Raw genomic sequence first — 54,060 nt, forward strand, 5'->3', positions numbered from 1 at the left:
TTCAGATGACATTGAAGTATTCATCCAGTGACATCTCTAATGAGCGCAAGAAGAGACTTGTCTATCGGGTTCTGACAATAGATACACATCCCGATGGCGCTTCATGGCAGATTTGATGAAGGGCGAGAACCGGGACATGACGCACGCCACATAACAAGTGATAAAGGAGGTTATCACATGCGCTATCGCCGCGTGAAGCGCGACAGCGGAACCCCGGCGGATGTTCTCCGACGATCGCGCTTAAACGAGAAATGGCAGCGGGATCGCTTACTGTCGGTCGGCTGGCGAGCCATTTAGCCCAAAGCTTGGTTGTACCGCGCACGACTACGCTATGGGCTAAAAACTCAGGGCTACGACTTTCCTTTGGGCTAAATCAGACGCAGCTATGGGCGACAACTCGTCTATAGAAGCACATGAATTCGACGTAATAAGTCTCCATCTTTGGGCGACACAACACAGATCGTCGAGCCCTGCCCGTCGGTGGCTCAGACGATCTCTCCGGTCTCGGATCGCTCTCCAGCGCCTATCCGCCGATAGGCGAAGTATCGCCCTTCAGGAACATCGTGCGGCAGCGGCTCCGGCCTTAGTGCCGGATGATCGAGTGCCCAGCCGCTGACGACCAGAGCGGCGGGCGCCGCCAGTGCGGCGACCTCCGCCGGCAGCCAGCTCAAGGCAACCGCATCGCGCTCGGGCACCCCGGTCGTGACATCGACATGGATCAGGACGGCGCTCGCTCCATGTTGGGCGGCGAAAGCCGGCAAGGTCTCGGCCATGTCGCCGATGACGAGCAGCCGCGCCGGAGGCATCGATTGCGGATGGGCCTTGGGGTCGCGCTCGAAGACATGAATCGCACGGCCCGGCAGGCGTTCGCGCAGATGGTCATAGGTTCGCCCGTTGCCGAGCCCCAGTTCGAGCACGAGCCCGTCCCGGCCAACGGTCTGCGTCGCGGCCCAGTCGAGCACGCTCCGCTGGGCCTCGAGACGGCGGATGAAGCTGTCGAGCCGGCTCATGCGGAGGCTCCTCCGCCCAATCGGGATACGGAACACCGCATCGATCCGTGCGCCGTCATGGCCGATCCCTCCATCCTATTGAGCATTGCCAAGGGCCGACGACGCGGCCCTATAGTCGCGCAGGCGGCACGCACAAGACGAGCCTCGCTTCAACGGCCGAGAAGAGCCGCCTTTCCGGGAGAGAAACAGAGATGATGACAAAACGATACCTGCTGATGGCTGCCGCTGCGGTTTCGCTGACGGCCCTGTCCATGCCTGCCCATGCCCAAAGCTGGCCGACGAGGCCGATCACCTTCATCGTACCCTTCCCGGCCGGCGGCGGCACCGACGCGTTCGCCCGGCCCCTGGGCGCGCAACTCGACCAGCAGCTCGGCCAGCGCATCGTCATCGAGAACCGCGGCGGAGCCGGCGGCACGGTCGGTGCTTCCGCCGCGTCGAAGGCGGCGCCGGACGGCTACACCTTCTTCGTCGGCGCGGCCCATCACGCCATCGCGCCGGCGCTCTACCCCAAGCTCGACTACGACATCCAGCGAGATTTCATCCCGATCGCGGTCATTGCCCAGCCGCCGCAGGTCATCGTCGTGAATCCGGGCAAGGTCGAGGCGAAGACGGTGGCCGAGCTAGTGGACTACGCCCGCAAGAACCCGGAAAAGCTCAACTATGCCTCCGCCGGCAACGGCACGACGCACCATCTCGCCGGTGAGCTCTTCCAGATCTCGACCAAGACGAAGCTGACCCATGTGCCCTATCGCGGCGCCGGACCGGCGCTGCAGGATACGGTCGCCGGACAGGTCGACTTGCTGTTCGACGGCCTGGGCTCCTCGGCGGCGCAGATCCAGAGCGGCGCGCTGCGTGCGCTCGCGGTCGCGGCGCCGACGCGCTCGGAGACCGTCCCCGACGTCCCGACCGCGAAGGAAGCTGGCCTCGAGGGTTTCGAGGTCTCGACCTGGTATGCGCTCTGGGCGCCGAAGAATACGCCGCCGGAGATCGTGACCCGGATGCGGACGGAGGTCGAGAAGGCCCTTCAGTCGCCGATGATCACGGCCGCCTGGAAGAAGAACGGCTCGCCGATCCCCTCGCTCAGCGGCGAGGCTTTCGGCAGGTTCGTGACGGCGGAGGTCGAGCGCTGGGGCGGGGTCGTGAAGGAGGCGCAGGTCAAGCTGGAGTGAGGGAGCCCTCACCCGGCCTCCGCGCCCTCCTCCTCATCGAGCACGGCCCTCGCCACGGCAAAGCCGAAGCCGAGCCGGGCGAGCACGGCCAGATCCTTGCGGCGCAGGGTGGCGGCATCCGCCGTACCATCTGCTGAGCGGCGCCAGCTTCCCAGGCGCTTGCGCCGCGCCGCGATACGCGCGGCTGCAAGTTCGCTCTCCGCATCGGTTGTCGCGACAGCCTCGACGAGTTCGCGATCGACACCCTTCGCCGCGAGCCGGCCGGCCACCGCTCGACCGGAAAGGCCCTTGCGCCGCAGGCTCGCCGTTCGCGCCTCGGCGAAACGGCGGTCGTCGACGAGCTGCAGCGAAACGCATTGCGCCACGACCTCGTCGAGCAAAGCCGCGTGCAGGGCCGGATCTTCGCCGTGATGGCGGCAGCTCATCGCGATCTTGCGGGCCAGAACCCTGCGCAACTGCGCGGCAGGCGCCGCATAGCGCTCGAGATAATGCAGTGCCGCCCGACGCAGATAGGTCACCGTGATCCGGCGTGGCACGCGGGTTTTGCGGGCCCCCTGCCCGCCCGAATCCTGCTGACCGGCCATGCTAGTCCGAAACCGGCTTGGAACGGCCGGCCTTGACGCCGGAGCGGCGCTCCTTCGAAGCGAGCCGGCGCTCCTTCGAGGCTTTCGTCGGCTTGGTCGCGCGGCGGACCTGCGGGCGCACGGCCGCCGCCCGGATCAGCTCAGCGAGCCGTTCCACGGCCTCCTCGCGATTGCGCTTCTGGCTGCGATGCGCCTGCGCGACAATGACGATGACGCCATCCTGCGTCAGCCTGCTGCCGGCGAGCTTCATCAATCGGATCGCGACGTCGTTCGGCAGCGACGGGGAGCTGCGCGCATCGAAGCGGATCTGCACCGCGCTCGACACCTTGTTGACGTGCTGGCCACCGGGACCCGAGGCGCGCACGAAGCTTTCCTCGATCTCGCTCTCGTCGATGGCGATGGACGGGGTGACTTGAATCATGGGAGTGAGCTTACCTCAATCCACGGAGCCTGGCAGCGTGCAGCCTTCCCGAGATATCGCCCGCCTAATCGAAATCATGGCCGCCCTGCGTACGCCCGGCACCGGCTGCCCCTGGGATCTGGAACAGGACTTCGCCTCGATCGCGCCCTACACGATCGAGGAAGCCTATGAGGTCGCTGACGCCATCGCGCGCGGCGACAAGCTGGATCTCAAGGACGAGCTCGGCGATCTCCTGCTGCAGGTCGTCTTCCATGCCTGCATGGCCGAGGAGGAAGGCTCCTTCGCCTTCCCCGATGTCGTCGAGGCGATCACCTCGAAGCTGATCCGCCGCCATCCGCATGTCTTCGGCGATGCGCGCGACCTGTCGCCGGCCGAAGTCAAGGCGCTCTGGCATCGGATCAAGGCTGAGGAGAAGGCCGACAAGGCTGCCGCGCACGCAGCCGCCGGCCTGCCTCCGAAGGAGGAGAACAGGAGCGTCCTCGCCGGCGTGGCGCATGGCCTGCCCGCCCTCTCCCGCGCCTGGAAGCTGCAGGCCCGCGCCTCGACCGTCGGCTTCGACTGGAACGACGCACGCCTCGTGCTCGACAAGATCCGCGAGGAAACGCAGGAGATCGAGGAGGCGCTCGCTGGCGGCGACAAGGCCGCCATCCATGAGGAAATCGGCGATCTGCTTTTCGTGATCGCCAACCTCGCCCGCCATGTCGACGCCGAACCGGAGGGCTGCCTCGCCGCCGCCAACGCCAAGTTCGAGCGCCGCTTCAAGGGCATCGAGGCGGCTCTCGAGGCCGAGGGCCGAACCGCCAAGGAGGCGAGCCTCGAGGAGATGGAAGCGCTCTGGCAAGCAGTGAAGAGGGCCGAGAAGGCAAGCGGCTGAAACACGCTCTCTATCGGGCAAGCAGAACCGTCGCTGCCCTCGCAATGACCGCGCGGTCTATCTTTGCCGCTCAGCCTGCGGGAAACGTGCCGTGAACGCCCCTTCCCGCTCCCGCGGCAGGCGCACGGTGAGCGTGAGTCCGCCTTCGGCACCATCTTCGCGCGCCAGGATCTCGCCATTGGCATGGAGCCAGGCCAGCGACTTGCCATCGCCGGCCTCCAGCACGAGGGCGTAGACCGGCCGGCTCCGCGCGATGCGCGTTTCGATGGCGGCGGTCAGGCGGTCCATGCCCTCCCCGGTCAGGGCCGAGACCAGCACGGGGCGGCTTTCTTCCGGGCGATGCGCCGCGACCTCGAGCTGGCGGGCGCGCTCCGTTTCGCCGAGCAGATCGGCCTTGTTCCAGACCTCGATCACGCGCTGGCCGTCATCCGGGTTGATACCGAGATCGCGCAGGATCGCCTGGACGTCGGCAGCTTGTGCCTGCGTGTCCTCATGCGAGACGTCCCGGACATGCAGCAGCACATCGGCCTCGATCGCATCCTCCAGCGTGGCGCGGAAGGCGGCGACGAGCTGGGTCGGCAGATCGGAAATGAAGCCGACCGTGTCGGAGAGCATGATCCGCGCGCCATGCGGCAGCTTGATCGCGCGCGCCGTCGGGTCGAGCGTGGCGAAGAGCATGTCCTGCGCCAGCACCTCGGCCGAGGTCAGCCGGTTGAACAGGGTCGACTTTCCGGCATTGGTGTAACCGACCAGCGCAACGATCGGATAAGGCACGCGTTTCCGACTGGCGCGATGCAGCGAGCGGGTGCGCTTCACGCTCTCCAAATCGCGCTCGATCTTGCTCATCCGCTCCTGGATGATGCGCCGATCCGCCTCGATCTGGGTCTCGCCAGGGCCGCCGAGGAAGCCGAAGCCGCCGCGCTGGCGCTCAAGATGGGTCCAGGACCGGACGAGCCGGCTCTTCTGATAGTTCAAATGGGCGAGCTCGACCTGCAGCGTACCTTCCTTGGTGCGGGCGCGCCGGCCGAAGATTTCGAGGATGAGCCCGGTGCGGTCGATGACCTTGCAGCCGAAGGCCTTTTCGAGATTGCGCTGCTGGACCGGCGACAGCGCGCAATCCATCACCACAAGGCCGATTTCCTCGATCTTGATGCGCTCGGCCAGCTCCTCGACCTTGCCCTTGCCGAGATAGGTCGCCGGCCTCAGGGCCGTGAGCAGCACCTGCACGGCCTCGACCACCGTGAGGTCGATGGCGGCCGCCAGGCCGACGGCCTCATCGAGGCGGGCGACGAAGGAGCGCTGATTGCTGTCGACCGCGAGGCCACGCTTCTGCTGATACGGGCCGACCACATAGGCGCGCGTATTCGCCGCGATCTCGCGTTCGATCTCGTCGAGCGGCTTGGGGCCTGAAACCTTCACCGCCGCCCGTTGCTTGTCGTCTTCGCGGCTGGCCGCCAAATCAGTTCTTGTCCGTTTCCTCAGGCTCGAACAATTGCACGGGGTGCCCCGGCATGATGGTCGAGATCGCGTGCTTGTAGACGAGCTGCGAGTGACCGTCACGCCGCAGCAGCACGCAGAAATTGTCGAACCAGGTCACGACGCCCTGCAGCTTCACGCCGTTGACGAGGAAGATCGTCAGCGGAATCTTCTGCTTGCGCACGTGATTGAGGAACGTGTCCTGGAGGTTTTGAGCCCGCTCTGCGGCCATGGGTAGTCCCTATTGTTGGGATCGCCGATCGGATTGTATCCGCGATCCAGTTCGTCCCGTTCTGGCCGGAAAGCCACCTTACCGACCCGAGACACCGACATCACATTAGATCGTTGACTTCGCATGCAACGCAAGTGCAGCAAAGCCGTGTTTTTAGGCATCCTACCTGCGTGACGCGCAGATGGGCATGCGCAAGGCGCCTGACGCTCACCCCACTCCCAGCGATTTGAGCTTCCGGTGCAAGGCGGAGCGCTCCATGCCGATGAACTCGGCCGTCCGCGAGATATTGCCCGAGAAACGCGCGATCTGGGCGATCAGATATTCGCGCTCGAAGATCTCGCGCGCATCGCGCAGCGGCAGGCTCATCAGGCGTTCCCCGCCCGAGCCCGACGGCGTCGTCGGGACCATCGCGCCAACCTCCGCCGGCAGCATCTCGACGGTGATCTCCGAGGTCGGGTCGCCCTTGGTCAGGATCATCAGCCGCTCGACATTGTTGCGCAGCTCCCGGACGTTGCCGGGCCATTCATGCGATTGCAGCACGGCCATCGCATCCGCGCCGATCTGCCGCTTGGGCAGGCCCGAGGCGACCGAGATCTGATCCATGAAGAACTCGATCAGCTCCGGCACGTCCTCCCGTCGCTCCGACAGCGGCGGCACCTTGATCGGGACGACGCCGAGGCGGTGGTAGAGGTCTTCGCGGAAGCGCCCATCAGTGATGAGCTGGGCCAGGTCGCGGCTCGACGAAGAGATGATGCGGACATCGACATGGACGCGTGTCGCCCCGCCGACGCGCTGGAAGTTCTGATCCACCAGCACCCGCAGGATGCGGTTCTGCGTCTCCCGCGGCATGTCGCCGATCTCGTCGATATAGAGCGAGCCGCCATGCGCCTCCTCGAGCGCGCCGACGCGCCGCGAGCGCCCGTCCCCGCCTTCGACGCCGAAGAGCTCCTCTTCCATCGTGTCGGGCGTGATCGTCGCCGCGTTGATCACGACGAACGGGCCGGAGGACCGGTTCGATGCCTCGTGCAGGGTGCGGGCCGTGAGCTCCTTGCCGCAGCCGGGCTCGCCGGTGATGAGGACTCGCGCATTGGTCGGCGCGACGCGTTCGATCGTCTGGCGGAGCTGGTTGACCACGGTGGAGTGGCCGACGATGCGGTTCGCCTGGACCGAGCGTGTCTTGAGCTCCCGCACCTCCCGGCGCAGCCGCGATGCTTCCAGCGCTCGCTCGGCCACGAGGACCAGCCGGTCCGCCTTGAACGGCTTCTCGATGAAGTCGTAGGCGCCGCTCTTGATGGCCGAGACGGCCGTCTCGATGTTGCCGTGGCCGGAGATCATCACCACGGCGAGGTCGGGGTGGCTCTCCTTGATGAGGGCGAGCACCTGCAAGCCGTCGAGGCGGCTGCCCTGCAACCAGATGTCGAGAAAGACCAGGTTCGGCCGCCGGGCCGCGATCGCCGCCAGCGCCTCGTCGGCGGAACCCGCCTTGCGGGTCCGATAGCCCTCGTCTTCGAGAAGGCCGGCGACCAGATCGCGGATATCGACTTCGTCGTCCACTACCAGGATGTCAGCACTCATAGGCGTGTCCCATTCTGCATGTCATGCTCTGGCGCGGCGCTGCCTCGCTCGGCAGCCTCCTCGCCATTGTCGGCCTCCTGAACCGGGCCTGTTTCGGGGAACCAGAGACGGATGCGCGCGCCGCGCGCGCCGTCGGGTCGGTCGAGCAGCTCGATGCCGCCGCCATGGTCTTCGAGAATCTTGCCGACGATGGCGAGGCCGAGCCCGGTCCCCCCCTCGCGGGTGGTCATATAGGGCTCCAGCAGCTTCTGGCGCTGGTCTGCGGGCAGGCCCTTGCCGTTATCCGTGACGTCGATGACGATCCGGCCATCGGCCCAGCGCTCGAACTGGACCTGGATCAGCCCCTGCCCTCGCTCCTCGGGCGGAACCGCCTCGATGGCTTCCGTCGCGTTCTTGATGACGTTGGTCAGGGCCTGCGAGATCAGCCGGCGGTCGAACCGGGCCTGCATGGCTTCCGCCGGCAGGCTTTCCTCGATCGTCGTCTCGGGATTGCCGACCCGCCAGAGGAAGACGATCTGCCGGACGGTCTCGACGATGTCCTCGCGCAGCAGCGCGGGCTTCGGCATGCGGGCGAAGGAGGAGAATTCGTCGACCATGCGCCGGATGTCCTCGACCTGCCGCACGATCGTATCCGTGCACTGGTCGAAGACCTCCTTGCCCTCGATGATGACCTTGCCGAACCGGCGCTTGATGCGCTCGGCCGAAAGCTGGATCGGCGTCAGCGGGTTCTTGATCTCATGCGCGATGCGCCGGGCGACATCGGCCCAGGCCGCCGTGCGCTGCGCCGAAACGAGGTCGGTGATGTCGTCGAGGGTCACCACGAGCCCGGCATTGATCCCCTCGCCCTCATGCACGGCGCGGATGTTGACGACACGGTCGCGCCCTGCCCGCGAGATCGTCACCTGGCCGGAACTCTGCCGCTGGCGGCCCTGAAGCGCGTCGGCGACGAAACTCGCAACCTCCGGCGCGATCTCCGCGATCGGCTTGCCGAGCAGCCGTCCGCCGGTGCCGATCAGGCTCTCGGCCGAACGGTTGATGATGGTGATGTGGCCTTCATTGTCGAGGCTGAGCACGCCGGACGACACGCCCGACAGCACGGTCTCGGTGAAGCGCCGGCGCCGGTCGATCACCTCGCTCGCCGTGACCAGCCCGTCGCGCTGCCGGCGCAGCTCCGCCGTCATCTTGTTGAAGGTTTCCCCGAGATGGGCGAGGTCCCCCTCCGAGCGCTTGATCGGCACCTGCACATAGAAATTGCCGCTCGAGACCTGGTCGGCCGCATGGATCATCCGCCGGATGGGCGCGACCAGGCGATTGGCGAAGCTCAGGCCGAGCCAGATCGCCGAGAGCAGCAGGATCAGCGCGATCAGCCCATACATCGAGGCGAAGGCGATCTGGACGCCCTTCCGGCGCGCATCGATCGAGAGATACTCAACCGCCGCGCCACGCGCGACCGCCGGGAACTCGACCGCCAGCGGGTCCACCTCGCGGGCGATGTAGAGGAAATTGCCGTCATAGATCGGCAGCTTCACCAGCGCGCCGAAGATCCTGCCGGTGCGCGGAATCACGCAGATCGGATCCGGCGAGGCCGAGGCGTCGTCGAAGGCCGCCTGGTCGGGCTTCGGCGGATCCTTCAGCACGTCGATATTGGCGCGCACGACCGTCTTGTCCGGCGGTTGCATGATCGCCGCCACAGGCAGGCCGAGCGCGGTCGCCCGGGCGGTCATGAAGCTGTCGAACCATTTGCGGTCGACATCGAAGGCAGGCTTCGCCCGCGTCAGATCGTCCGCCAGCACGCGGATCTCGCGGCCGAGCGACTTGCACTGGCTGGCGGCATAGGCATCCGCCACCTCGACCGATTTGAAGATGGCGTCGCGCATCCGGTCGGAGAACCACGGTTCGAGCCCGCGCTCGATCGTCACCGTCGCGATGACCGCGACGAGAATCGCCGGCAGCGCCGCGATGAAGCTGAACAGGCCGACGATGCGGACATGCAGGCCCGCCGCCGCCGCGCCCGCCTTGCGGGCCCGGATCAGCACGGCGGCCTCGAAGACCACGACGACCAGCAGGGCCAGGATCAGCAGCGCGTTCAGCACGAAGACGCCGATGACCACCTCGTGCACCGGCGCGATCGGCGTCGCGCCCGACAGGACGAGGAAGGTCAGCAGCGCCGAAACCAGCGCGAGAACGACGATGATCCCGCCGATCCACCCGGAGACGTGGCGCTGCTTTTCCTCGGCGCGCGGCACGATCCTGGTGTCACTCACGGAAAACGACACGATATTCGACAACTCCAGGGTGCGCGGCCGGCAGCCGGTCGCGCTCGCATGCGTCACTGATGCGCCGACGCAACGGTGTTGTCAAAATATGACATAGGCAAGGCAAGCCGGCCGGTCGGTGCCGGCGGCCGCACTATCGGCCGATGGCCTCTGAAAGCCGCCCGGAAGCGCCGCGAGGCTTCAGCGTGGCGTCCGCACCACCTGCATGTCGAGCTCGCGGATCTTCTTGCGCAGCGTGTTGCGGTTGAGTCCGAGCAGCTCCGCTGCGCGGATCTGGTTGCCGCGGGTCGCGGCGAGTGCGGCCGCGATCAGCGGCGGCTCGATCTCGCGCAGGATGCGGTGATAGAGCCCGGGCGGCGGGATATTGTCGCCAAATCCGCCGAAATACTGGTTGAGATGGCGCTCGACCGAGCCCGACAACGTTTCCGCCCGTTCCGGCGCCGTGCTGGCGCCGCTGTAGCCCGGCGTCGCGCTTGCCGGCTGCAGCTCCGCCTCGACGATCGGGGCGGTGATGGTTTCCTGTGGATAGAGCGCCGCCAGCCGCCGGACCAGATTCTCCAGCTCACGGACGTTGCCGGGCCAGCGATAGCGCCGCATCACGTCCATCGCCTCCGAATCGACCTGCTTGCGCGGCAGGCCCTCCTTCTCGACCAGCGAGAAGAAGTGGCGGACGAGATCCGGGATGTCCTCGACGCGCTCGCGCAGGGGCGGCAGGCGGATCGGCACCACGTTCAGGCGGAAGAACAGATCCTCGCGGAACAGCCCCTGCGCGATCGAGATGCGCAGATCCTTGTTGGTCGCCGCCACGATGCGGACATTGGTCTTGATCGGCGTGCGCCCGCCGACCGTGGTGTACTCGCCCTGCTGCAGCACGCGCAGAAGCCGGGTCTGCGCCTCCATCGGCATGTCGCCGATCTCGTCGAGGAACAGCGTGCCGCCTTCCGCCTGCTCGAAGCGGCCCGACGAGCGGGTCAGCGCGCCGGTGAAGGCGCCCTTCTCATGGCCGAACAGCTCCGATTCGATCAGGTCCTTCGGGATCGCCGCCATGTTGATCGCGACGAAGGGGCCGTTCTTGCGCTTGCCGTAATCGTGCAGCGCCCGCGCCACCAGTTCCTTGCCGGTGCCGGATTCGCCGTTGATCATCACGGTCAGGTCGATCGGCATCAGGCGCGCCAGCGCCCGGTAGACGTCCTGCATCGCCGGCGAGCGGCCGATCAGCGGAATGTCCTCGGCCTCGCCCACCTGGGCGCGGGTCGCATCGCCACGTGGCCGCGACATGGCCCGCCCGACGATGGCGACGAGTTCCTTCAGGTCGAAGGGCTTCGGCAGATATTCATAGGCACCGCGCTCGGAGGCCTTGATCGCGGTCATGAAGGTGTTCTGCGCGCTCATCACGATGATCGGCAGCTCCGGCCGCACCCGCTTGATACGCGGCAGCAGGTCGAAGGCGTTGCCGTCCGGCATGACGACGTCGGTGATGATGAGATCGCCGAGCCCCTGCGCGGCCCAGGTCCAGAGCGTTGCCGCCTGCCCGGTTGTCCTCACCTCATAACCGGCCCTCGCGAGCGCCTGGTTGAGGACCGTGCGGATCGCGGCGTCGTCGTCGGCTACCAGAATGTTCCCAGTCGGCATGTGTTCGCGCTGGCCTTACGTTGCCTGTCCCGGGCGCTGATGCAGGGGCAGGAGAATCCTGAAATTGGTACGGCGGGGAACGGACTCGCATTCGACGATTCCGCCATGATCGCCGATCACCTTGGCGACGAGTGCAAGTCCAAGGCCACTTCCCTGCGCCTTGGTCGTGACGAAGGGATCGAAGAGGAGGTGCAGCAGGTCCGACGGCACGCCCGGACCGTTATCGCGGATGACGATCTCGAGCGGCAAAGCGATGCGATCGGACGATCCGGGCACCTGCATGCGGATACCCGGACGATAGGCGGTCGACAGGGTGATCTCACCGTCTATCGCTTGTTCGCCAATGGCTTCAGCGGCGTTCTTCACCAGATTGAGCAGCACCTGGACGAGCTGGTCGCGGTTGCCCGACACCGGCGGCAAGGAAGGATCGTAGACCTCGTTGAAGCGGACATGCCGGGCAAAGCCGGATTGTGCCAGGCGCTTCACATGGTCGAGCACGTCATGGACGTTGACCGCGTCGCGTTCGCTCGGCCGCTCGTCGCCGAACAATTCGACGCGCTCGACCAGCTTCACGATCCGGTCGGTCTCGTCGCAGATGAGCTGCGTCAGCATCCGGTCGGAATCCGAGATCGAGCCTTCGAGCAGCTGCGCCGCGCCGCGTATGCCGGAAAGCGGATTCTTGATCTCATGAGCCAGCATGGCGCCGAGCGCCGTGATCGAGCGGGCTGCTCCTCGATGCGTCAATTGCCTGTCCATTTTTTCGGCAATTGTCCGTTCTTGCAGCATCAAGACAACGGCAGGCCCCTGATTGGGCAAGGGAGAGGCGAAGACATCGACGATGCGCTCATTCCCGAGGCGGGGACAACCCAGGTCGAGCCGGTACTCGCTGACGCTCGCGCCACGGCGATGCACCTCCTCGACCAGCGCCAGCACCGGCGATCCGAAAGCGATGAGGTCGTCGAGCCTCTGCCGCCTGAGCAGGGCGACGCTCGACTGAAAGAAGTTCTCTGCCGCCATATTGGCATAGATGACCGCATGAGCCTCGCCGATGACGAGCACGGGCATCGGCAGCACATTGAGCGCCTGCATCTCGATCGGGTCGAGCAGGTAGCTGGCTCGGCCCTGGGCGCCCGTCTCAGCAAACATCACCGTCATCAGCTCGACTCCGGTTCAAGCCGCTTCGCGGCAGCGATCGGTGGAAAACAGCCCCGACAGCGCGGCGATGACCTGCCGCGGCTCCTCCGAGGTCAAAAGAATGCGCCGGCGCTCCGGATCGGCCTCGCAGCCATCCGCCAGCGCATCGTCGGCATAGGCGGCCAGATGCTTGCGCGCATGACGCACGCCATGCGCGATCCCCATCAGCGCCAGCAACCCCTCGTAATGCTCGCGCGCCATGGCGAGCTTGTCCGAGAGCGTCACCGTCTGCGCCGGCAGACCGTCGAGCGCGGCCCCGATCGCGCCGACCAGCCAGGGCCGCCCGAGAGCGGCTCGTCCGACCATGATGAAATCGGCGCCGGACTGATCGAGACAGGCGCGGGCGTCCTCGACATCATGGATGTCGCCATTGGCCACGAGCGGGAAGTCGCCAGCCGCCCGGACCGCCGCAATGGCGCGCCAGTCGGCCTTGCCCTTGTAGAATTGCTGCCGGGTGCGGCCATGAACGGTGATCAGCCGCGCGCCCGCAGCCACGGCGCGGCGCGCCAGCTCGGGCGCGTTGCGCGAGGCATCGTCCCAGCCGAGCCGCATCTTCACCGTCACCGGCACCTTCACGGCCGCCACGGCGGCTTCGACCAGGCTGACCGCGTGATCGAGATCGCGCATCAGCGCCGAGCCCGCCCAGCCGCCCGTCACCTTCTTGGCCGGGCAGCCCATATTGATGTCGACGATATCGGCGCCATTCGCCTCGGCCAGCCGCGCCGCCTCCCCGAGCCAGTGCGGATCGCAGCCGGCGAGCTGCACCACATGGGGCGAGACCCCCTGCCCTTCGGCACGGATGCGCGCCTCCTCGCTGCCACGGACGAATTCATCCGAGGCCACCATCTCCGAGACGAGGATACCCGCGCGGAAACGGCCGGCGATGCGGCGCATGACGATATCGGTCACGCCTGACATCGGCGCCAGGAAGGCGCGGGACTGGATCGGGATACCGGCGATCTGCAACAACTCACAGCCTGCTTTTGAGGCAATCTCTAGGATGCATATTTATTGGACATTGCTGCATAAGCGCAAGCGTCTTGACGTTGATATTGCGATGCAACATCGCCGCACCCCCTGCCCGAGCGCCACCGAATTGGCTATGGCTTCCGCCGATTGCGATTTCTCCGTCCAGGGCAAGGGAACGTGCCGAACCGAATCGAGACCTCCGCCCCCGTCGCCGCCCTGCTCGTCGCGGCCGGTCGCGGCTTGCGCGCAGGCGCCGGCCAGCCGAAGCAATACAGGCTGATCGACGGGCGCCCGGTTCTCGCGCAGGCGCTGGCGCCTTTTCTGGCAGAGCCTGCGATCGGCCGCGTCGCTGTCGTGATCGGCGAGGGCGACGAGGATCGCTATGCCGACGCCATCGCCGGCCTCGACCCCGCGCGCCTTGCGCCGCCGACCATCGGTGGCGCGACCCGGCAGGACTCCGTCCGGCGTGGGCTGCAGGCGCTGGCGCGCGACGGCTTCGATGGCATCGTGCTGGTCCATGACGCGGCGCGCCCCTTCGTCTCGCCGGCCCTGATCGACGCCGCCATCCGCACATTGGACGAAAGCGGGCTCGCGGCCATCCCCGCCCTGCCGGTCACCGACACGATCAAGCGTATCGACGAGCGCGGCCACATCGCCGAGACGCCGCCCCGGGACCGGCTCGTCAGCGTGCAGACCCCGCAGGCCTTCCGGTTCGGCCCTTTGCTGGCCGCTCACGAGGCGGCCAGCGCCGCGCTCCTGCACGGCTTCACCGACGATGCCGCGCTGATGGAATGGGCCGGCCATCCCGTCGCAACCTTTGCGGGCGATCCCGCCAACATCAAGCTGACGCATCCGGAGGATTTCATGCGGACCGGCGCCGGCAACGGCAAGCTGCTCGTCACCCGCGTCGGCACGGGCTACGATGTCCACGCCTTCGGGCCGGGCGATCATGTCTGGCTCGGCGGCGTCAGGATCGGCCACGATCAGGGCGTCGTCGCTCATTCCGACGGCGACGTCGCGCTTCATGCCTTGACCGACGCGTTGCTGGGGGCGCTGGCCGAAGGCGATATCGGCACGCATTTCCCACCGAGCGATCCGCAATGGCGCGGCGCCGCCTCAGCGAAATTCCTCGCCTTCGCGGCGGAGCGCGTGCGCGAGCGTGGTGGTCGCATCGACCATCTCGACCTCACCATCGTCTGCGAGGCGCCGAAGGTCGGCCCGCATCGCGACGCGATCCGCGCAGCGATTGCCGCGGCCGCCGGCGTCACGCCCGGCAAGGTCGCGATCAAGGCGACGACGTCGGAGCGCATGGGCTTCACTGGCCGGCGCGAAGGCCTCGCTGCGCTGGCCACAGCGACGGTCCGGCTGCCCGAGGAGGAGTGAAGCCATGTTCGATCCCGACATCCGCGCACTTGCGGCCGAGCTGCTCGACATGAGCAAGGAGCGCGGCTTCACCGTCGCGACGGTCGAATCCTGCACTGGCGGCCTCGTCTGCGGCGCGCTGACGGCGATCGCCGGCTCGTCCGCGATGGTACTGGGCGGGCTGATCACCTATGCGAACGAGGCCAAGGCGGCTCTCGCCGGCGTTCCCGAGCCCCTGCTGAAACAGCACGGCGCCGTCAGCGAACCCGTCGCCCGTGCCATGGCGGAAGGCGGCCGCAAGCGCCTTGATGCCACCTTCGCGGTCTCGATCACCGGCGTTGCCGGCCCCGGCGGCGGCAGCGTCGAGAAGCCGGTCGGGCTCGTCCATTTCGCCTGCGCCGGCCCTTCCGGCACGCGCCATCGCGAACGCCGCTTCGGCGAGAAATCGCGCGATGAGATCCGCCGCCTCAGCGTGCTGGAAGCGCTTGATCTGCTGCGCGAGACGGCGCTGACCGGGCCGTAGGAACTCTGCTTTCGCGCGTTCTCTGCAGCGCTCGGCAAGCTCTATGTTCCGAGGGCTGCAGCCCCACCGCGTCCATAGACCTGATCGGCGCGGCGCTCGAAGGCCTCCGAGAACTTGCGGAAGGCCTTGTCGAACATGGCGCCCATCAGCAGGCCGAGCATGCGGCTGGCGAATTCGTAGGAAATGAAGAAGCCGACCTCGCAGCCGCTCTCGTTCGGCTTGAAGGTCCAGCGATTCTCCAGATGCCGGAACGGCCCGTCGACATATTCGACCAGGATCTTCAGGTTTGCCGGATCGAGCGTCACGCGGCTGGTGAAGGTCTCGCGGATCGCCTTGTAACCGACCGTCATATCGGCCAACAGCACCTCGCCCCCGCCTTCGCGCGGCGTGCGGCGGCGCACCACCAGCCCCTCGCAGAGCGGCAGGAATTGCGGATATTTCTCGATATCCGCCACGAGCGCGAACATCTGCTCGGGCGAGTGTTTCACCCGGCGGGTGCTGTTGAACATCGGCATGGGGAACGGCGCCGTCAGCCGCCGAGCTTTGCCGCGCGATTCGCGCGCAGCCGGGCGAAATCCTCGCCGGCATGGTGCGAGGAGCGGGTCAGCGGCGTCGAGGACACCATCAGGAAGCCCTTGGCATAGGCGATGGTCTCGAAGCTCTTGAACTCGTCCGGCGTGACGAAGCGGATCACCGCATGGTGCTTGCGCGAGGGCGCGAGGTACTGCCCGATGGTCATGAAGTCGACCTCGGCCGAGCGCAGATCGTCCATGAGCTGGAGAACTTCGTTCCGCTCCTCGCCGAGCCCGACCATGATGCCGGACTTGGTGAAGATCGTCGGGTCGAGCTCCTTCACCTGCTGCAGCAGCCGCAGCGAATGGAAATAGCGCGCGCCCGGTCGCACCTTCAGATACTTGCCCGGCACGGTCTCGAGATTGTGGTTGAAGACGTCGGGCTTGGCCGCGACGACCACTTCGAGCGCGCCCGGCTTGCGCAGGAAGTCCGGCGTCAGGATCTCGATGGTGGTGCCGGGCGAAGCCTTGCGAATGGCGCGGATCACGTTGGCGAAATGCTCGGCGCCGCCGTCCTTGAGATCATCGCGGTCGACCGAGGTGATGACGACATGCTCGAGCCCAAGCTTGGCGACGGCATCCGCGACCTTACGCGGCTCCTCCAGATCGAGCGGCAGCGGCACACCGGTCTTCACGTTGCAGAAGGCGCAGGCCCGCGTGCAGGTGTCGCCCATGATCATGAAGGTGGCGTGCTTCTTCTCCCAGCACTCGCCGATATTCGGGCAGCCGGCCTCCTCGCAGACCGTGACCAGCTTCTCGGCCTTCACGATCTTCTGCGTCTCGGCCCATTTCGGCGAGCCTGGCGCCTTGACGCGGATCCAGTCCGGCTTGCGCAGGACCGGGTTTTCCGGCCGCTTCTGCTTCTCGGGGTGGCGCAATTCCGCTGCGGGCTGGCGAGCTTCCGCCTTCGGATTGCCGGCATTGGGTCGCGGATCGCGGTTCAGAAGGTCGAGAACAAGCGCCATAACGGGGTCCGGGCTTCAAAAGCAGGAGCCGGCAAGGCCGGCTCCCTCTTAGCTAATCCCCAAAGCGCGCTCCCGCAACTGCCCGGCGGGCGAGCGCGCCTCAGCGGCGCCCGCGCGCCGCGTTCCAGATCACGATGATGACGATGGCGCCGGCCACCGCAGCCGTCAGCGTCCGCCAGAAGCCGAAGACCGGGACCTCCAGCAATTCGGCGATCTTGGCGCCGACGAAGGAGCCGGCGACACCGACCAGCATGTTGGTGAAGAGACCGTGATCGGATGAGGTCAGGCGCTCGGCGATCCAGCCGGCGATGAGACCGATCAGCAGCGTCATGAAGAAACCGTAGCCCGGCTGGGCCATGGTGGCGGCAAAGCTTTCCATCGCGGATATCCCCCTAGCCATGCGCGAAGGCGCGCGCAGATAACCGTAAGCCCTGCGTGAAAGTTCCTGAAGACGAAATCCAAACTTACGCGATGAAGCGTGCCAGCAGGATGACGAGGATGGCACCCAGCACCGCCATGCCGGCATCGTCGAGGAAACCGTAGCCCGTATTCAATCGCCAGCCGGTCAGGCGCACGATGCCCTGCCCCACCAGCATGCCGAGCACGCCGACGACGGCATGGCGGATCAGCCCGCCTCCGCCGACCACGAGGCTCGCGGCGAAGCCGATGACCGTGCCGGACGCCACCGTCGGGACGATGACGCTCCAGTCCAGCGGCAGCGTCCGGCGCGGCGGCAGGATCTCGATATCCTCGTCGCGGACGACGCGGTCGGGCTTCGGCGATTTGCGGGTGCGTGGCGGCATGGGCGCAATATGGAGCGCGGACGGGCGGGCGCCAAGTCGCTGCGGGCGAGCGTCGCTGCCGATCAGCGGACCATCGCTGCGAGCGCGGAAACCGACGTCGCCGCAAGTGCGCCACCGAAATTATGCCCGCCCCCGACGATCTGCGCTCTCGCGGACAGCCCCCTCGCCTGCACCTTCGCGACATAGTCCGCCGCCAGTTCCGGGCGGGTGTTGTCGTCCGCCTGTCCGGTGACAGTGACGATCGGCGTCCCTGCGGGAATGCCGGACACGTAGTCCACCGGCGACTGAGCCGCTCCTGGCCGCCGGCCTCGGCTGGCATACCAGGCCGGAACGTCGCAAGGGCATGACACCAGCACGAGGCCGTTGATCAGGCCGGGATGGCTTCCGGCCACGACAGCGATCGTGCCGGCGCCGCCCGAATGCCCGAGAGCCACCACGCTGCGGGCGTTGTAGATGCGCTTCAACTCCTGGATCGCCCCGGCGACAGCGCTGTTGTTGCCGGATTGGAACGTATCCCGACGGCCATTATCGGAGCCGTCGCTGCGACGGCCGGCGCGGTCGTAATAGCCGGGCCGCAGCAGGGCAACGGCCACCACATTCTTGCGGCCGGCCGCGAACCGCCTAGCATGGCTGTACATGTAGTCGGCCGGCCCTCCGGCCGAAACGTCCCCATGGACGAAGATGGCGAGGACGGGGCGCGTCCCGCCGCCGGGTGCCGCGCCGAACGCTTCATAGGCCAGGCCGTTGGCGCATGTATCGCCGTCACAGGCCAAGGCTCCCACGCCGCCAAACAGGACAGCCGCGAGAACGGTCAGCAGCCTTGCACCCGCACGCTTCATGGCACGCCCCCGCCGCCATACCGCCCATGGAAAGCCAATTTCCAGGCTCTCCGCCGTGACTGCGCAGCTCAGGCGTTCAGCACCTTGCCGTAAGCATCGAGCACGCTTTCCTTCATCACCTCCGACAGCGTCGGATGCGGGAAGATGGTATGCATCAATTCTTCCTCGGTCGTCTCGAGGTTCATCGCGACGACGAAGCCCTGGATCAGCTCGGTCACCTCCGGGCCGACCAGATGGGCGCCGAGCAGCTTGCCGGTTTTGGCGTCGAAGATCGTCTTGGCGAGGCCGCTGTCCTCGCCGAGCGCCACGGCCTTGCCGTTGGCGACGAAGTTGAAGCGACCGACCTTGATCTCGTGGCCGGCGGCCTTGGCCTTCGCCTCGGTCAGGCCGACGCTGGCGATCTGCGGGTGGCAATAGGTGCAGCCCGGGATCACCGACTTGTCCATCGGGTGCGGATGCAGCCCCTTGATCGCCTCGACGCAGATCACCGCCTCATGCTCGGCCTTGTGCGCCAGCATCGGCGGGCCGGCGACGTCACCGATGGCGTAGACGCCCTTGACGTTGGTGCGGCAGAGATCGTCGATGACGATGCAGCCGCGATCGGTTTTCACGCCGAGCGCCTCCAGCCCGATATTCTCGATATTGCCGACGACGCCGACAGCCGAGATCATGCGGTCGGCCGTGATCGTCTGCTTGCCGCCCTTCTCGTCCTCGATGTGGGCGGTAATCGAATCCGCCCCCTTCTCGACCTTCGTCACCTTGGCGCTGGTGATGATCTTCATGCCCTGCTTCTCGAAGGCTTTCCGCGCGAAGGCGCCGATCTCGGCATCCTCCACCGGCACGACCTGCGGCAGCACCTCGACGACGGTCACCTCGACGCCCATCGTCCGGTAGAACGACGCGAATTCGATGCCGATGGCGCCCGAGCCCATCACCAGCAGCGATTTCGGCATCTTGGCGGGGACCATCGACTCGAAATAGGTCCAGATCAGCTTGCCATCCGGCTCGATGCCGGGCAGCGCGCGCGGCCGGGCGCCGGTCGCGACGATGATGTGGTCGGCCGTATAGGTGCCCTCGCCCTTGGCGCCCTTCGGCACCGGCCCTTGCGGTTGCATCGCCGGCTTCTTGGTCGGCGCGACGGCGATCGTGCCGGGCTTGGTCAGCTTGGCCTCGCCCCAGATCACGTCGACCTTGTTCTTCTTCATCAGGAACTGGACGCCGTTGTTCATCCTGACCGCGATGCCGCGCGAGCGCTTCACGACGGCATCGAGATCGGCCTTGAACGAGCCTTCCAGCGTGAGCCCGTAATCTTTGGCATGCTGGCCGTAATGCAGGATCTCGGCCGAGCGCAGCAGCGCCTTGGTCGGGATGCAGCCCCAGTTCGAGCAGATGCCGGCGAGATGCTCACGCTCGACGATCGCGGTCCTGAAGCCGAGCTGGGCGGCGCGGATGGCGGCGATATAGCCGCCAGGGCCGGAGCCGATGACGATGATGTCGTAGTCAGCCATGGTGTTTCTCCCGCCGCCTCAGACCAGCATCGCCATGGGCTTCTCGATATAGCCCTTGAACGCCGCGAGAAGCTCGGCACCAAGCGCGCCGTCGACGGCGCGGTGGTCGGTCGAGAGCGTCACCGACATCACCGTCGCGACAGCCGGCTGACCGCCCTTGACGATGACGCGCTGCTCGCCGGCGCCAACCGCCAGGATCGTCGCATGCGGCGGATTGACGATCGCCGCGAAGTCCTTGACCCCGAACATGCCGAGGTTCGAGACTGCCGTCGTGCCGCCCTGATACTCTTCGGGCTTCAGCTTGCGGGCCTTGGCGCGGGCCGCCATGTCCTTCATCTCGTTGGAGATCTGCGACAGCGTCTTGTGGCAGGCATCGCGGATGATCGGCGTGATCAGGCCGCCCGGGATCGAGACGGCGACGCCGACATCGGCATGCTTGTGCTTGAGCATCGTGTTCTCGGTCCAGGACACGTTTGCGTCCGGAACCGCCTTGAGCGCCAGCGCCAGCGCCTTGATGACCATGTCGTTGACCGAGAGCTTGTAGGCGGGCTTGCCGTCCTTCTCCGGCGCGGCCGCATTGAGCTCCGCGCGCAACTTGAGCAGCGCGTCGAGTTCGCAATCGACCGTGACGTAGAAATGCGGGACGGTCTGCTTGGCCTCGAGCAGGCGGCGCGCGATCGTCTTGCGCATGCCGTCATGCGGGATTTCTTCATAGGAATCCGGCGCGAACAGCTTCTTGACCGCCTCGTCCGAGGGGCCGGTCGCGAGCGGCGCGGCGGCGGGCTTGGCCGTGGGAGCAGCGGCAGGCGCAGCCGCCGGAGCAGCCTTGGCGCCGCCGCCCTTTTTGGCAGCCTCGACATCCTTCTCGACGATGCGGCCATGCGGGCCGGAGCCAGCGATGGCGGAGAGGTCGAGCCCGGCCTCTTTGGCGAGACGCCGCGCCAGCGGCGAGGCAAAGGAACGGCTGCCGTCAGCCTTCGCCGGAGCAGTCGCAACCGGTGCTTCAGCCGCCTTGGCAGGCGCAGCGGCGGCCGGAGCGACTTCGGCTTTCGCAGGCTCGGACTTGGGAGCTTCCACCTTCGGCGCAGCGCCGACCGCCGGTGCGGAGACGCTCTTGGCGTCCTCGCCCTCGCCGGCGATCACGCCGATCACCTCGTTGACTGCGACATCGGCCGTGCCTTCCGGCACCACGATCTTGGCGAGGATGCCCTCATCGACCGCCTCGACCTCCATCGTGGCCTTATCGGTCTCGATCTCGGCGATGATGTCGCCGGACTTGATGGTGTCGCCTTCCTTCTTCAGCCATTTGGCGAGATTGCCCTTCTCCATCGTCGGAGAGAGCGCGGGCATCAGGATGTTGGTCGGCATCGGTCAGCCCCTCTCAGCGATAGCAGACGGCCTTGGCCGCCGCGACGACCTCGCCGATATTCGGCAAAGCGAGCTTCTCGAGGTTCGCCGCATAAGGCATCGGCACGTCCTTGCCGGTGACGCGGGCGACGGGGGCGTCGAGATAGTCGAACGCCGCCTCCATGATCTTCATGCCGATCTCGGCGGTGACGCCGGACTGCGGGAAGCCCTCCTCCACCGCGACGCAGCGATTGGTCTTCTGCACGGAGGCAACGACCGTCTCGATATCCATCGGGCGGATCGTGCGGAGGTCGATGACCTCGGCCTCGATGCCGTCCTTGGCCAGCGCCTCGGCGGCGCCGAGCGCATAGGTCATGCCGATGCCGAAGGAGACGATGGTCACGTCGGTGCCCGGCCGCACCACCTTGGCCTTGCCGATCGGGATCAGGAAATCATCGCCCTTCGGCACGTCGAAGGACTTGCCATACATGATCTCGTTTTCGAGGAAGATCACCGGGTTCGGGTCGCGGATCGCGCTCTTGAGCAGCCCCTTCGCGTCGGAGGCGCTGTAGGGCATCACCACCTTGAGGCCCGGCACGTTGGAGTACCACGCCGCATAGTCGTGGCTGTGTTGGGCACCGACGCGGGCGGCCGCGCCGTTGGGGCCGCGGAACACGATCGGACAGCCCATCTGTCCGCCGGACATGTAGAGCGTCTTGGCGGCGGAGTTGATGATCTGGTCGATCGCCTGCATGGCGAAGTTGAAGGTCATGAACTCGACGATCGGCCTGAGGCCCGAAAGCGCCGCGCCGACGCCGATGCCGGCGAAGCCATGCTCGGTGATCGGGGTGTCGATGACGCGCTTGGCGCCGAATTCCTGCAGCAATCCTTGAGTGACCTTGTAGGCGCCCTGATACTCCGCGACCTCCTCGCCCATGACGAAGACGTCACCATCGCGGCGCATCTCCTCGGCCATCGCGTCACGCAGCGCCTCGCGGACCGTCTGGCTGACGATCTCGGCGCCGGCCGGGAATTCGGACGAAGCGTCATAGGCCTTCGCCTGGGCCGGCACGCTCTCGGGCTTGCTGGCAGCGGGAGCGTCTTCCGCCTTGGCCTCGGGCTTCGGCTCTTCCTTGGCCTCGGCCGGCTTCTCGGCCGCCGCCTTGCCGGCTCCGCTCGCCGCGGCGCTGACATCCTCGCCATCGGCGGCGATCACGCCGATCCGCGTGTTGACCGCGACATTCTCGCTGCCGTCCGGCACCAGGATCTTGGCGAGGATGCCCTCATCGACCGCCTCGACCTCCATGGTCGCCTTGTCGGTCTCGATCTCGGCGATGATGTCGCCGGACTTGACCTGATCGCCCTCTTTTTTCAGCCACTTGGCCAGTTTTCCTTCCTCCATGGTGGGAGAAAGGGCAGGCATGAGAATGTCGATCGGCATGAACGCACCCGGATTCTAGACGCGGGGAAAGGCGAGAGGCGGCAGCGGCGCGGGCGTCAGCCCTGCGCCGGCTCCAGCAGGATGTCGGTGTAAAGTTCCGAGACGTCGGGCTCGGGGTCATGCGTCGCGAATTCGGCGGCGTCGTTGACGATCTCGCGCACCTTGGCGTCGATCGCCTTCAGCTCGTCCTCGCCGACCTTGAACTCGCGGACCAGCCGGGCCCGGACCTGCTCGATCGGATCATGCTCCTCGCGCATCCGCTGGACCTCGTCCTTGGAGCGGTACTTCGCCGGGTCCGACATCGAGTGGCCGCGATAGCGGTAGGTCTGCATCTCCAGGATGTAGGGGCCCTTGCCGGAGCGCGCATGGTCGATCGCGCGCTGGCCGGCCTCGCGAACGGCCCGGACATCCATGCCGTCGACCTGCTCGCCCGGAATGTTGAAGGAGACGCCGCGGCGCGAGAAATCGGTCTGGGCCGAAGCGCGGCTCACTGCGGTGCCCATGGCGTAGCGGTTGTTCTCGATGATGAACACGACCGGCAGCTTCCAGAGCTCGGCCATGTTGAAGCTCTCGTAGACCTGGCCCTGATTGGCGGCGCCGTCGCCGAAATAGGTCATGGAGACGGTGTTGTCGCCGCGATACCAGTCGGCGAAGGCGAGGCCCGTTCCGAGCGATACCTGCGCGCCGACGATGCCGTGGCCGCCATAGAAGTTCTTCTCGCGGCTGAACATGTGCATGGAGCCGCCCTTGCCGCGCGAATAGCCGCCGCGCCGACCGGTGAGCTCAGCCATCACGCCGCGCGATTCCATGCCGCAGGCCAGCATGTGGCCGTGGTCGCGATAGCCGGTGATGACCTGGTCACCATCCTTGGAGGCCATCTGCATGCCGATGACGACGGCTTCCTGGCCGATATAGAGGTGGCAGAAGCCGCCGATCAGGCCCATGCCGTACATCTGGCCGGCCTTCTCCTCGAAGCGCCGGATCAGCAGCATCTCGCGATAGGCGTGGAGGTCTTCGTCCTTGGTGAAGGGAGTGACGTTGCTGGCAGCCGGGGCGGACTGCCCCGCTCCCTCCTTGGCCGAACGTGCCTTTGCCGGCTTGGCGGCGGCTTTCGATGGGGCGGGAGCTTTCGGTTTACGCGCAGCAACAGCCATAGACGATCCTCCAAGGGCCTTCGACCTTTGTTGTAGAGGATCGAAAAAACCTTGGCGAGGACGCTATCTCGCACTGCACCATCATCTAAGTCGTTGAAATATAATGATACTGCAGGCGTAACTGGATTCAAGTTAATTGATACGTCTGAGACTAACAGCCGGCTCGCTAACGCCCCATGATCACGACGTCGTTCTTGTGGGTCCGGGCAAGCATGGCACGCGCCGACTCGTCGAGCAGATCGCGATCGACATTGTCGTCGCGCACGAGGGCGAGGCGCTGTTCCCAGGATTTGCGCTCCAGGGTGAGCGTCGCCAACTCCGCTTCCAGTTCGCGCAGCGATTCCCGAACGGCGCCGCGCGCCTCGAGGCCGCGCGCGCCGTGCTGGGCGTGGAACAAGAAATAGCTGACCGTCAGCGCCGACACCGCATAGAGCGCGAGCGTCACGAAGACAGATCTGAGACCGCGACGAATGACCATGGCTGATGAGGCTAGGATGGCGTGGTTTCCGGGCGGTTAACGCACGGGGCCGGAGGGTTACGCCAGGAAGGGGACAGGCGGCATGGATGTGCATTGGACATGTTGACCCGCGCCCTTCACCTCCGTATGTCAGCGGGCCTGTGAGGGCGGGTAGCTCAGTGGTAGAGCACGTGACTTTTAATCATGTGGTCGTGGGTTCGATCCCCACCCCGCTCACCACCACCCGGAATCGGGCCACGGCCTGAGCCGGCCCCGTCGCCGGACGCTTCCGCCCCCATCGGCGCCTGCGCGCACCCAAGCCCCGCCCCGGAGGAATGCCGTGCCCAAGCTGTGCAAATTCACCTCGCCGCGCGACGGCAAGCCCGTCTATGTCAATCCCGAGCAGGTCGTCGTGGTCTACACCCACAAGGGCGAGCCGGCGGACACCATCATCGGGTTCGGCAAGGATTTCATGCTCGGCGTGCGGGAGAGCCTCGAGGAAACCGTCCGCATTCTCGAACAGGCGACGGCTTCCAAAAGCCAAAACTGAACGCGGCGGCCCGAAGCCGGGACGCGGCTTTCGGAAAGCCCGATTCGATACGATCAGGTAGATAGATCGCCATGATCGCGCCCGACAGGACGCTCGGCGATCTAGCGGCTCATATCCGCCAGCGCTTCTCGCATGGCGAGGCTGCGAATCCCGAACAGGCCTTGGTAAGGCAAGGCCAGATCGACGATGACGAACATCACGCTCGCGACGGAGACCACCCCGATCGCGAGGACGATGCCGCTGACTCGACGGCGCGGCACCTGCAGCCCGAAGCTCAGGAACACCAACGCAAGCCAGAAGCTGATGATACCGAGGAACAGCCCGCTTTGCGGGCCGTTCGTATCCTCGATCACGGCCCAGCGGCTTTCCTGAACTCTGGCGTAGTCGGCCCGGCAGCGTTGCAAAACCGGGGATAGATCAGGCGCCGGAGCGGTTGTGTCGATGGCCAGTCCGACCTCGTTGAGCATGCCGGCCAGAACCGCATCTTCGCCGCGAACCGACATGCGGCGGGTATCCGGCATGCCGGCAACCGAAGGAGCGGGCTCCGCAGGCCAGGTACTGGCGATCACGGCGGCGACGTAGCGGCTCAGGATCTGCCGGGTCGGAGCGAGGCTCGGCCCCAGATTGCGCAGGCATTGGTCGAGCCGCGCCAGCTCGGCCGCGTAGAGCGAGCGGTTCCTGTTGGCGGAATCGAAGGCGGAGCGCGCGGTCGAGAGCTGCAGGCTCAGCACCAGCGCGGCGAAGGTCACGAGCAGGCCGGTCACCAGCCGGACCGCTTCCATGTTCTCCTTCGACAGATGCTCCTCCGGCAGCCACATGCGCAGGGCGATGCCGGCCAGAGCGCTCAGGCCGAACAAGGTCAGAAAACCGAAGCCTGAGAGGATTTCCATGGCGTCGCCGCGAGAAGGCCGATCGGGCCCGGCCATGCTCTCACAGCGCTACGACCGATGCGAGCCCCTGCGTCACACGCGAACAGCCGCTCAGCCGAGCCGGCGCGTCACGCCGCCCTTTATCGGCCTCCGACTGTGAGGCGGTGGCGGCGCCTCCGGCAGGAGATAGGCGCCTCCGCCCACTCCGAGAGCCGGCCAGCCGGGATCGACATAGGCGTCGAGTTCCCAGCAGCGCAGCCGCAGACGCTCGTCTTCCGTGGTTGCATCGGAGCAGCGCGTGAATTGCGAGCGCTGCCAGAAGGCGGTCGCTGGCTGCGGCGCCTGCGCGAGGCCGACCAGCAGAACCGTGGCCAGAAGCCTGTTCATCGCGGCGCTCCCCTGCCCCTGTGACTGCGACCAATCGACCATCAATGCCCGCGGGGCTCTTGCGGAAAGCTTAACCGGGCGGGAACAGGGCGCGCCGTCGCGGGTATCTCCTATGCAGGGCTCAAGGCAGGAGGTTCCGATGCGAGCCAAGGTTCGGCGCGGCGACAGCACTGGCGAGGCAACCCGTCCGGTCTTCAGGATCGAGACCGTCGAGGACTACGGACTGGCCAAGCATCGCATCGAAAGCCTCAAGGACTCGACACGCGGCGACGATGAGGAGCAAGAATTGCAGGCTCTCATCGATGCCGTCGAACGCTGGGATGCCGACCATGCCGCCCAGCCGGGCCGACACAGGAGGTAGATACCGTGAAAACGCCGATCATGGTCCATACCGAGGAAGACTATGACCGGGCGCAGCAGCGCGTCGAGGAACTGAACGCCCTGCCCGACGGCCCCGAAAAGGACAAGGAACTGCAAGCGATCGCCGAAGCGATGCTCGCCTTCGAGCTCCGTCGCGACGACGCCGACGACTGATCCCCGCGGCATCGAGCCCAGCAACGTTCAGGAATCGTTGCTGGCGTTGAGCTCCTCCGGGCGAAGTCCTTCATCCGGATGAGTTCTGGTGGCGGGCTGCTGCACCTCCAGCCACCGCGCCACGATCTCCGCCACCATCTCTTCACGCGTATGCCCAGGCCGATGCGCCGCGATGTGGCGGTCGAGCGCTGCGGTTTCGGCCTCGGCCAGCAGGACAGTCAACGCAATCGGCATGATTTGTCTCCACGTCTCCGGGAACAGCACCGGCTTCCAGACGTTGTAGCAAGCGCAGCATCCGATCACGACATCGCGATGCAAGCAAGTCGGCAAACCGAACGAGCAGGGAATTTCAAGCTGCTTTCGGTGACGCGATTATTTGCGCGCCTCTGCCATGGTTTGTCTCGACAGAAGACGAACAAAAACTTGTTTCATCTGTTGGTTGCATGAACGGCCTGCGACTTGGGCTGATAAAGGAGGAAAAAATGCTCACGCATAAACTCGTCATGACCTCTATCGGATTCGCCATGCTGACCGCGACGGCGCTCGCGCAGACGAGCGCTCCGACGCCGCCCTCGTCCTCGACGAGCCCGGCTCCCGCGGCTCAGCCTGCCAAGCCTCCGGCAAACAATCTCGCCGGCCAGGGCAAATGGCGTACCAGCAAGCTGATCGGCGTCGATATCTACGGCCCCGACGACAAGAAGGTCGGTGACGTAACCGAAGTGATCGTCGACAAGACCGGCAAGATCGAGATGGTCACGGTCGGCGTCGGCGGCTTCCTCGGCATCGGCGCGAAGGACGTCGCCATTCCCTTCGAGCAGGTGACCTGGAGCGATCAGCCGATCGCCCCACCCGCTCCGGCCCCTGCCCCGGCGGGCGGTGCTGCCGGTAGCACGGGCGGCGGCATGAGCGCGGCTCCGCCGGCAGCCTCGGCTCCGAAGGCGCCAGCCATGTATCCGGATCATGGCAAGATCACCATGACCAAGGACCAGCTCAATGCAGCCCCGGCCGTGACCTATTCCGGCAGCTGACACGTTCGATCCGAACCGCCCCGGCAACGGGGCGGTTTCGTTTGTGCCAGCGTCATGGATCCGGACCCGCTCCTGCGGCGAGCGTGCGGAGCAAGGGCGGAACGGCTTCGGGCAGCTCGTCCGCGATCAGCCCGAAGCCCAGCGCTTCGCCGGCCTTCCCGTGCAGCCAGACCGCCATGCAGGCCGCCTCAAAGGCCGGCACGCCCTGCGCGACCAGCCCCGTGACCATCCCGGCCAGGACGTCGCCGGAACCGGCGGTCGCCAGCGCCGGCGAGCCGGTCGCATTGATCGCCGCACGCCCGTCCGGGCATGCGATCACCGTGTCGGCTCCCTTGTAGACGACGATCGCCCCACTGAAGGCAGCGGCCTTGCGGGCGCGCTCCAGCTTGGAAGAGTCCCGGTCGATCGCCGGCTCCCGGCCGAAAAGCCGCCGGAACTCGCCCTCATGCGGCGTCATCACGCAAGCCGCGTTCCGCTGTCCCAGCCTCGACAGGGCTTCCGCACTCTCCGCCAGAATCGTCAGCGCATCGGCGTCGAGCACCAGCGGCTTGCTGCTATGGACAAGCGCCGCAACCAGCTGGCGAGCTCGCGCATCGAGCCCGAGCGCCGGCCCTGCCAGAACGGCGGACAAGCGCCGATCCTCCAGGAGAGGCGCAAGGCCCGTTTCGTCCGCGAGGGAGCGCTGCATCAGCGCGTCCGGCCCACGCATCGCATGTGCAGCCAGGGCCGCAGGAGCGCAGAGGATGGTCGCGAGCCCGGCGCCGATCCGTAGGGCCGCCCGCGCGCCGAGCCGCGGCGCCCCGACGCCGGCGATCCCTCCCGCGAGTACGGCAACGGCGCCGCGCTCGAATTTATGCGTGAAGCTGCCATGGCGCGGCAGATGGCAGCTCCAGAGAGCGGGACCGTTGGCGAAGGCCGTAGGAGCGATCGCCTCGAGGGCCGCTTCGGCCGGAATGCCGATATCCGCCAGCGTCACCTGTCCGCAGAGATCGCGGCCGGGCTGGAGGAGGTGACCGGGCTTGAGCCGGAAGAAGGTCACCGTTTCCGCGGCACGAACGACCGGCCCCTCGGCCTGCCCGGTATCGCCCGAAAGCCCGCTGGGAACATCGACCGCGACCAGCGGCCGGCCAGAGGCGTTCATCGCCGCGACCAGCTGCGCGGCCTCGCCGGCAAGCGGCCGGCTCAAACCCGCTCCGAACAGCGCATCGACGAGGATGTCCGCATCGTTCGGCACAACCACGTCCGGCGGCAGGATCGGGCCGCCCCAGCATTCCGCGGCGATGGCGGCATCGCCCCGCAGCGCATGCACGTCGCCCAGCAGAGCAACCGCCACCTGAAACCCTCGTTCACGCAGGAGCCTCGCGGCAACGAAGCCGTCGCCACCATTGTTGCCGGGGCCACAGAATATGCTCACGCTTGCGCCGGAAGCCGCATGGCGGGAGACCGCATCGGCCACCGCCGCCCCGGCCCGCTCCATCAGCATGATGCCCGGCGTCCCACCCGCGATCGTGATGCGATCCGCCTCCCCCATCTGCGCCACTGTGAGCAAGGCGAGGTCGGTCGGTCGCATGGCTGGGATCGTTGTGCCGGGCATGGCCCATCATGAGAGCAGGTCGCACGGCGCGACAACAAGGCGCAAAGGCAGGATTTGCACTACAATTAGGCGTTTGACTTTTTTTTATGCTGTTTTTTGCCTCTCGATCAGGCGCAAGAAGCCGGGCTGCCACGTGGCGGTGCGCGGGCGCCGATGCTATGAGCAAGACAAGGTGCTTCGCATGCGGCCGGGGATCGTTCAAACTCCCCGGATCGCGGCGGGTGCCGCCCGGCTCCGGCCGGGGTCTGGGGCGCAAAGGAGGCCGGTCGGCGCATGAAGAAGATCGAAGCGATCATCAAGCCCTTCAAGCTGGACGAGGTGAAGGAAGCGCTTCAGGAAGTCGGGCTTCAGGGCATCACCGTTCTCGAGGCGAAGGGCTTCGGCCGCCAGAAGGGCCATACCGAGCTCTATCGCGGCGCCGAATACGTCGTCGACTTCCTGCCGAAGGTGAAGATCGAGATCGTTCTGGCCGACGATATGGTCGAGCGTGCGATCGAGGCGATCATGAAGGCCGCCCAGACCGGCCGCATCGGCGATGGCAAGATTTTTGTATCGAGCGTGGAGGGTGCCATCCGCATCCGCACGGGCGAGACAGGCGCGGACGCGATCTGACGATTTCCCGCATCACATGGGTCGAGAGCTGCCGGGTGATTTGGATCCATCCGCAGCGCGCGAGTTTGAGAAATAGCTGGCAAGAGGAATGCTGAAATGAAAAGCGCCAAGGATGTCCTCAAGGCGATCAAGGACAACGACGTCAAATATGTCGATTTCCGCTTCACCGACCCGCGCGGCAAGTGGCAGCATGTGACCTTCGACGTCACGATGATCGACGAGGACATCTTCGCCGAAGGCACGATGTTTGACGGTTCCTCGATCGCTGGCTGGAAGGCCATCAACGAGTCCGACATGCTGCTGATGCCGGATCCGACCACCGCCGTGATGGACCCGTTCTTCTCGGCCGCCACCATGGTCATCACCTGCGACGTGCTCGAGCCCGCCACCGGCGAGCCCTATGGCCGTGACCCGCGCGGCATCGCCAAGAAGGCGGAGGCCTATCTCAAGTCGACCGGCATCGGTGACACCATCTATGTCGGCCCCGAGGCCGAGTTCTTCGTCTTCGACGACGTCAAGATCGCGGCGGATCCGTACAACACGGGCTTCAAGCTCGACAACGTCGAGCTGCCGATCAACGGCATGACCGAGTACGAGGGCGGCAATCTTGGCCACCGCATCGCCACCAAGGGCGGCTACTTCCCGGTTCCGCCGCAGGATTCGGCGCAGGACATGCGCGGCGAGATGCTGGCGGCCATGGCGGCCATGGGCGCCAAGGTCGAGAAGCACCACCACGAGGTCGCTTCCGCCCAGCACGAGCTCGGCCTGAAGTTCGACACCCTGACCCACATGGCCGACACCATGCAGGTCTACAAGTACGCAATCCACAACGTCGCCCAGAGCTACGGCAAGACCGCGACCTTCATGCCGAAGCCGATCTATGGCGACAACGGCTCGGGCATGCACGTCCACCAGTCGATCTGGAAGAACGGCAAGCCGACGATGGCCGGCAACAAATATGCCGACCTGTCGCAGGAGTGCCTGTGGTACATCGGCGGCATCATCAAGCACGCCAAGTCCCTGAACGCCTTCACCAACCCGTCGACGAACTCCTACAAGCGCCTCGTCCCGGGCTATGAAGCTCCGGTGCTGCTCGCCTATTCGGCGCGCAACCGCTCGGCGTCCTGCCGTATTCCGTGGACGACCTCGCCAAAGGCCAAGCGCGTCGAGGTCCGCTTCCCCGATCCGATGGCGAACCCCTATCTCGCCTTCGCCGCCATGCTGATGGCCGGCCTCGACGGCATCATCAACAAGATCGATCCGGGTCCGGCCATGGACAAGGACCTCTACGACCTGCCGCCGCGCGAACTGAAGAAGATCCCGACGGTGTGCGGTTCGCTGCGCGAGGCCCTGGAAAGCCTCAAGAAGGACAACGCCTATCTCAAGGCTGGCGGCGTCTTCAACGACGACTTCATCGAGAGCTATATCGAGCTCAAGATGCAGGATGTGGCGCGCTTCGAGATGACGCCGCACCCGGTCGAGTTCGCGATGTACTACTCCTACTGAGAGCTCGGGCCGGCTCTTTCGAGCCGGCCCACGGCTTCCTCCCGGCCGCGTATCCCGCGGCTACCTTTCACCGGGGCGGCGACGCCCCGGTTTTTTGTTGGCTTCAGGCGCGAACCCTCAGAGATAGCGATTATGGCCGAACGTCACGCTCCCTGCGGCGGTCGCGAGGTCATTGCCGTATTCAACCGTGCCCACACGGTCCAGGCCAGCCCCGGTGAAGACCGTCGGCACGACACCGCCCACGCTCGCGCTCCGCACGATGTTTCCGGAGATCACCACCGAACGTCCGCTTGACGACACTGCGTGGTTCGAGACACCGATCCCCATCTTCGCACCACGAACCAGATTCCCCGTGACGACGAGATCGCGCGCGCCGTCATTGATGCCGGCCTGAACGCCGATGCCGGCGACATTCTCGATCAGGTTGCCCGAAACCACACAATCCTGCTCGACGACGATGCCGTTGCCGCCAGCGGTTCCGCCGGTCACGGCATTGTCGGCCATGCTCGAAATCCGGTTGCCCTCCACGACGACGCTGCGCGAGATGCCGTCATTGTACAGGCCGGAATTGGCGACATTAATCCCGCCGCCGGCGGTATCGATGCTGTTGTTGGACACGATGCAGCCGGTGAGATCGATTCCGGCCCCCGGCGCCTCGATGAAGATCGCGATTTCCCGCGCGCCGAAGATGTTGTTGTTGCTGACATTGTGCAGCCCGCCGCCATTGCAGCGGATGGCCGAGTACTGCGTATTGAAGATCTGGTTGTTGGTAATTGTGACGCCGACCGCCCGGAAGACACTGATGCCGTTGCCATTCTGCCCCGTGCCGCCGGCCACCGTGTCGATGCCGTTGATGAGATTGCCGGAGATTGTGGAGCTGTCGCCGGTGATGGTGTCACGCCAGACCGCGATGCCGTTGTTGCTCATCAGCGCCAGCGAGCAGGACAGCACGTTGATGCGGCCGTTCTCGCTCCAGATGCCGACGGAATGGCTCTGGAGATAAGTGTCGCGGAAGGTGGCTTCCGCCCCCCTTACATAGACGCCGATCCCGGGCGAATAGAGGATGCGGCAATCCTCGAACACGACATCCTTGGCGCCGTTCGCAACCGCGATGAAGGCCGGCCTGCCGGCAACGTAATCGGACAGCGCACGGTTCTGCCCGTCGAACGAGAGGCCCTCAAAACGCACCTGGCTCTGCCCATCGACAACAAGGAAATTATTCACACCGCTGAAGCGAAGCACCACCGAGCCCGGAATGGCGCGCGCCAGCAGCGGCTTGCCGCCACCATTGCTGGGAAGAACCGTGACCGTGCCTGAATCATACACGCCAGCCTGAAAGAAAAGCGGCCTGTCCTGGCTGCGAGCATAGTCAAAGACGGTTTGCAGGCCTGTGAAATTGGCCCAGCCCGATGTTGCCGCCGCCGTGCGTGCAACCACGGCGTCATCGAACAACGCGAAAGAAGGCATGCGCTCTCTCCTATAGAAACAAAACAAGAACATTCCTATACGAGGAAATTAATCCTGTCAATCGATTCGACTGCGATGCGAGATGCGAACGCGATCGGCGAGCGTGCCTCGGCACAACGCCGAAACGGAGCTGTCGGCTCCTGAGGCCGGAGTTTGCACAGAAACGACGACAGCGCGCTCGGCGTCGGGCGCGTGTCTCAGGGCTTCGCGCTGAGGAGCAGCCGATAGCTCTCGATCGTGCGCCCGACATGCCGCTCCGTCGTCAGCGGGTCGGCCCAATAGCCGCGATAGGCAGCTATGCCCATCGCGCTTGCGCAGGCATCGTCCTTCAGGCGCGTCAGCGCGGCCGAAAGGCCGGCGGCATCCCCGCGATCGACGAGGATGCCATCCTCTCCGTCGGCGACCCAGCTCGCCGAACCGGTCGTCCGCGCCAGGATCACCGGCACGCCGAGCGAGCGTGCTTCGGCGATCACCAGCGGTCCAGGCTCATACCAAAGCGATGGCTGCACCAGGCAACGTGCCTGCGCGATCTCGTCGAAGACACGCTCGGCCGGCACCCAGCCACGAATCTCGGCTTGCGGGTTGAGCCGCGCAATCTCGCCGGCAAGCGGCCCTTCGCCAACGAAACGTACGGGCATATCGGCGTCGCGCGCAGCCTTCGCCAGGACATCCGCCGCCTTCTCCTGGGTAAAGCGGCCAAGGAACAGCGCGTGCCGGTTGCGGGTGGCGTTGACCGGCGTGCGCCTTTCCGCCTCCACCATGTTCTCGACCACGACATGCCGGGCCTGCCGCGGCAGGAAAGGTTCCGCGAAACGGCGCGCGAAATCGCTGACATGGATAAAGAGCGGCGCGTCGAGCTTGCGCATCGCCTTGTCGGAGCCGAACTGCCGGGCGACGCGGATCAGCTTGTGCGGATAGGAGGCGCGGTCGCAATTGCAGGCCACGCAGCCGATCGACATCGGCCTGCGCTGACAGAGCGCGTTCGCCTTGAAGTCGAAATAGCCGCCGACCGGACAGAACGAGAAATAGTCGTGAACGGTGAGGGCGACAGGCAGCCCGCTTTCTCCGGCGGCGGCGATGGCAGCCGGGCTGAAGGCCTTGGTCCATTGATGGAGGTGCACCAGCGTCTCGTCGCGCGGCTGGCGGGCGAGAAGATCGCTCAGAAAGCGGTAGGCCCGGGCATTCCAGATGCCCTGCCTGGCGGCTGCGAGCTTGCTCCCGACCTGCCAGATTTCCTTGCCGGCGAAGTGTTCCACGCTGATCCGCGGATGGTCGAGCCGTTCGGAGATGGGGCCGATGGCACAAGCGAAGACAATCTCGACCCCCGCCTCAGCCAGCCCACGCGCGCTCTCGATGGCGACCTTGGCGGCACCACCGTTGACCGAACCGAAATCGCTGATAATCACCGCGCGCACGAAAGTCTCCAGGCGGGATTCTGGCCGTCAAAGATTGACGGCCCCTACTTGAACGACAGGATCCGCTGCGGCGCGAGCCGCCCGCGCAGCAGGTCCCAGAAAGCGAGGCAATTGCCCTTCAGCCGGCCGATCCGGTCGACGGGGTTGTTCGGCTTGAGGCTGCCGCCGATATTCGCCGCGACATTGCCAGCGGCAAGCCGCAGAGCGCGGCGCGGCCTGAGCGTGCCCTTGCGCACCAGATAGACCGGGTTGGCGATCTGCGAATAGCCGAAGCGCAGACCGGAGGTCCGTCCGCGCTTGCTGCCGCGATGCACACCGCGCAGCGCGGTCGAATGTACGATCCGCCCCTGCCCGGCGAGCTGCTGGCAGAAATCGGTGTCCTCCTGCCAGCCATAGAGCGGCAGGTTCTCGTCGAAACGCGCCCCGGCCGCCCGGATCGCCGCGACCCGGAATACCATGTTGCAGCCATAGGCATTCTCGACCGGCGTCAACCGCGCCTCCGCCGGCGCGATGTCCCGTGCCAGGATCGCCCGGGCTTCCGCGGCAGCGAGGCCCGGCCCGTGGATGCCGTCGGCAAGCACCTGTCCGGTCGCGACGACGATGTCGCCTTCGCGGCCGAGCAACGCCTCCGCCTCGGTGACGAAGGACGGGGCCGGCAGGAAATCATCGTCGAAGAACAGCAGCAGCTCGGCATCGCCGATCGCGTCGAGAATGGCGTTGCGTTGCACGCACAGCCCCTGTCGCGGCGCGACCCGCCTGACCGGCACGGCGAGCGTCGCGGCGAAGGACCAGTCGACATCCTCCTCCTGCGCCGGGCAGATCAGGATCTCCGCCGGCAGCCGCTCCTGCCGCGCAAGCTCGGCGAGCGTGTCGCAAAGCACCTCCCGGCGCCCGGCGGTCGCGATCCCGACGACGATCTTCATGGCTGGAGCGTTCCGATCATGCATCCGTCCCTCAATGTGCCAGCCATCGCAGCATGCGGGGCAAGACGGGCAGGCTCGCGAGCATCGTCACGCCGAGCCCGGCCGCGGCGGCCAACACCACGTTCCCGCCAAGCCAGGTCGATATCGCCCAGGCCGCGACGATGGCCAGCAGGGCGGAGGCGAGCGGCAGCCGCGGCATCTCGAACGGCAGCAGGCGCAGCAGCAGCAGGCCGCCGGCGAGCGCGACAAGCGCTCCGACGGCCGCACCGGCCGAGATCGTGAAATCCGTTCCGCCGAACCACGCCGTGGCGGCCAGAGCGCCGGCGCACATCAGCGCAGAATCGAATACGGCGAGCCCGGCGATCGCCGCCAACCGACGCTGGAGATGGGCCGCCGTCGGCAACAGGGTCTGCACGATGGCCCGGATCAGCGCCGTGAACGTGATGAGGGGCGCGACACGCAGGAAGGATTCGCGCAGCTCGGGCGCGATCAGCAGCGTCGTGGCGACGGCCAGCAGGCTGAGCACGGCCGCGGCGCCCATCGCCGAGAAGCCGGCGAGCAAGGCATAGTAACGCCCGAGCTCGCGGCGGAATTCGCCGCTGCCGCCATCGCGGTCGAAGAGCTGTACGAGCGAAGGATAACGGATGGCGTAGATCGCCGAGACGATCAGGACGAAGGGGCGCTGCAACAGATCGAGCGCCAGCAGCGGCGCGGCAGCCGCCTGCCCTCCCAACGTGGCGGTGAAGATCGCCTTCAGCCCGAGCGGTGCCAGCATCGCGGCGACCGAGGCTCCCGCGGAGATCCCACCATAGGCGAGATGCCGGCGCGTCGCCTCGAGGCTCCAGCGCCCCGGTTCGCCGAAACCGCCCCGCGAGACCAGGATCGCCAGGACGAGATAGGCGAGATAGCCCGCCATGACGCCGCCGAGGACATGGGCGAAATCCGCCCCGGCCCAGGCGCCGGCCAGCGTGCCGATGGCCATCAGCGAGGCGCGCAGGGCCTGCATCCAGGAGAACAGCCGGAAGGCGTGCCGGAAGCGCAGCATGGTGAGATGGATCTCGCTGCCGCCCTGCACGATCGCCGCGACCGCGCCGAGCCCCGCGGCCGGTGCCGGCACGCCGCAGAACCACGCGATCAACGCACCGACGACGCAAAGGCCGCAACAGGCCAGGAATTCCGAGGTGATGGTTCCGCGCCCGGTCGCCTCGCTCTGCGCGTCGGGGCCGGGATAGAAGCGGCTGCAGGCGAAGCGAATCCACTCGAAGCAAGCGATCGCCCCGAACTGCACGACTGAGATGAACAGCGAATAGGCCGTGAACTCCGCCGCCGGCAGCCGGTGCGCGACAACGAGCAACAGCCCCAGCGCCAGAACGGCCTGGTAGATATAGGCTCCGAGCGCAGCGATCTTCGCCATCGCGGCCTCAGCCTGCGACAGTGGCGGCGACGCGGCCTGTCAGACCGGCACTGGCAATGATGGCACCGTTCACGCGCGAAACCCTCCACCGTCAGGCGTAGGGCCGAAAGGTTGATATTTCGCGTCGGGGAGCACCGGACCGAACCACGAACCGGATGCCAGCGCCCGGACGGGGGCGCCGGCACGATCCGGAAGGGGCGCCGCGCCCCGGCCGTCAGGGATCAGGAGAAATGCAAGACGGCGAATCCGGCGCCTGCCGCGACGGCAGCGAGCCACCAGAGCCCTCGCGAGGACGTCCAGTCCAGGCGTGGCGCTTCCGCCACGACGCGGGCATCCTCATAGCCGAAGGACTCGCCGGCCAGACGCGCAGCGCGCTGAAGCCCGGCCATTCTCGTCACAGGAAACGACTGACGCGACACCACGGCGACCTCCCCCTAGGCTGATCTTAGCGCATTGCGAATCGCCGCATAGGCCCGATCACGCTCACCATCCTGATCCTTGCCGCTTAACGCAGCCTGAATGGACCGGGTTCCACGTAGAGGTTCACGGCGATCCATGACCTGTCGATGACGACGGGCGGCGCATGGCTCCTGACAGATGTGGAAGGCGAGGTTTTTATAGCGGCCGGCACGGTCTATAAGCGGCCGCGAAGCGCAGGACGGGTCGGAATGCGCTAGAGTTTAGCGTTGCGAATCAGGAAGCATTTGGCGCGATGGCGGAGAATGGCGATCTTTTCGGCTCGGACGCGGAGCGGCCGGCTGAGGCTGGCCCGAAGCCGGAACTGCGCGCACCCGCCGAGGCTCCGAAAGCGCCGCGCGGCGGCGCAGGAGCTGCGCGCAACGGAACCCTGTCCGAGACCGGCTATGACGCCTCCGCCATCGAGGTACTGGAGGGGCTCGAGCCCGTCCGCCGTCGGCCAGGCATGTATATCGGCGGCACCGACGAGCGCGCGCTGCACCACCTCTTCGCCGAGGTGATCGACAACGCCATGGACGAGGCCGTGGCCGGCCACGCCACCTTCATCGACGTCGAACTGTTCGAGGACGGCTCGATCGCGGTGACGGACAATGGCCGCGGTATCCCGGTCGACCCGCATCCGAAATTCCCCGGCAAGTCGGCGCTCGAAGTCATCATGACGACGCTGCATGCCGGCGGCAAATTCGACTCCAAGGCCTATGAGACCTCGGGCGGCCTGCACGGCGTCGGCGTTTCCGTCGTCAACGCGCTCTCAGATCGGCTCGAAGTCGAGGTCGCGCGTGGCAAGACGCTCTATCGCCAGATCTTCTCGCGCGGCCTGCCCCAGGGACCATTGGAGACGGTCGGTGCCGTCGCCAACCGGCGCGGCACCAGGGTCCGCTTTCACCCGGATGCGCAGATCTTCGGCGAAGGCGCGCATTTCTCCCCGGCACGCCTGTTCCGCATGGCGCGCTCCAAGGCCTATCTCTTCGGCGGCGTCGAGATCCGCTGGACCTGCGCGCCGGCGCTGCTGAAGCCGGAGGGCGATGTCGCGGCAGAGGCCGTGTTCCGCTTCCCCGGCGGCTTGCGCGACTATCTCGGTCGCGAGATCGAGGGCAAGGACCTCGTCGCCGAGCCGATCTTCTCCGGCAAGATCACGAAGGATGGCGGCCACGGCTCGCTCGAATGGGCCATCGCCTGGCTCGCCACCGGCGAGGACGGCTTCTCCTCCTCCTATTGCAATACGATCCCGACCCCCGAAGGCGGTACCCATGAGCAGGGCCTGCGCATCGCCCTGCTGCGGGGCCTGCGCGACCATGCCGAGCGCATCGGCCAGTCGAAGCGCATGGCGCAGGTCACCTCCGACGACGTGATGGCGACCTGCGCCGCCATGCTCTCGGTCTTCATCCGCGAGCCGGAATTCCAGGGCCAGACCAAGGACAAGCTCGCGACGCTGGAAGCCTCCCGCATCGTCGAGAACGCCGTGCGCGACGCCTTCGACCACTGGCTTGCCGCCGCACCTCAGCAGGCGCTGCGCCTGCTCGACTGGTCGGTGGATCGCGCCGAGGAGCGGCTGCGTCGCCGCCTCGAGAAGGAAGTCTCGCGCAAGACCGCGACGCGGAAGCTCCGCCTGCCCGGCAAGCTCGCCGATTGCTCCAATGCCGGCGCGGCCGGCTCCGAGCTTTTCATCGTCGAGGGTGACTCGGCCGGCGGCTCTGCCAAGCAGGCGCGCAACCGCGCCAACCAGGCGATCCTGCCCTTGCGCGGCAAAATCCTGAACGTCGCCAATGCCACGCGAGAGAAGCTCAACCAGAACCAGCAGCTCGCCGACCTGATCCTGGCGCTTGGCTGCGGCATCGGCACGCAGTTCCGCGAGGACGACCTGCGCTACGAGAAGGTCATCGTGATGACGGACGCCGATGTCGACGGCGCCCATATCGCCTCCCTGCTCGTCACCTTCTTCTGGCGCCAGACGCCGAAGCTGATCGAGAAGGGCCATCTCTACCTTGCCGTGCCGCCGCTCTACCGGCTCCAGCACGGCGGCAAAAGCGTCTATGCCCGGAACGACGCCCACAAGGACGAGCTGATCGAGACCGTCTTCAAGGGCAAGAAGCCGGAGATCTCGCGCTTCAAGGGCCTGGGCGAAATGATGCCGCAGCAGCTCAAGGAAACCACCATGGACCCGGCCAAGCGCTTGCTGCTCAAGGTCATGGTGGACCATGAGGCGAGGGAAGAGACCTCCGATACGGTCGAGCGGCTGATGGGCAACAAGCCCGAGGCCCGCTTCATCTTCATCCAGGAACGGGCGGCCTTCGCCGGCGAGCTGATCGACCTGTGATCGCCGGCGGCGAGCCCGGCATTTCTGCAAGGCTGGACCCCAGCGCCGCCGGGCTGCCCGCTTGCGAAAGGATTGGCAGGGTTCGCGCATGTCGAACCCCTTCCGCTTCCCGGACGATCATGATCGCAGAAGCCGCGCCCCGCTCGGCGAGCCGTCCCTGACGATATGGCCGAGCCTGCTCCACCTCCATCTCGACGCGACGGCGATCTGGCGGCGCCCGCCGGGAACGCTTCCTGGGACGACATCCGGATCTTCAACGCCATCGCCAGCGGCGGGTCGATGGCCGTGGCGGCGGCGCGGCTGGGCTTAAGCGAGGCCACCGTCACGCGCAGGCTCAAGGTGCTGGAGAAGGACCTCGGCCTCCAGCTCTTCATCCGCGAGGCCAACCGCCTCGTTCCGACGGCAATCGGCATCGAGCTCGCGGCGGAAGCCGGTGAGGTCGAGGCAGCCACCCGGCGCTTCCTGTCGCGGGCGGATGCCGCCCGTCCGCTTGCCAATGCGCCGGTGCGCGTCACCGCGACGACTTCGATCAGCCTGTTCCTGACCATGCACGCCACCACGGTCTCCAGGGATGCCGGCGGCGTCGAAATCGTCATCATCAGCACGCGCGACCGGCTTAGCCTCGCCCGTGGGGAAGCCGACATCGCGCTGAGGATGAGCAACCCGCCAGCGGAACCGGGCTACTACGCGCAGAAGATCGGCCGGCTGATGCAGGCGCTCTACTGCCGCCACGATGTCGATCCGGCGACGGCGCCGATCATCTCGGTCAACCGCGAAACCTCCTCGCGCATCGACGATCATATCCTGCGTTTCGCGGCCGGCAGGCCGATTGCGGCCCGAGTCGGCGATTCCGCAGCACGCTATGAAAGCATCCGCTCGGCCGGCGCGCTGTCGATGGCGCCCTGCTTCATGGCCGATCTCGACCCCGGCCTCCGGCGCATCGCGCCGCCGCCGGACGCGACCGGCGACGACATCTACCTGCTCTCGCATGACGTCTCGCGCCAGCGCGCCGGCGTCGGCGCCGTGCTGGCGGCGCTGCGCAAGCTCTTTCGCGAGCATCGGGCGCGCCTCGAAGGGCGATCGGCCGAGACCGGCCCCTCATCCTGAAAATGCCGCGCTTTCCGGAAAGATCCGGCTAACCAAGCTTTTACCGCTCTCGGTGCATGCTTGCGCCATACCCGTGCGGACACGGGACATGGAGAGCGCAATGCGCCTGATCCAACTGTTCTGGAAGAACAATCGCGGCACGGCGGCTATCGACATCGCCAAGGCCGCCGCGGCGATCGCCTTCCTGTCGGTCATCGCCGCCAATTTCGTCTCGAACCAGACGGCCGGCCTCGACAGGGACAAGCTGGCGCAGGCGAGCCTTGCTGCCGCGAAGCGCCAGCCGGTCGATCCGATGGTCACCGGCTCCATCGGCCAGACCGCGAACGCGACGAAGCTCGACCCCTGCGCCCTGCCCCGCTGATTTCAGGCCAGCCAGCGCGCCAGTTCCGCCGCCACCCGTTCTGGCTCCTCCAGCGTCGAGAGATGGCCGCAGCCCGGCAACGTCGCCAGCCTCGCCTTCGCGCCGGCAAGCCCGGCCATTTCCTGCGCTTCCGCCACCGGGGTGATCTCGTCCTCCTCGCCGACCAGCACCAATGTCGGGAGGGATAGGCCCGTCAGGACCGGCCGCGAATCCGGCCGCTGCATGATGGCCTTCTGCTGACGCACGAAACCGTCGGCTCCGATATCGTCGGCCATCCGGCGCACCAGCAGCCGCAACGGCTCGTCCGTCAGCCGGGCGGGCGCCACCAGGCGCTGCCAGAGCAGCGTCGTGACGTTGTCATAGGCCCCCTTCTCCGCGAGATCGATCATCTGGGCGCGGGGCTCATTGCTTTCGGGGGTCGCCGGCTTGGCGCTGGTGTCGAGCAGCGCCAGCCTCGTGACGCGCTCCGGTGCCCGGCGCAGCACCTCGAAGGCGACATAGCCGCCCATCGACAGCCCGCAGAGTGCAAAACGCGGCGGCGCAGCCGCCAGGAGACGCTCAGCGATGGCACCGAGGCTGTCGTCGCGGCTGTGTTCTGCGACCAGAACGAGGCGGCCATCGGCCAGCCGCGACCACTGCGGAGCATAGAGCGCGGCGGTGCAACTGAGGCCGGGGACGAGAACGAGCGGGTCCTTCATCGGGCAAAAATCGTCCTTTTCTGGCTACGTGATTGACTTTGCCGCGTTTTCTTTGCATTCCACACGGGTCCGAAGGCGCGCAGGAACTGTTGTCGCGCCAGCGTGGCGGTTGATGGACCCATCCCGCCGCGTGTCACCGACTCTGAAGAAGCGCCATACGCATGTCATTTGCCGAACTCGGCCTGAGTGAAAAGGTTCTGACGGCTGTCACGGCCGCCGGCTATAGCACACCGACTCCGATCCAGGCCCAGGCCATTCCGCATGTGCTGGCCCGCAAGGACGTTCTGGGCATCGCCCAGACCGGCACGGGCAAGACGGCGGCCTTCACCCTGCCGATGCTGACGATCCTGGAGACGGGCCGCGCCCGCGCCCGGATGCCGCGCACGCTGATCCTGGAGCCGACGCGCGAGCTTGCCGCGCAGGTCGAGGAGAACTTCACCCGCTACGGCGTCAATCAGAAGCTTTCGGTCGCGCTGCTGATCGGCGGCGTTTCATTCGGCGATCAGGACGCCAAGATCACCCGCGGCGTCGACGTCCTGATCGCGACGCCCGGCCGCCTGCTCGACCATGTCGAGCGCGGCAAGCTGCTGCTCACCGGCGTCGAGCTTCTCGTCATCGACGAGGCCGACCGCATGCTCGACATGGGCTTCATCCCGGACATCGAGCGCGTCTGCAAGCTCGTGCCCTTCACCCGGCAGACGCTGTTCTTCACGGCGACCATGCCTCCCGAGATCACCCGGATCTCCGAGCAGTTCCTGCACAACCCGGTCCGTGTTGAGGTCTCGCGTCCCGCGACCGCCGCCACCACCATCACGCAGCGGCTGATCGCCTCCAACCCGCAGGATTTTGAGAAGCGCGAGACGCTGCGCAAGCTCATCAAGGGCGCAACCGATCTGCAGAACGCCATCGTCTTCTGCAACCGCAAGCGCGATGTCGCGACGCTGCACAAATCGCTGTTGCGCCACGGCTTCCCCGCCGTCGCCCTGCATGGCGACATGGACCAGTACGCCCGCATGGCGGCGCTCGAATCCTTCCGCACCGGCGAGAATCCGATCCTGGTCGCGAGCGACGTCGCCGCGCGCGGCCTCGACATTCCGGCCGTCAGCCACGTCTTCAACTTCGACGTGCCGACCCATGCCGAGGACTATGTCCACCGCATCGGCCGCACCGGCCGCGCCGGTCGCGAAGGCGCCTCCTTCACCATCGTCACCCGCCATGACGACAAGCTCGTCGCCGCGATCGAGAAGCTCACCGGCCAAAGCATCGCCTATGAAGGAGCGGGTCTCGACGCTTTGCCGCCGGGAGCCCCCCGCGAGGAACGCCGCGGCAAGCGCGACGACAAGCGCTCGTCTTCCCGCGACCGCGGACGGGGCGAGCGCGACCGTGGACGCGGCGAACGCCGTCCGCGCGGCCATAGCGAAACGGAAGCCGTCCCCGCCGTCGTCGAGGCCGTCGAAGAGCGGCGCGACGCCGCGCGGCGCCCGCGTCCGCAGGTGGAAGCCGAGCAGCCCATCCGCCCCGGAACCCCGGAGCGCAAGGAGCGCGACGGGCGGCGGCGCAATCGCGACGACGATGACGGCCCGCAGGTGAAAGGCCTCGGCGATCATGTGCCGGCCTTCCTGCTGCGGCCGGTTCGCATCGGTTGACGCTGCGGCATAAACCCGATTTTAACGGCCTTTACTTGATATCTCCGTCGTCGCGGTGCGAAAGTCTCGCGATGGACGGGCGCATGCCGCCGTATATGCGGACAGGATGTCCGTCTGGTGACGGTCCACCTGAATAGACTGATGTTTTCCTAAATCGCTGAAACGCTCGGCGTCACAAGGATCAGCCTTGTGACACAAGGGTCCCAAGCTGTGCCCTAAGGGTCCACGACGGTAGACCTGTGACCTTTTGACGTGACGAGCGCCGCGCGGCCCGAGGTGGCCCCGCCGAGTCCCTCTGTGTGACGGGCCATCCCCCACCATAGAGGGCGCCCTCTCCGTCCCCCTCCGTTTCCCAATGATTTCCACCCAGGAGACCACCTATGGATCACCCCCTGATGGCCGACCAGCTGGCCCTCGAAGAGTGGATGCTTTCGGAAGGCAAGCGCCGCTTCCTGGTGCAGGTCGAGAAGGCCCGCGCCCAGGGCCGTGAGGCGAGCACCGGCTACGGCGTCTCCCTCCTCCGCGACACCGTCCACCACGTCGCCGCCGAGATCACGCGGGTGATCACCGAGGCCGTGATGGGGAAGAGCGGCGGCAACTACAAGGCGATCCCCTACCTGATGGAGGTCGACGCTGAGGTCGCCGCTGCGCTCGCTCTCCGGGTCTGCCTCAACAACATCAGCAAGCCCCGCCGCCTCCAGTCCGTGGCCATCGAGATCGGCTCGAACATTGAGGACGAGGTGATCATGCAGCAGTTCAAGGAGAGGAGCGCCAAGGACTACGCGACCACCATCGAGAAGATCGAGGGCGGCAGCACGACTGGCCACTATCGCCGGTCGGTCGCCCGTCGCTTCGCCAAGCAGGCCGGCGTCACCCTGAAGTGGGACCAGGACATCAAACACAAGCTGGGCATGTTCCTGATCAACCTCATGGAGCCCATGGGTCTCTTCGAGGCCGTCACCTACTTCAAGGGCGGCTCCTTCAAGTCGGTCCAGGAACTGGCCCCGACCCCGAAGGTCCTGGAGGTGATTCGCCAGCGTTCGGAAGTGCTCGCCTACCTGAGCCCGAGCTACCTGCCGACCATCGTCCCGCCGAAGCCCTGGACTGGGCCGAAGGATGGCGGTTACTGGTCGGGCATGGCTCACCGCGTCCGCTTCGTCATCAGCGGGAAGCGCCGCGACCAGCCTGCCGCCGTCTACGAGGCCATCAACGCGATCCAGGAGACCGCCTGGGTGGTCGACCGGAAGATGCTCGCTGTGATCGAGGAGCTTTTTGACACCGGCATGAAGGCTGAAGGTATCCCCTCGGCCGAACCGGAGAAGCCTGGGCCTCGCCCCCTCGGGCTCAACGAGGAAGAGACCAAGGCCTGGATGAAGGCCGCCGCCGAGAAATGGAAGGAGCACCGCCAGATCACCTCGAAGCGGAAGGCCCTGAGCGACGTGCTCACAGTCGCCCGCAAGATGGCGCCCTACGAGGCCATCTACTTCCCGCACCAGCTGGACTTCCGGGGCCGGGCCTATCCTATCCCCATGTTCCTCAACCCCCAGGGCAACGACTACGTTAAGAGCCTCTTGCGTTTTTCTAAGGGTCTCCCTATCGAGACCGATGAAGCCCGCATGTGGCTCGCTGTGCACGGTGCCAACAGCTACGGAGTGGACAAGGTGTCCTTCGCCAAGCGTATCCAGTGGGTCCAGGACAACGAGCAGATGATCCTACTCTGCGCCAACGACCCGCTCGGCGCCGGCTTCCGGCATTGGAACAACAAGGCGGTCGACAAGCCGTTCTGCTTCCTGGCGTGGTGCTTCGAGTGGGCCGCCCTCCTCGACGCCGAGGCCAAGGGCGAGGTCTTCCTGTCTTCTGTCCCGGTCGGACTCGATGGCAGCTGCAACGGCATCCAGCACTACAGCGCAGCCCTCCGCGATCTCGAAGGAGGCCGCGCCGTGAACCTGCTGCCGGGCGATGAGCCGGCCGATATCTACCAGACGGTCGCCGACAAGGCGTCCCTGATCCTGTCGGAACTCCTTGCTTTGCCCAAAGGGTCCACCATAAGAGACCCTTTCTTGGCCGAACTGGTCTCCAAGTGGGAGGCCGAGAAGGTCAACGACGAGGGCGCGGTCGTGAAGGGCAAGACAGACTGGCGCACCTACTGCCAGCAGTGGCTGTCCTTCGGGCTCAACCGCAAGATCACCAAGCGGTCGGTCATGTGCCTGCCCTACGGGATCGGCCAGCGGTCGAGCATGGCCTACATCCTGGAGGGTCTGCAGGAGGTCGTCGAGGCGAAGGGCAAGAACCCCTTCTTCAAGAGTGAGGAGGAGGACGGACTGTTCCGCGCGGCCCTCTTCCTGCAGCCGGTTGTCTGGGCCGCCATCACGGCCACCGTGGTCGCCGCCCGGTCCGCCATGGACTGGATCAAGTGCTACACCAAGCTCGTCCTGGAGAACAATCAGGCGCCCAGCTGGATCACCCCGGACGGGTTCCTGATCGAGCAGCGCTACATGAACATGGCCGGGAGGAGGATCGACACCACTCTGTTCGGGTCGGTCGTGAAGCACACCCTCCAAACCGAGACCCAGGAGATCAACAAGAGGGAGCACCTGAACGGTGTCGCCCCGAACTGGGTCCACTCCATGGACGCCACGGCGATGCGCCTCGCGGTGCTCGAAGGTAAGGATGCAGGGCTGACGTCGTTCGCCATGGTCCACGACAGCTTCGGGACCCACGCGGCCAACACCCACCTGTTCTCGCATCTGATCCGCGAGAGCTTCGTCAACATGTACGAGGGCTCCGACCCCATCGCCATGTTCGCCGTGAGTATGACCTCGCGGTGTGCGCCCGATGCGCTCCGTCCGAACCTCCCGGCAAGGGGAACCCTGGACCTCTCCAACGTTCTGGAGAGCGACTACTTCTTTGCCTGAAGGGTACACGAAGGGAGACCCAAGTCCCTCTGTGTGACGAGCCATCCCCCACCTACGCCAAATCAAATTCTCCCACCGATGGAGTCCACCATGAAGATGACCATCCGCATCGGCGCGGCCCACGACGAGGTGATCCTCACCGACCCCGAGGGCCGGGCGCACACGTTCGACCGGTCGCCCCTCTCGAAGAGCGAGCGCCGCGAGTTCGCTCGGCAGGTCGTCGCCACCCTGTTCCCCAACCAGTCGAAGGGTCGCCGCAATGCGAAGCGCCGCTGATCTCCACATGGCCATGGTCAATGCCCCCCGGCAGGCCACGGCCGAGGCCACCCTCGCCGCCCTGAGCGAGGTCGCCAACCGCACCTCCGAAGGTGGACAGCCGCTGGCCCTGGTGGCCGCCGCCGTCATCTACCTGGAGGAGAAGGGCATCGAACTCCAGGACGCGCTGACCGCCGCGAAGAACCTCATGTACTCGCACGACAGCCACCTGGGGACGGACTTCGAGGCCATCCGCCTGTTCGTCCGCAACGAGACCTGAGGACAACTCGGTCGCTCCCGACACGCCCTGACAGGATGACTTTCCTAGGACGATAAACCTAGATCATCCGACCGCAAACCTAAGGACCCTCACCATGGCGAAGTTCGCTCTCGGCCAGACCGTTCTCCTGGCCACCCTCGGCGCCCCTGTCGAGTGCACAGTCATCCGAGTTTTCCCGGTGTCCCGCAAGACAGGCCGGCAGCCCTACGCCCTCCGCGCCAAGGCCGGCTACACGGTCGGCGCCTGTGAGAGCGAACTGACCGCCGCTCCCCCGGCGTTCAAGTTTGAGATCGGCGAGTACGCCCTGATCAACGAGAACGGCCGCCGCTACCAGGACACCCTCGTTCGTATCGAGGGACGTCAGGTGGGGCCGGTCACCGGACGCCTGCTCTATTCCGTCGAAGTGATCGAAGGCGAGCCCACCATGGTCCGTAACAAGACCTTCCCCGAGTCCTTCCTCGACGTCGCGGCCTGAGCCGCCCTCCCTAATAGATAGGACCGCAACCCATGGATCGTGAAACCTCTGCCCTCGCCCGTGCCATCCTCATCTGGAAGGCGGGCCGCCGCATCCCGATGACGCTCTTCGCCACGCTTCGCGACGAGGGCTACGACGTTCCGTCCCTGGAGCGGTTCTACGCGAAGTAAGGGTCCACCTGGAGACACCCATGAGCGACATCATCAAGTGCCCCGAGGGCGTTGAACTCGACCTCGTCACCTACCTCACCTCCCCGAGCAAGGGCATCGACACCCGCGTCGCCGCTCGCGGCTTCCAGGTCATGGTCCCCCTCAAGACCGAGATCGACGTCAAGGCCTTCGTGGAGGCCAACGGTCTCTCGAAGTTCGCCGACGACTGGCGAGTCATGACCCGCGACGAGATCAAGGAATACAAGGCGACGGAGAACGAGGAGTGAGCATCTTCAGCGCCTACCCCAAGACCCCGCGCATCTCGAAGGCCTTCTGGTGCATCATCACCGAGAAGCTCGACGGGACCAACGCCCAGATCATCATCGAGAACGGGCAGATCGTCGGCGTCGGTAGCCGCTCCCGTCTGATCACCCCCGGTAAACTCACGGACAACTACGGGTTCGCCGGCTGGGTCGAGCAGAACGCCTCCGAACTGGTCAAGCTCGGTGACGGCCGACACTTCGGAGAATGGTACGGCAACGGCATCCAGCGCGGCTACGGCCTGGACCACAAGCGGTTCGCTCTCTTCGACGCGATGCGCTGGTCGGGCCGCAACGTGCCGCCCGAGGAGTTCCCGAACTGCGTCGAGGTCGTCCCGGTCATCTACCGTGGCGAGTACAGCCCGGCCAAGGTCACCGAGGCGATGGAACTGCTCCGCTACGGGGGCAGCTACGCCGCCGAGGGCTTCATGAACCCCGAGGGCATCATCGTCGAGATGAACGGCCAGCGGGCGAAGCACACGTTCGAGCACGTCGACGGCAAGTGGCTGGCGGCATGAACGCCGAGGACCTCTGCTACTTCAACGACCTGGACATCCCGAACGGGACGTTCTGGCGGGTCTTCGCGGTCATCGCGTTCATCGTCGCGTTCCTGGCGGTGTTCGCATGAGAGGCACCCCGTTCCCTGGGGTGTTCCCGCCTCGGGGCCAGGGCTTCACCATCGAGCAGCAGAAGTGGCTCGCGGTGAACATCCCGCCTCCCTCCAAGCCGGCCGCCAAACCGGCAACCTGATCCCATCCCATCCCAGCCCCTGGCCATCCGGTCGGGGGCTTTTTGCATTCTGACAAGGACCACACATGGCTGACGAAAAGCGCGAGAAGCTCCCGACCCACCAGTCGCCGGAAGGCATCGCGATCTTTCCCTACCTGAACACCGCCGACACCAAGTGGAAGACCGAGGGCGAGTTCAAGGTGAAGCTCTCCTTCCCCACGGCCGAGGCCAAGGGCATCAACAAGATCGTCGCCGACCAGATGAAGGTCGCCGAGGAGAAGGCCAAGAAATTCGCCAAGGAGCAGACGGCCAAGACGAAGAAGAAGGTCGAGGCCAAGGCGGCCGACCTTCCGATCTTCGAGGAGGTCGACGAGGACGGAAACGAGACCGGCAACACGGTCGCCTCGTTCAAGTCCACCGCCTCGGGCGTCTCGAAGAAGACCGGCAAGCCGTGGAAGCGGACGATCCCGCTGTTCGACGCGGTCGGCAACGCCATGCGGAAGCTGGTCTACGGCGGCTCGAAGCTGATCGTGGCCTACAGCGCCAGCCCCTGGGTCAACCCGAAGGGCGAGTATGGCGTGAAGCTGCAGATCGAGGCCGTCCAGGTACTCGAACTGGTGTCCGAGGGTGGCGCCCAGCGTTCGTCCTCGTCGTTCGGCTTCCAGAAGCAGGACGGCTACGTCGCTTCGGACGATCAGGCTGACGACGACGTCAGCGATGATGCCGGCGATGACGAGGCTCCGGCCGACGACGACAAGTTCTGATCCTTGCCGTTTCCGAAGAGGGGGGTTCGCCGCATGGCGGCCCCCAAAGACCCTGGCATCGAGCACGGCTTCCGCTCGGGCCTTGAAGATACCCTAGCCGAGCAGCTGAAGCGTGCCGGCGTCCGGGTGGCGTTCGAGACCATCCGCCTCCCGTATGTGAAGCCGGTCAAGCAGCAGCACTACACCCCAGACTTCCCCCTCCCCAACGGGATCATCATCGAGAGCAAGGGCCGCTTCGTTACGGCCGACCGGCAGAAGCACCTCGCGGTGCGGGCCGCTCATCCCGATGCCGACATCCGGTTCGTGTTCAGCCGCAGCAAGTCGCCGATCAGCAAGGGGTCGAAGACCACCTACGCCGACTGGTGTGTGAAGCACGGCTTTCTCTACGCGGACAAGTCGATCCCTCAGGCGTGGCTCGATGAGCCTGCCAACGAGAAGTCTCTGGCGGTGATCGCGAAGTTCACCAAGGAGCCACCCAAGAAGTGAAGTACGACCGCGAACGGTTCTTCGCTGCGGTCCGCCCGATGTTCCCGAAGGGGAAGCTGACGCCGGATCAGGTGAAGGGCATGGAGTTCATCCTGACGGCATGGGAAACCATGTACCCGCAGGGCTCCCTGAAGTTTCTCGCCTACGCGCTGGCCACCACGTTCCATGAGACCGCCTACACCATGCTCCCGATTGAGGAGTACGGCCGAGGTAAGGGCCGCAAGTACGGACCCACCGGTTTCTGGGGTCGCGGTTATGTCCAGCTGACCTGGGACTACAACTACGCCAAGGCCACCACCCGGCTCCGCGAGCTTGGGCTGATCGACGACACCGTCGATTTCACCAAGACACCGGACCTTGTGATGCGGCCCGAGTTCGCCGTCATCATCCTGTTCGTCGGGATGATCGAAGGCTGGTTCACCAAGAAGCGCCTCGGGACCTACTTCGACGGCACCAAAGCTGACGCCGTAGGCGCCCGCCGGATCATCAACGGCACCGACGAAGCCGAGAAGATCGCCGGCCACTACCGCAAGTTCGTCTCGGCCCTCCTGTTCGCCGAGGTGAAGTGATGCAGCCGCTCTGGTTCGTCACCTACAACACCGAGAGCGGTGACTCCGGTGTCGCCGGGTACTTCACCGAGGAGCCCAGCGACGGGCACCTCACGACGTACTTCAAAGCCCTGATGCCCGACGAATTCTTCACCGAGGACTGGGGCGGCAAGGAAGTCGAGAGCCGTCTCGTCTTCTGGAAGGTCCACAAGCTGGAGGAGGAAGTCCTCCCCGCTTGGTCGGAACCAGTCCCCTCCATCTGACCACCACCGGACCCCTCGGGCATTCGCTCGGGGGGTCTTTCCGTTCTGACAGCCAGCGTTCCTACGCACCTCCCCTGAGAAAGGCTCATCCCATGACCAACAAGAACTTCTTCGCTTCCCTCAACCTGACCCCCCAGGCCCGCACCCTCCTGGCCCACATGGAGCGCACCGGCTCGATCTCGGCCCGCGAGGCCATGGCCGACTACGGCATCACCTCGGCCGTCCTCACCCGCCGAATCTGCGACATGCAGGAGAAGGGCGTGGTCGTCGTGAAGGAGCGCCGGACCCACAAGATCACCGGCCGCAACTACACCCGGTACTCGCTGGGTGCTCCGAAGCTGGAGCCGGTCATCGGCGCTCGTATTCGGGTGATCAAGGACGTCGGCGCCAGCGCGAACATTGGCGCCCAGGGGACGCTGCAGGAAATCCTGGGTGGCGAGTGGGGCTATCGCGTCCAGATCGATTTCGACGAGACCCCCGGTACGTGGCCGCTGGCTCGCGACGAGTTCGAAGTCATCGGCTGAACCGCAACGCCCCTGCTGCCTCCAGGCGGCGGGGGCTTCTTCCTTTCAAGGAGCACTCATGAAGCTGTACTCCAAGGACGCCCAGGTCGGGCGCTTCTATATCGTCAAGCACGCCGTGAATGGCGCTGGTGGTGTCTCGATCACCGGCCCGCTCGGAGCCCAGGGTGGTTACGAGACGTACGAAGATGCCGAGGGGCAGGTCGCCTCGCTCCCCGGCAAGGCCCAGAACGACACCTTCCTGGTTCTCCAGGTCGTCGGCGAGTTCAAGACCAAGCTCCAGCTGGTCGAGGTTCATGCCTCCGCGTAACCACGACGAGAACGAGAGCGAGTTTCTCTACCACATAGCCTGCGACAACTGCGGGTCATCCGATGCCAACTCCCTCTACAGCGACGGCCACCAGTTCTGCCACAAGTGCGACACCTACGTTCACCCACCGAAGGACGGCGGGGAAGAGCGAGGTGATGAAGTGGTACCGCGCATGGCTCGCTCTGCGGAGTTCCTTGAAGGTCGATACGACGACCTTGAACCTCGCGGCCTCCAGGAGCGCACTCTACGGAAATTCGGGTATCGCATTGGTGCTCGATACGGAGGGCAATCCGTCCATGTCGGTGATCTCTACGACACCAAGGGCGAAGAGCTAGTCGCCCAGCAGCTACGGACGAAGGACAAGACCTTCCCCATCGTCGGCAACATCAAGCAGGCAGGCCTCTTCGGTCAGCAGGCATGGCGTTCCGAGGGGAAGATGCTGGTGATCACCGAGGGCTACATCGACGCCATGTCGGTGGCCCAGGTGCAGGACCTCAAGTGGCCGGTGGTCTCCGTGACGAACGGAGCGAAGGCCGCGAAGAAGTCCATCGCGCGCGCCATCGAATGGTGCCTCGGCTTCGAGACGATCATCCTCTTCTTCGACAACGACGAGGAAGGGATCGCCGCCGCCAAGGAATGCGCCCTGCTCTTCCCGGCAGGCCGCGTCAAGATCGCCGCCATGCCCGACTACAAGGACGCCAACGAGGCGCTCCTCGACGGGGCTGGTAAGCAGATCATCGACGCCATCTGGGGCGCGAAGGAGTACCGGCCGGATGGCCTGCTCCGCATCAAGGACGTCAAGGCTCGAGCCCTGGCCGACCCGGTAATCGGGCTACCCTGGTTCGACGAGCGCCTGACCGCACTGACCTATGGCCGCCGCACTGGCGTCTATTGTCTCGGTGCTGGCACAGGCGTGGGCAAGACTGACTTCCTGGTCCAGCAGGTCCAGCACGATGTCGACGTCCTGCAGGAGAAGGTCGGCCTGTTCTTCCTGGAGCAGCCCGCCGATGAGACCCTTCTTCGGGTGGCCGGCAAGTTTGCGGGTAAATCCTTCCACGTTCCTGATGGGACCTGGACCAAGGAGGAGCTTGAGATCCAGCTGGATCGCCTCGATGAGGACGACCGCATCGTCTTCTACGACAACTTCGGGTCCACCGAATGGGACGTCGTGGCCGCTGCGATCCGCCACCTCAGGCACGCCGAGGGTATCCGCCTCTTCTACGTCGACAACCTTACCGCCCTGGCGGCCGGCTCCGACCTCGCGGAGAAGGAAGCCTTGGAGGAGATGATGGCCGCCGTGGCCATGCTCGCCAAGGAACTCGACGTCGTCATCCATCTGGTCAGCCACCTGTCCACCCCCGAGGGCAAGTCCCACGAGGAAGGTGGCCGGGTCATGATCAAGCACTTCAAGGGCAGCCGGGCCATCGGCTTCTGGTGCAACTTCATGTTCGGCATGGAGCGAGACCAGCAGCACGACGATCCCGAGATCGCCACGCTGACCACGTTCCGCATCCTGAAGGACCGCCTCTCGGGGCGCTCGACCGGCAAGGTGATCCACTTCGGATACGCCGCCGCTCAGTCCCGCCTCGTCCCCTCTGACGCACCTCCCGAAGGCCAAGCCCACGGCTTCAGGGATCACACCAAAGGCAGCACCGTCCTCGACGACGACGTGCCGTTTTAACCCAAGGGTCTCGCAAGGGAGACTGAAGGAGCATCCATGAATATCGCTGACATTCCGGGCGCGTGGCTCACCATCCTCGCCGCCGTCCAGACGATCCACCCCGAAGCGATCCTCGCCGGGGGCGCCCTGCGCGACCTCGACAATGGCCGCCCGGTCAAGGACCTCGACATCTTCATCGACGCCGGAAGGGTCTCCGTGGGTGCACTCTCGGTCCTCCTGGGGATCGACCCCACGACCGTCCACGTCCAGGGCTGCGACTTCTCGTCGTGCCTCAACGAGAGCGACTGCCAGTTCTCGGACACCTTCAGCTGCCTCGGCTGGGAGGTGAACGTGATCGGCCTCGCTGACATGCCCGTCACGCTGGCCTCGGTCACCGAGCGCGTCGACTTCGGCATCTGCCAGATCGGCACCGATGGCGTCGAGGTCCGCAAGACCCTCGCCTACCACAACGACAAGGCGTTCCGCCGCTTCACCGTCTGCCGCCAGCAGAGCGTGGACGAGACGGACCGCAGCCTGCGCCGCTGGGACCGCATCTCCGCGAAGTACCCAGGCTGGACGTTGGTCCGCCCCGCCCTCCCGACCACCGAGGATTTCATCTGATGCACAGCAAGCTCATGCTCGATGGGAAGGACATCTCCCATTACATCGCCGTCAGCAACGTGATGGACAAGCACGGCCTCAAGGACGCGAAGGACCTGGATAAGGCTCTCCGCGCCTTCCTGAAGCCCGAGCAGCGCGTCCAGATCGTCGACAGCAAGAACCACGATAGGGTGCTCGGGTCGATCCCGCGTCCCTCCGCGAAACCGATGGGGCGCTGCTTCGAGTTCACCTTGTCCCCGCCGATCTCCTTCATGGACGTCGCCGAGGGGCCGGTCTCGATGAGCCTCTACCGGATCGCTCTGGAGATCGAGCGCCGCTTCGATGGCTGGGAGTCCGAGATCTACTTCTCGACCAGCGCCCCGCTCGACCGGCTCGTCCAGCTGCGTGACTTCCGGCTGCCCGGCGAAACCCGCCACGACGCCGAGGCCCGCCTCTACTCCCGCCGCTGATTTGTCCTGAGGGTCTCCCACGGGGGA

General features: G+C 66.0%; 60 protein-coding genes and 1 tRNA gene. 31 read left to right on the forward strand and 30 right to left on the reverse strand.

All coding sequences use genetic code 11. The annotated features are described in order from the left end of the window. Nucleotides 1–485 precede the first annotated feature (485 nt). Complete coding sequence (locus tag AB6806_RS23455) at nucleotides 486–1,010, reverse strand: class I SAM-dependent methyltransferase (RefSeq protein ID WP_142020974.1); 525 nt, start codon at nucleotides 1,008–1,010, stop codon at nucleotides 486–488. A 191-nt stretch (nucleotides 1,011–1,201) separates the two neighbouring features. Between AB6806_RS23455 and AB6806_RS23460 the strand changes: the two genes are divergently transcribed. Then, the gene (locus AB6806_RS23460; RefSeq protein ID WP_210245590.1) at nucleotides 1,202–2,179 is read left to right on the forward strand and encodes a Bug family tripartite tricarboxylate transporter substrate binding protein; all 978 of its coding nucleotides are present in this window, start codon (nucleotides 1,202–1,204) and stop codon (nucleotides 2,177–2,179) included. Nucleotides 2,180–2,187: 8 nt separating this feature from the next. On the opposite strand, the gene AB6806_RS23465 is transcribed toward AB6806_RS23460, so the two are convergent. Both AB6806_RS23465 and arfB read right to left on the reverse strand, forming a co-directional pair. Continuing rightward, on the reverse strand, nucleotides 2,188–2,763 hold the full coding sequence (locus tag AB6806_RS23465) for a regulatory protein RecX (RefSeq protein ID WP_142020975.1): 576 nt from the start codon (nucleotides 2,761–2,763) through the stop codon (nucleotides 2,188–2,190). 1 nt (nucleotide 2,764) lies between these two features. Beyond that, nucleotides 2,765–3,184 carry an alternative ribosome rescue aminoacyl-tRNA hydrolase ArfB gene (gene arfB, locus AB6806_RS23470; RefSeq protein ID WP_112762243.1) on the reverse strand — a complete coding sequence of 140 codons (420 nt, stop codon included), beginning with the start codon at nucleotides 3,182–3,184 and terminating at the stop codon, nucleotides 2,765–2,767. 37 nt (nucleotides 3,185–3,221) lie between these two features. On the opposite strand from arfB, the gene mazG reads away from it, so the two are divergent. Beyond that, complete coding sequence (gene mazG / locus AB6806_RS23475; protein ID WP_142020976.1) at nucleotides 3,222–4,058, forward strand: nucleoside triphosphate pyrophosphohydrolase; 837 nt, start codon at nucleotides 3,222–3,224, stop codon at nucleotides 4,056–4,058. A 57-nt stretch (nucleotides 4,059–4,115) separates the two neighbouring features. Here the strand turns inward: mazG and hflX are convergent, their stop codons facing one another. The 7 genes from hflX to dusB all read right to left on the reverse strand — a co-directional run bounded on the left by hflX (nucleotide 4,116) and on the right by dusB (nucleotide 13,409). Continuing rightward, entirely contained in the window at nucleotides 4,116–5,540 is a 1,425-nt protein-coding gene (gene hflX, locus AB6806_RS23480; protein WP_465247256.1) for a GTPase HflX, read from the reverse strand. Continuing rightward, nucleotides 5,518–5,766: an RNA chaperone Hfq gene (gene hfq, locus AB6806_RS23485; protein ID WP_038365847.1), complete on the reverse strand. Its 249-nt coding sequence runs from the start codon at nucleotides 5,764–5,766 to the stop codon at nucleotides 5,518–5,520. The genes hflX and hfq overlap by 23 nt, the downstream gene beginning before the upstream one ends. A gap of 207 nt (nucleotides 5,767–5,973) precedes the next feature. Continuing rightward, nucleotides 5,974–7,341 (reverse strand): nitrogen assimilation response regulator NtrX, encoded by a 1,368-nt coding sequence (gene ntrX / locus AB6806_RS23490; RefSeq protein WP_038365845.1) that lies wholly within the window; start codon nucleotides 7,339–7,341, stop codon nucleotides 5,974–5,976. Beyond that, on the reverse strand, nucleotides 7,338–9,605 hold the full coding sequence (locus AB6806_RS23495; RefSeq protein WP_370955653.1) for a sensor histidine kinase NtrY-like: 2,268 nt from the start codon (nucleotides 9,603–9,605) through the stop codon (nucleotides 7,338–7,340). The genes ntrX and AB6806_RS23495 overlap by 4 nt, the downstream gene beginning before the upstream one ends. A gap of 192 nt (nucleotides 9,606–9,797) precedes the next feature. Beyond that, nucleotides 9,798–11,249, reverse strand: a complete 1,452-nt coding sequence (gene ntrC / locus AB6806_RS23500; RefSeq protein ID WP_142020977.1) for a nitrogen regulation protein NR(I) — start codon at nucleotides 11,247–11,249, stop codon at nucleotides 9,798–9,800. 15 nt (nucleotides 11,250–11,264) lie between these two features. Next, nucleotides 11,265–12,338, reverse strand: coding sequence for a two-component system sensor histidine kinase NtrB (locus AB6806_RS23505; protein ID WP_051988336.1), 1,074 nt, complete (start codon nucleotides 12,336–12,338; stop codon nucleotides 11,265–11,267). Nucleotides 12,339–12,419: 81 nt separating this feature from the next. After that, the gene (gene dusB / locus AB6806_RS23510; protein WP_142021081.1) at nucleotides 12,420–13,409 is read right to left on the reverse strand and encodes a tRNA dihydrouridine synthase DusB; all 990 of its coding nucleotides are present in this window, start codon (nucleotides 13,407–13,409) and stop codon (nucleotides 12,420–12,422) included. A 180-nt stretch (nucleotides 13,410–13,589) separates the two neighbouring features. Between dusB and AB6806_RS23515 the strand changes: the two genes are divergently transcribed. Both AB6806_RS23515 and AB6806_RS23520 read left to right on the forward strand, forming a co-directional pair. Next, nucleotides 13,590–14,795 carry a bifunctional 2-C-methyl-D-erythritol 4-phosphate cytidylyltransferase/2-C-methyl-D-erythritol 2,4-cyclodiphosphate synthase gene (locus AB6806_RS23515; RefSeq protein ID WP_142020978.1) on the forward strand — a complete coding sequence of 402 codons (1,206 nt, stop codon included), beginning with the start codon at nucleotides 13,590–13,592 and terminating at the stop codon, nucleotides 14,793–14,795. Nucleotides 14,796–14,799: 4 nt separating this feature from the next. Continuing rightward, on the forward strand, nucleotides 14,800–15,297 hold the full coding sequence (locus AB6806_RS23520; RefSeq protein ID WP_112762248.1) for a CinA family protein: 498 nt from the start codon (nucleotides 14,800–14,802) through the stop codon (nucleotides 15,295–15,297). Nucleotides 15,298–15,338: 41 nt separating this feature from the next. Here the strand turns inward: AB6806_RS23520 and AB6806_RS23525 are convergent, their stop codons facing one another. The 10 genes from AB6806_RS23525 to AB6806_RS23570 all read right to left on the reverse strand — a co-directional run bounded on the left by AB6806_RS23525 (nucleotide 15,339) and on the right by AB6806_RS23570 (nucleotide 24,371). Next, on the reverse strand, nucleotides 15,339–15,812 hold the full coding sequence (locus tag AB6806_RS23525) for a type II toxin-antitoxin system RatA family toxin (protein ID WP_112762249.1): 474 nt from the start codon (nucleotides 15,810–15,812) through the stop codon (nucleotides 15,339–15,341). Nucleotides 15,813–15,826: 14 nt separating this feature from the next. After that, nucleotides 15,827–16,834 (reverse strand): lipoyl synthase, encoded by a 1,008-nt coding sequence (lipA, locus tag AB6806_RS23530; protein WP_038365835.1) that lies wholly within the window; start codon nucleotides 16,832–16,834, stop codon nucleotides 15,827–15,829. Between the two features lie 100 nt (nucleotides 16,835–16,934). Beyond that, nucleotides 16,935–17,213, reverse strand: a complete 279-nt coding sequence (locus tag AB6806_RS23535) for a GlsB/YeaQ/YmgE family stress response membrane protein (RefSeq protein ID WP_038365832.1) — start codon at nucleotides 17,211–17,213, stop codon at nucleotides 16,935–16,937. A gap of 85 nt (nucleotides 17,214–17,298) precedes the next feature. After that, nucleotides 17,299–17,637: a GlsB/YeaQ/YmgE family stress response membrane protein gene (locus AB6806_RS23540; protein ID WP_142020979.1), complete on the reverse strand. Its 339-nt coding sequence runs from the start codon at nucleotides 17,635–17,637 to the stop codon at nucleotides 17,299–17,301. A gap of 62 nt (nucleotides 17,638–17,699) precedes the next feature. Beyond that, nucleotides 17,700–18,476 (reverse strand): alpha/beta hydrolase family protein, encoded by a 777-nt coding sequence (locus AB6806_RS23545; RefSeq protein WP_370955654.1) that lies wholly within the window; start codon nucleotides 18,474–18,476, stop codon nucleotides 17,700–17,702. Nucleotides 18,477–18,544: 68 nt separating this feature from the next. Continuing rightward, nucleotides 18,545–19,984, reverse strand: coding sequence for a dihydrolipoyl dehydrogenase (lpdA, locus tag AB6806_RS23550; protein WP_142020981.1), 1,440 nt, complete (start codon nucleotides 19,982–19,984; stop codon nucleotides 18,545–18,547). An 18-nt stretch (nucleotides 19,985–20,002) separates the two neighbouring features. After that, nucleotides 20,003–21,352 (reverse strand): pyruvate dehydrogenase complex dihydrolipoamide acetyltransferase, encoded by a 1,350-nt coding sequence (locus tag AB6806_RS23555; protein WP_142020982.1) that lies wholly within the window; start codon nucleotides 21,350–21,352, stop codon nucleotides 20,003–20,005. Nucleotides 21,353–21,365: 13 nt separating this feature from the next. Next, nucleotides 21,366–22,772 carry a pyruvate dehydrogenase complex E1 component subunit beta gene (locus AB6806_RS23560; RefSeq protein WP_038365823.1) on the reverse strand — a complete coding sequence of 469 codons (1,407 nt, stop codon included), beginning with the start codon at nucleotides 22,770–22,772 and terminating at the stop codon, nucleotides 21,366–21,368. A 56-nt stretch (nucleotides 22,773–22,828) separates the two neighbouring features. After that, nucleotides 22,829–23,926, reverse strand: a complete 1,098-nt coding sequence (gene pdhA / locus AB6806_RS23565; protein WP_038365819.1) for a pyruvate dehydrogenase (acetyl-transferring) E1 component subunit alpha — start codon at nucleotides 23,924–23,926, stop codon at nucleotides 22,829–22,831. A 166-nt stretch (nucleotides 23,927–24,092) separates the two neighbouring features. Beyond that, complete coding sequence (locus AB6806_RS23570; RefSeq protein WP_248311225.1) at nucleotides 24,093–24,371, reverse strand: FtsB family cell division protein; 279 nt, start codon at nucleotides 24,369–24,371, stop codon at nucleotides 24,093–24,095. A 177-nt stretch (nucleotides 24,372–24,548) separates the two neighbouring features. Between AB6806_RS23570 and AB6806_RS23575 the strand changes: the two genes are divergently transcribed. Both AB6806_RS23575 and AB6806_RS23580 read left to right on the forward strand, forming a co-directional pair. Beyond that, nucleotides 24,549–24,623, forward strand: a tRNA-Lys gene (locus tag AB6806_RS23575). Nucleotides 24,624–24,723: 100 nt separating this feature from the next. Beyond that, nucleotides 24,724–24,933, forward strand: a complete 210-nt coding sequence (locus tag AB6806_RS23580) for a hypothetical protein (protein WP_038365813.1) — start codon at nucleotides 24,724–24,726, stop codon at nucleotides 24,931–24,933. 101 nt (nucleotides 24,934–25,034) lie between these two features. Here AB6806_RS23580 and AB6806_RS23585 read toward each other — a convergent pair whose 3' ends face one another. Further along, the gene (locus tag AB6806_RS23585) at nucleotides 25,035–25,823 is read right to left on the reverse strand and encodes a bestrophin-like domain (protein WP_370955655.1); all 789 of its coding nucleotides are present in this window, start codon (nucleotides 25,821–25,823) and stop codon (nucleotides 25,035–25,037) included. Nucleotides 25,824–25,913: 90 nt separating this feature from the next. Further along, entirely contained in the window at nucleotides 25,914–26,189 is a 276-nt protein-coding gene (locus tag AB6806_RS23590; protein ID WP_113252295.1) for a hypothetical protein, read from the reverse strand. Nucleotides 26,190–26,328: 139 nt separating this feature from the next. Here AB6806_RS23590 and AB6806_RS23595 point away from each other — a divergent pair, with 139 nt between their 5' ends. Both AB6806_RS23595 and AB6806_RS23600 read left to right on the forward strand, forming a co-directional pair. Beyond that, on the forward strand, nucleotides 26,329–26,550 hold the full coding sequence (locus AB6806_RS23595; RefSeq protein WP_038365807.1) for a hypothetical protein: 222 nt from the start codon (nucleotides 26,329–26,331) through the stop codon (nucleotides 26,548–26,550). A gap of 5 nt (nucleotides 26,551–26,555) precedes the next feature. After that, nucleotides 26,556–26,723 carry a hypothetical protein gene (locus AB6806_RS23600; RefSeq protein ID WP_156116011.1) on the forward strand — a complete coding sequence of 56 codons (168 nt, stop codon included), beginning with the start codon at nucleotides 26,556–26,558 and terminating at the stop codon, nucleotides 26,721–26,723. A 27-nt stretch (nucleotides 26,724–26,750) separates the two neighbouring features. Here AB6806_RS23600 and AB6806_RS23605 read toward each other — a convergent pair whose 3' ends face one another. Then, the gene (locus AB6806_RS23605) at nucleotides 26,751–26,957 is read right to left on the reverse strand and encodes a hypothetical protein (protein ID WP_038365804.1); all 207 of its coding nucleotides are present in this window, start codon (nucleotides 26,955–26,957) and stop codon (nucleotides 26,751–26,753) included. 248 nt (nucleotides 26,958–27,205) lie between these two features. Between AB6806_RS23605 and AB6806_RS23610 the strand changes: the two genes are divergently transcribed. Continuing rightward, nucleotides 27,206–27,751 (forward strand): PRC-barrel domain-containing protein, encoded by a 546-nt coding sequence (locus tag AB6806_RS23610; RefSeq protein ID WP_370955656.1) that lies wholly within the window; start codon nucleotides 27,206–27,208, stop codon nucleotides 27,749–27,751. Nucleotides 27,752–27,803: 52 nt separating this feature from the next. Here AB6806_RS23610 and AB6806_RS23615 read toward each other — a convergent pair whose 3' ends face one another. Continuing rightward, a complete protein-coding gene (locus AB6806_RS23615; protein ID WP_370955657.1) occupies nucleotides 27,804–29,321 on the reverse strand; it encodes an NAD(P)H-hydrate dehydratase in 1,518 nt (505 codons plus the stop codon). 297 nt (nucleotides 29,322–29,618) lie between these two features. On the opposite strand from AB6806_RS23615, the gene AB6806_RS23620 reads away from it, so the two are divergent. Next, complete coding sequence (locus AB6806_RS23620; RefSeq protein WP_038365795.1) at nucleotides 29,619–29,957, forward strand: P-II family nitrogen regulator; 339 nt, start codon at nucleotides 29,619–29,621, stop codon at nucleotides 29,955–29,957. 96 nt (nucleotides 29,958–30,053) lie between these two features. Further along, nucleotides 30,054–31,463, forward strand: a complete 1,410-nt coding sequence (gene glnA, locus AB6806_RS23625; protein ID WP_038365793.1) for a type I glutamate--ammonia ligase — start codon at nucleotides 30,054–30,056, stop codon at nucleotides 31,461–31,463. Nucleotides 31,464–31,580: 117 nt separating this feature from the next. On the opposite strand, the gene AB6806_RS23630 is transcribed toward glnA, so the two are convergent. The 5 genes from AB6806_RS23630 to AB6806_RS23650 form a co-directional block, all read right to left on the reverse strand. Further along, nucleotides 31,581–32,930: a TIGR03808 family TAT-translocated repetitive protein gene (locus AB6806_RS23630; protein WP_370955658.1), complete on the reverse strand. Its 1,350-nt coding sequence runs from the start codon at nucleotides 32,928–32,930 to the stop codon at nucleotides 31,581–31,583. A 197-nt stretch (nucleotides 32,931–33,127) separates the two neighbouring features. Next, nucleotides 33,128–34,345: a glycosyltransferase gene (locus AB6806_RS23635; protein ID WP_370955659.1), complete on the reverse strand. Its 1,218-nt coding sequence runs from the start codon at nucleotides 34,343–34,345 to the stop codon at nucleotides 33,128–33,130. A gap of 44 nt (nucleotides 34,346–34,389) precedes the next feature. Continuing rightward, nucleotides 34,390–35,268: a glycosyltransferase family 2 protein gene (locus tag AB6806_RS23640; RefSeq protein ID WP_112762263.1), complete on the reverse strand. Its 879-nt coding sequence runs from the start codon at nucleotides 35,266–35,268 to the stop codon at nucleotides 34,390–34,392. Nucleotides 35,269–35,299: 31 nt separating this feature from the next. After that, nucleotides 35,300–36,682: a hypothetical protein gene (locus AB6806_RS23645; RefSeq protein ID WP_142020989.1), complete on the reverse strand. Its 1,383-nt coding sequence runs from the start codon at nucleotides 36,680–36,682 to the stop codon at nucleotides 35,300–35,302. Between the two features lie 221 nt (nucleotides 36,683–36,903). Then, nucleotides 36,904–37,071, reverse strand: a complete 168-nt coding sequence (locus AB6806_RS23650; RefSeq protein ID WP_156116009.1) for a hypothetical protein — start codon at nucleotides 37,069–37,071, stop codon at nucleotides 36,904–36,906. A gap of 323 nt (nucleotides 37,072–37,394) precedes the next feature. On the opposite strand from AB6806_RS23650, the gene parE reads away from it, so the two are divergent. From parE to AB6806_RS23665, 3 genes are all read left to right on the forward strand, one after another. Beyond that, the gene (gene parE, locus AB6806_RS23655) at nucleotides 37,395–39,476 is read left to right on the forward strand and encodes a DNA topoisomerase IV subunit B (RefSeq protein WP_370955660.1); all 2,082 of its coding nucleotides are present in this window, start codon (nucleotides 37,395–37,397) and stop codon (nucleotides 39,474–39,476) included. 165 nt (nucleotides 39,477–39,641) lie between these two features. Next, complete coding sequence (locus tag AB6806_RS23660) at nucleotides 39,642–40,583, forward strand: LysR family transcriptional regulator (RefSeq protein ID WP_370955661.1); 942 nt, start codon at nucleotides 39,642–39,644, stop codon at nucleotides 40,581–40,583. A 100-nt stretch (nucleotides 40,584–40,683) separates the two neighbouring features. Continuing rightward, nucleotides 40,684–40,944, forward strand: coding sequence for a hypothetical protein (locus AB6806_RS23665; RefSeq protein WP_112762267.1), 261 nt, complete (start codon nucleotides 40,684–40,686; stop codon nucleotides 40,942–40,944). Nucleotides 40,945–40,946: 2 nt separating this feature from the next. On the opposite strand, the gene AB6806_RS23670 is transcribed toward AB6806_RS23665, so the two are convergent. Beyond that, nucleotides 40,947–41,642 carry an alpha/beta fold hydrolase gene (locus AB6806_RS23670; RefSeq protein ID WP_191124389.1) on the reverse strand — a complete coding sequence of 232 codons (696 nt, stop codon included), beginning with the start codon at nucleotides 41,640–41,642 and terminating at the stop codon, nucleotides 40,947–40,949. Nucleotides 41,643–41,803: 161 nt separating this feature from the next. Between AB6806_RS23670 and AB6806_RS23675 the strand changes: the two genes are divergently transcribed. The 17 genes from AB6806_RS23675 to AB6806_RS23755 all read left to right on the forward strand — a co-directional run bounded on the left by AB6806_RS23675 (nucleotide 41,804) and on the right by AB6806_RS23755 (nucleotide 54,033). Further along, nucleotides 41,804–43,288 (forward strand): DEAD/DEAH box helicase, encoded by a 1,485-nt coding sequence (locus AB6806_RS23675; protein WP_370955662.1) that lies wholly within the window; start codon nucleotides 41,804–41,806, stop codon nucleotides 43,286–43,288. Nucleotides 43,289–43,683: 395 nt separating this feature from the next. Next, the gene (locus AB6806_RS23680) at nucleotides 43,684–46,203 is read left to right on the forward strand and encodes a DNA-directed RNA polymerase (protein WP_370955663.1); all 2,520 of its coding nucleotides are present in this window, start codon (nucleotides 43,684–43,686) and stop codon (nucleotides 46,201–46,203) included. A gap of 90 nt (nucleotides 46,204–46,293) precedes the next feature. Next, nucleotides 46,294–46,479 carry a hypothetical protein gene (locus tag AB6806_RS23685; protein WP_370955664.1) on the forward strand — a complete coding sequence of 62 codons (186 nt, stop codon included), beginning with the start codon at nucleotides 46,294–46,296 and terminating at the stop codon, nucleotides 46,477–46,479. A 7-nt stretch (nucleotides 46,480–46,486) separates the two neighbouring features. Next, entirely contained in the window at nucleotides 46,487–46,738 is a 252-nt protein-coding gene (locus AB6806_RS23690; protein WP_370955665.1) for a hypothetical protein, read from the forward strand. A 94-nt stretch (nucleotides 46,739–46,832) separates the two neighbouring features. After that, nucleotides 46,833–47,213, forward strand: a complete 381-nt coding sequence (locus AB6806_RS23695) for a hypothetical protein (RefSeq protein WP_370955666.1) — start codon at nucleotides 46,833–46,835, stop codon at nucleotides 47,211–47,213. 32 nt (nucleotides 47,214–47,245) lie between these two features. After that, nucleotides 47,246–47,383, forward strand: coding sequence for a hypothetical protein (locus AB6806_RS23700; protein ID WP_370955667.1), 138 nt, complete (start codon nucleotides 47,246–47,248; stop codon nucleotides 47,381–47,383). 20 nt (nucleotides 47,384–47,403) lie between these two features. Beyond that, complete coding sequence (locus AB6806_RS23705; protein ID WP_370955668.1) at nucleotides 47,404–47,649, forward strand: hypothetical protein; 246 nt, start codon at nucleotides 47,404–47,406, stop codon at nucleotides 47,647–47,649. Further along, nucleotides 47,646–48,200: an RNA ligase family protein gene (locus tag AB6806_RS23710; protein WP_370955669.1), complete on the forward strand. Its 555-nt coding sequence runs from the start codon at nucleotides 47,646–47,648 to the stop codon at nucleotides 48,198–48,200. The genes AB6806_RS23705 and AB6806_RS23710 overlap by 4 nt, the downstream gene beginning before the upstream one ends. A gap of 297 nt (nucleotides 48,201–48,497) precedes the next feature. Continuing rightward, on the forward strand, nucleotides 48,498–49,175 hold the full coding sequence (locus AB6806_RS23715) for a hypothetical protein (RefSeq protein ID WP_370955670.1): 678 nt from the start codon (nucleotides 48,498–48,500) through the stop codon (nucleotides 49,173–49,175). A 33-nt stretch (nucleotides 49,176–49,208) separates the two neighbouring features. Continuing rightward, nucleotides 49,209–49,661 (forward strand): hypothetical protein, encoded by a 453-nt coding sequence (locus AB6806_RS23720; protein WP_370955671.1) that lies wholly within the window; start codon nucleotides 49,209–49,211, stop codon nucleotides 49,659–49,661. Further along, nucleotides 49,658–50,230 carry a hypothetical protein gene (locus tag AB6806_RS23725; RefSeq protein ID WP_370955672.1) on the forward strand — a complete coding sequence of 191 codons (573 nt, stop codon included), beginning with the start codon at nucleotides 49,658–49,660 and terminating at the stop codon, nucleotides 50,228–50,230. Before AB6806_RS23720 ends, AB6806_RS23725 begins: the two co-directional genes overlap by 4 nt. Then, nucleotides 50,230–50,472: a hypothetical protein gene (locus AB6806_RS23730; RefSeq protein ID WP_370955673.1), complete on the forward strand. Its 243-nt coding sequence runs from the start codon at nucleotides 50,230–50,232 to the stop codon at nucleotides 50,470–50,472. Before AB6806_RS23725 ends, AB6806_RS23730 begins: the two co-directional genes overlap by 1 nt. A 92-nt stretch (nucleotides 50,473–50,564) precedes the next feature. Then, complete coding sequence (locus AB6806_RS23735; protein ID WP_370955674.1) at nucleotides 50,565–50,996, forward strand: helix-turn-helix domain-containing protein; 432 nt, start codon at nucleotides 50,565–50,567, stop codon at nucleotides 50,994–50,996. Nucleotides 50,997–51,054: 58 nt separating this feature from the next. Then, entirely contained in the window at nucleotides 51,055–51,303 is a 249-nt protein-coding gene (locus AB6806_RS23740; RefSeq protein WP_370955675.1) for a hypothetical protein, read from the forward strand. Further along, complete coding sequence (locus tag AB6806_RS23745) at nucleotides 51,290–52,984, forward strand: toprim domain-containing protein (protein WP_370955676.1); 1,695 nt, start codon at nucleotides 51,290–51,292, stop codon at nucleotides 52,982–52,984. Before AB6806_RS23740 ends, AB6806_RS23745 begins: the two co-directional genes overlap by 14 nt. Nucleotides 52,985–53,020: 36 nt before the next feature. After that, the gene (locus AB6806_RS23750; protein ID WP_370955677.1) at nucleotides 53,021–53,584 is read left to right on the forward strand and encodes a nucleotidyltransferase family protein; all 564 of its coding nucleotides are present in this window, start codon (nucleotides 53,021–53,023) and stop codon (nucleotides 53,582–53,584) included. Beyond that, nucleotides 53,584–54,033, forward strand: coding sequence for a hypothetical protein (locus tag AB6806_RS23755; protein ID WP_370955678.1), 450 nt, complete (start codon nucleotides 53,584–53,586; stop codon nucleotides 54,031–54,033). The genes AB6806_RS23750 and AB6806_RS23755 overlap by 1 nt, the downstream gene beginning before the upstream one ends. Nucleotides 54,034–54,060: the final 27 nt, after the last annotated feature.

Source organism: Allobosea sp. RCC_152_1 (assembly GCF_041360765.1).
In the GTDB taxonomy this organism is placed as follows: Bacteria; Pseudomonadota; Alphaproteobacteria; order Rhizobiales; family Beijerinckiaceae; genus Allobosea; species Allobosea spartocytisi.

Bases quoted from the DNA above. Each gene is read 5' to 3' on its own strand.
- AB6806_RS23455 (WP_142020974.1), bottom strand. From the start codon at position 1,010: ATGAGCCGGCTCGACAGCTTCATCCGCCGTCTCGAGGCCCAGCGGAGC.
- AB6806_RS23460 (WP_210245590.1), top strand. From the start codon at position 1,202: ATGATGACAAAACGATACCTGCTGATGGCTGCCGCTGCGGTTTCGCTG.
- AB6806_RS23465 (WP_142020975.1), bottom strand. From the start codon at position 2,763: ATGGCCGGTCAGCAGGATTCGGGCGGGCAGGGGGCCCGCAAAACCCGC.
- arfB (WP_112762243.1), bottom strand. From the start codon at position 3,184: ATGATTCAAGTCACCCCGTCCATCGCCATCGACGAGAGCGAGATCGAG.
- hfq (WP_038365847.1), bottom strand. From the start codon at position 5,766: ATGGCCGCAGAGCGGGCTCAAAACCTCCAGGACACGTTCCTCAATCAC.
- ntrX (WP_038365845.1), bottom strand. From the start codon at position 7,341: ATGAGTGCTGACATCCTGGTAGTGGACGACGAAGTCGATATCCGCGAT.
- ntrC (WP_142020977.1), bottom strand. From the start codon at position 11,249: ATGCCGACTGGGAACATTCTGGTAGCCGACGACGACGCCGCGATCCGC.
- AB6806_RS23505 (WP_051988336.1), bottom strand. From the start codon at position 12,338: ATGCAGGCGCTCAATGTGCTGCCGATGCCCGTGCTCGTCATCGGCGAG.
- AB6806_RS23520 (WP_112762248.1), top strand. From the start codon at position 14,800: ATGTTCGATCCCGACATCCGCGCACTTGCGGCCGAGCTGCTCGACATG.
- AB6806_RS23525 (WP_112762249.1), bottom strand. From the start codon at position 15,812: ATGCCGATGTTCAACAGCACCCGCCGGGTGAAACACTCGCCCGAGCAG.
- lipA (WP_038365835.1), bottom strand. From the start codon at position 16,834: ATGGCGCTTGTTCTCGACCTTCTGAACCGCGATCCGCGACCCAATGCC.
- AB6806_RS23535 (WP_038365832.1), bottom strand. From the start codon at position 17,213: ATGGAAAGCTTTGCCGCCACCATGGCCCAGCCGGGCTACGGTTTCTTC.
- AB6806_RS23540 (WP_142020979.1), bottom strand. From the start codon at position 17,637: ATGCCGCCACGCACCCGCAAATCGCCGAAGCCCGACCGCGTCGTCCGC.
- AB6806_RS23545 (WP_370955654.1), bottom strand. From the start codon at position 18,476: ATGAAGCGTGCGGGTGCAAGGCTGCTGACCGTTCTCGCGGCTGTCCTG.
- lpdA (WP_142020981.1), bottom strand. From the start codon at position 19,984: ATGGCTGACTACGACATCATCGTCATCGGCTCCGGCCCTGGCGGCTAT.
- AB6806_RS23555 (WP_142020982.1), bottom strand. From the start codon at position 21,352: ATGCCGACCAACATCCTGATGCCCGCGCTCTCTCCGACGATGGAGAAG.
- AB6806_RS23560 (WP_038365823.1), bottom strand. From the start codon at position 22,772: ATGCCGATCGACATTCTCATGCCTGCCCTTTCTCCCACCATGGAGGAA.
- pdhA (WP_038365819.1), bottom strand. From the start codon at position 23,926: ATGGCTGTTGCTGCGCGTAAACCGAAAGCTCCCGCCCCATCGAAAGCC.
- AB6806_RS23585 (WP_370955655.1), bottom strand. From the start codon at position 25,823: ATGGAAATCCTCTCAGGCTTCGGTTTTCTGACCTTGTTCGGCCTGAGC.
- AB6806_RS23590 (WP_113252295.1), bottom strand. From the start codon at position 26,189: ATGAACAGGCTTCTGGCCACGGTTCTGCTGGTCGGCCTCGCGCAGGCG.
- AB6806_RS23595 (WP_038365807.1), top strand. From the start codon at position 26,329: ATGCGAGCCAAGGTTCGGCGCGGCGACAGCACTGGCGAGGCAACCCGT.
- AB6806_RS23605 (WP_038365804.1), bottom strand. From the start codon at position 26,957: ATGCCGATTGCGTTGACTGTCCTGCTGGCCGAGGCCGAAACCGCAGCG.
- AB6806_RS23610 (WP_370955656.1), top strand. From the start codon at position 27,206: ATGCTCACGCATAAACTCGTCATGACCTCTATCGGATTCGCCATGCTG.
- AB6806_RS23615 (WP_370955657.1), bottom strand. From the start codon at position 29,321: ATGCGACCGACCGACCTCGCCTTGCTCACAGTGGCGCAGATGGGGGAG.
- AB6806_RS23620 (WP_038365795.1), top strand. From the start codon at position 29,619: ATGAAGAAGATCGAAGCGATCATCAAGCCCTTCAAGCTGGACGAGGTG.
- glnA (WP_038365793.1), top strand. From the start codon at position 30,054: ATGAAAAGCGCCAAGGATGTCCTCAAGGCGATCAAGGACAACGACGTC.
- AB6806_RS23630 (WP_370955658.1), bottom strand. From the start codon at position 32,930: ATGCCTTCTTTCGCGTTGTTCGATGACGCCGTGGTTGCACGCACGGCG.
- AB6806_RS23640 (WP_112762263.1), bottom strand. From the start codon at position 35,268: ATGAAGATCGTCGTCGGGATCGCGACCGCCGGGCGCCGGGAGGTGCTT.
- AB6806_RS23645 (WP_142020989.1), bottom strand. From the start codon at position 36,682: ATGGCGAAGATCGCTGCGCTCGGAGCCTATATCTACCAGGCCGTTCTG.
- AB6806_RS23650 (WP_156116009.1), bottom strand. From the start codon at position 37,071: ATGGCCGGGCTTCAGCGCGCTGCGCGTCTGGCCGGCGAGTCCTTCGGC.
- parE (WP_370955660.1), top strand. From the start codon at position 37,395: ATGGCGGAGAATGGCGATCTTTTCGGCTCGGACGCGGAGCGGCCGGCT.
- AB6806_RS23660 (WP_370955661.1), top strand. From the start codon at position 39,642: ATGGCCGAGCCTGCTCCACCTCCATCTCGACGCGACGGCGATCTGGCG.
- AB6806_RS23665 (WP_112762267.1), top strand. From the start codon at position 40,684: ATGCGCCTGATCCAACTGTTCTGGAAGAACAATCGCGGCACGGCGGCT.
- AB6806_RS23670 (WP_191124389.1), bottom strand. From the start codon at position 41,642: ATGAAGGACCCGCTCGTTCTCGTCCCCGGCCTCAGTTGCACCGCCGCG.
- AB6806_RS23675 (WP_370955662.1), top strand. From the start codon at position 41,804: ATGTCATTTGCCGAACTCGGCCTGAGTGAAAAGGTTCTGACGGCTGTC.
- AB6806_RS23680 (WP_370955663.1), top strand. From the start codon at position 43,684: ATGGCCGACCAGCTGGCCCTCGAAGAGTGGATGCTTTCGGAAGGCAAG.
- AB6806_RS23685 (WP_370955664.1), top strand. From the start codon at position 46,294: ATGAAGATGACCATCCGCATCGGCGCGGCCCACGACGAGGTGATCCTC.
- AB6806_RS23690 (WP_370955665.1), top strand. From the start codon at position 46,487: ATGGCCATGGTCAATGCCCCCCGGCAGGCCACGGCCGAGGCCACCCTC.
- AB6806_RS23695 (WP_370955666.1), top strand. From the start codon at position 46,833: ATGGCGAAGTTCGCTCTCGGCCAGACCGTTCTCCTGGCCACCCTCGGC.
- AB6806_RS23700 (WP_370955667.1), top strand. From the start codon at position 47,246: ATGGATCGTGAAACCTCTGCCCTCGCCCGTGCCATCCTCATCTGGAAG.
- AB6806_RS23705 (WP_370955668.1), top strand. From the start codon at position 47,404: ATGAGCGACATCATCAAGTGCCCCGAGGGCGTTGAACTCGACCTCGTC.
- AB6806_RS23715 (WP_370955670.1), top strand. From the start codon at position 48,498: ATGGCTGACGAAAAGCGCGAGAAGCTCCCGACCCACCAGTCGCCGGAA.
- AB6806_RS23720 (WP_370955671.1), top strand. From the start codon at position 49,209: ATGGCGGCCCCCAAAGACCCTGGCATCGAGCACGGCTTCCGCTCGGGC.
- AB6806_RS23730 (WP_370955673.1), top strand. From the start codon at position 50,230: ATGCAGCCGCTCTGGTTCGTCACCTACAACACCGAGAGCGGTGACTCC.
- AB6806_RS23735 (WP_370955674.1), top strand. From the start codon at position 50,565: ATGACCAACAAGAACTTCTTCGCTTCCCTCAACCTGACCCCCCAGGCC.
- AB6806_RS23740 (WP_370955675.1), top strand. From the start codon at position 51,055: ATGAAGCTGTACTCCAAGGACGCCCAGGTCGGGCGCTTCTATATCGTC.
- AB6806_RS23745 (WP_370955676.1), top strand. From the start codon at position 51,290: ATGCCTCCGCGTAACCACGACGAGAACGAGAGCGAGTTTCTCTACCAC.
- AB6806_RS23750 (WP_370955677.1), top strand. From the start codon at position 53,021: ATGAATATCGCTGACATTCCGGGCGCGTGGCTCACCATCCTCGCCGCC.
- AB6806_RS23755 (WP_370955678.1), top strand. From the start codon at position 53,584: ATGCACAGCAAGCTCATGCTCGATGGGAAGGACATCTCCCATTACATC.